Source organism: Myroides odoratus, from assembly GCF_965118575.1.
In the GTDB taxonomy this organism is placed as follows: domain Bacteria; phylum Bacteroidota; class Bacteroidia; order Flavobacteriales; family Flavobacteriaceae; genus Flavobacterium; species Flavobacterium odoratum_B.
In genome coordinates, this window is sequence record NZ_CBCPHW010000009.1 from 115,344 (window position 1) to 163,636 (window position 48,293).

Sequence of the window (48,293 nt, forward strand, 5' to 3'; positions counted from 1 at the left end):
CGGATAAGGATGTGGTCCAACAACTGAGCCTATTAAATAATAAGTATCCGTTGGGTTTTCAATCCAATACAACAAAGCCTCATCTACCGCTTCTTTCAAAGTTTGTGTTCCACTTTGTGCTGCACGAACTTCTGCGCCAAGCATTTTCATACGCGCCACATTGGGCGCTTGACGTTCAATATCTGTTGCACCCATAAAAACAATACATTCCAAACCCGCTAAAGCACAAACGGTTGCTGTTGCTACGCCGTGTTGTCCTGCCCCTGTTTCGGCAATAATTTTCTTTTTTCCTAGGCGCTTAGCCAGTAAAACCTGACCAATGGTATTATTGATTTTATGTGCTCCCGTGTGACATAAATCTTCCCGTTTAAGATATACTTTGGTTTGATACAATGCAGAAAGACGCTCTGCATGATACAAAGGGGTAGGCCTACCTACATAATCCGCTAAGAGTTTTTGATAGGCTGCCTGAAAATCGGCCTCTTCTATTATCTCTAAATACTTGGCTTGTAATTCTTCTACAATAGGTTGCAATTGAGGGGGAATAAAAGCACCTCCAAAATCGCCATAAAATCCTTCTTTGTTTACTTGATACTTCATCTGATATATGCTAAATTAATTTGTTTTTTCATTTTTGGGCATAAAAAAAGGGCTTGTCATGATGACAAGCCCTTATATATGCATAGGAATAAAACTAGTTTTCCTTATATTTTTCTTTATACATACCAATAGGAGGACCGCTCACGACGTCTTGACGTAAGTTGCTCCACCACCAATTATTTGTATGTTTAAAATTCATTTCTATTCTTTTACAGCTGTAAAGGTACTATTTAATTTTTCTCTACCAAATAAAAAAAGCCTAGCAGTAAAAACTACTAGGCTTTATTGTTTACAACAGGACTAATGCATTTTTTTCTGGATCAATCTCTGAAACATCAAACCCACTAAATTTTTTCAAGTAGGTTTTAATTGACGTTCCAAATCCATCTCTAAATGAATTAGCTCCGTTACTTTTTAAATACTTTCTCACAGATCCTGCTCCACCTAAATGGGCAGCTGCTAAAATTCCTGATTCTGTAATTTTGATCCCATCGATTCTTCGACCGTCGAACGTTTTTATTTCGTTTCTTAGAATCCATTTGTTTTTAGCTACCAAGGCATCAAATGCTTTTTCTTGTAATAGCGGATCATTTAAAAACTCATCCGAATCAAAAATTCCTATTGATCGTAGAGCTAACCTTCCAAATTGGTATTTTCCAATGTAACCAAAAGAGTTGACAATTCGATACAAACCATTAGACTCTCTTGCGGCTAAAGCTTGTTTAAACCCAATATAGGTTTTCCCTGTAAATGGTATCACTGCTACTATTTCTGTTTTCTTTTCTTCCGTTATATTTTCATCTGGAAATTGATAAGACAACTCTTTTTCGGGAAGTATTTTATACTGTTCCAAAAGTATGACTTCATACTTTTTGAAACCCGAAAATACGCCACCTAATAGCAGTAAGAAACCAATAATAAAAGAACATTTTTTCCTCATTAAAATTAATTTCTCAAGCCCTGTCACCACTTGAAATTTCTATCTGCAAATTTACCTTCTTTTTTAAAAATGCCTATTTTTTAATCGTTAAATTACATTCTCTTAACTTTACTTTTACACACAATCACTGATTAACAAAGAGATAGGACTAAAAACTTTAACATTTAAACCCTTGTAAAAATCTTAAAATTTCACTATATTTTATACCCATTTCCACTTATTTTAAATAAAAAAAGAGAGCGAAAAAACTTTTTCCGCTCTCTTTTCTTCTTTTTAGACCTCAAAACTACCCCTCCATTTTAGCTGTTAATTCAAACCATTTTTCTTCTTTTTCTTCGAGTTCTTTTATTATTTTTTTCAAGGTATTGCCTTTCAATTCAATTTGATTATCGGCCACTTTTCCATCAGCAAATTCCTTTTCAATTTCTTGTTTTTGCTCACTCAGTTTTGCTATTTCCCGTTCCGTTTTTTGCAATTCCTTTTGCTCTTGGAAGTTCAATCCATTTTTCACTTGATTTGCTTTCCAATTCACCTTCTCTTTTGGCTCTTCATCTTTAACAGGTTCTATACTGTCTTCATAAGATCTAAAATCCGAATAGTTTCCTGGGAAATCCTCAATTTCACCTTCTCCTCTAAATACAAATAAATGATCTACAATCTTATCCATAAAATAACGGTCGTGAGATACAACCACCAAGCATCCCGGATAATCAAGTAAAAAGCTCTCTAATACGTTTAAAGTCACAATATCCAAATCATTCGTTGGCTCATCGAGAATCAAGAAATTGGGGTTTTGGATTAAAACCGTACACAAATAGAGGCGTTTTAATTCCCCTCCACTTAACTTTTCCACAAAATCATGCTGTTTCTTGCGATCAAACAAGAAACGCTCTAAAAGTTGTCCTGCTGTAATCGAGCGTCCTTTGGCTAGTGGAATATACTCCCCGAACTCTTTAATAACATCGATTACTTTTTGTTCCGGCTTAACTGTAATTCCGCCTTGGGTATAATAACCAATCTTAATGGTCTCACCAACAACAACTTTTCCGGAATCTGGTTTAATACCCTGGGTTAAAATATTTAAAAACGTAGATTTCCCCGATCCATTTTTCCCAATAATTCCAATGCGTTCCCCGCGATTAAACATATAACTGTAATCTTGCAAAATCACTTTATCCTTAAATGATTTATTCACCTTGTGCAATTCGACTACCTTACTTCCCATACGCTCCATGTTGATTTCTAATTCAACTTGGTGCTCTTTTCTTCTACTACTTGCTTTTTCTTTGATTACATAAAAATCATCAATACGCGATTTGGATTTCGTTGTACGCGCTTTAGGTTGTCTACGCATCCAAGATAATTCCTTTACAAAAAGATTCTGTGCCTTATCAATACTAGCATTTTCTGCCGCTAATCGCTCTTCTTTCTTTTCTAAATAATACGAATAATTTCCTTTATATTGGTAAATTAATCCATTATCCAATTCGATAATTTCATTGCATACGCGTTCCAAGAAAAAACGGTCGTGTGTTACCATAAACAAGGTGATATTCTCTTTGGCAAAATAATTCTCTAACCATTCAATCATTTCTAAATCCAAATGGTTAGTTGGCTCATCGAGAATCAACAAATCTGGTTTATTAATCAAGATAATAGCCAAAGCCAAACGCTTTTTTTGTCCTCCAGACAGCGTTTTTACCTTTAGCTTCAAATCATCCAGCTTTAATTTAGTCAGGATCTGTTTGTATTGCGTTTCAAAATCCCAAGCATTGTAGATTTCCATTTGCTCAAAAGCACTTTGATAGGCATCTTGATCCTCTGGATTTTCCAATGCTTTTTCATACCCTTCAATTACTTTTAAGATATCGCTATCTGAAGCAAATATGCTTTCCTCAATAGTCAATTCATCCTGTAAATAGGGCTCTTGAGATAAAAATTCCATTCGAATTCCCTTGCGTATAACTACTTGTCCACTATCGGGGTCCTCCAGACCATTCAATATTTTTAAAATGGTCGATTTTCCCGATCCATTTTTTGCGACAAAAGCAATCTTTTGATCTTTATTAATACCAAATGACACATTCTCAAATAAAGTATGTGCCCCAAAAGATTTCGATAAATTTTCTACTGATAAATAATTCACTTCTACAAAATTTTGACAAAAATAACCTTTTATTCTCCATTAAAAAAGTTTGCCTTTTTTAGTTTGTCTTTTTTATTTTTTACGCTTCGAATTTAGTGTAACAAGTACATATTCAGATTGCGTGCCAATGCGGTATCTTCCACCCCATATTCCCAAACCAGAACTGATGTAATACTGTGTTGTTCCTTTTCTTAAATAACCATGTGATTTTTCAAATAAATAATCGGTAATCCATGAAAAAGGCCAAACTTGTCCACGATGTGTATGTCCTGAAAATTGAAAGTCGATCTGCTGTTCGGCAGCAGCAGCTAAATGATAAGGTTGATGATCGAGTAGAATCTGTACTTTGTTGGGATTGGGTTGTATTAAATCGTTCAACGTTTTTCGATTGGGATTTGATTTATCATCTCTTCCGATTACTTGAATTTGACCATCCAATACCTCTACAACTTCATCGCGCAATACACGTATGTTGGATTTAGCTAAAAACGCCAAGCTCATTTCGACATTGGCCAAATACTCATGGTTACCTAAACAAGCATATACGCCATATTTACTTTTTATTTCGCGCAACAGCACATCTAACTCATAATACGTTAACGGCAATAAACTATTATCAATAATATCACCCGCGAACAGAACCAAATCTACTTCTTGCTTATTGATAAAGGCTACCCAACGTTGTAGTTCTTTTTTACTTATGGCATGCCCTAAATGCAAATCACTTAAAACAAGAATCTTAGTGGTTGTATTTAGTGGTTTTTCCGTTTCTAAATCCAGTTTAACCACTTTTTTTCGATAATAATTAACATTGCCTATTCCAGCAATAAGAAGCGTTCCAACAACAATAAAACAGGCTTGCAATTTATCGAGACTCAAGATTTCCTGTGTATTATTTTTAAGAAAAGACCCTAGAAGAATAAGAAGTATATCAGATACTAAAGCTAAAAGAAAAGCATAGACAATCAACATGAGCCAGCCTGTACCTACTTTGTATAAAATAGCAGCCTCTGGAACCCCTACTCGTTTTCTCAAAGCAAAGAACAAAAGCGGTGAGAGTGTCAAAAATACAACAACAGATGCATATATAATTTGAACACTCCAAATGGCTGTATTAAACAAGGAAAAAACGCGAATTCCCAAATATAAATTAACTAAAAAATAGACCACAAAAACCGCTACAAAAAACAATCTTCCTTTCATAAAATAACAATTAAATTTGGTTTCCCTTGAATTTACAAGGATTATAGCATCGCTTTTTAGCAATAATACAATCCTTTCTTCCATCTTCAGACTATATTAACAAATAATTGACTTGATATGCTCCTTTTTTAATGCAAGGCATTTTTCAGTACCAATCGAACCTTTGTACCGGATTCGGTAGCGTGAATACTAATATGCTCTTCTAAATAATCTTGAATCATTTTCATTCTTTCTTTCACTAAAAACAGGCCTTTCGCTTCGTGATTGGGGTACTGCTTGATCTTCTGCTGATCTCCAATTCCATTATCAATAACTTCTAAAATAACATCATTATCTAGGCTGTATACTTTTAAAGTTAGGGTGGGATTTTCAATATTTTCAGGAAATGCATGGATCAAACTATTTTCTATAAAAGGCTGAAGTAACAAAGGGGGAATCCAAATTTGATTCAGATTCAACTGCTTATCTAAATCAAGTTCAAATTGAACACGTCCATCTAAACGCATATTTTCCAATTCAAAATATCCTTGAAGATAGCTGATTTCATCCTTTAAACTCACTTGCTCCACCATGGATAGATTCAGTGTTTTTCTTATAAGTGAGGCAAATCGCTCCAAATAATACAATGCTTCTTCTTCTTTGTGTGCAATAATAAAATATTGAAAAGAGCTCAAAACATTAAAAATAAAATGTGTATTCAATTGACTTCTAACAGATAATAATTTCAATTCAGCTACTTTCTTTTCATAACGCAATTGTTTCGCTTTACTATCTTGTTGTCTTTTTATTCTTTGGAAAACAACTGCAACTACACCTATTCCCACTAAGCCAACTAAACTAAAAAACCACCAACTGTAATAAAACGGAGGTAAAATGGTCACATTTAACAGCGATTTTATTTGTTCCGTCCCTTTGTCATAATCGGATATTTTAATTTCAATCGGATATTCTCCTGCATTCAAATAATTTAGAGCTAGTGTATTCTGCTCTAAATCGAACCATTCTTCCGTTGGTTTTACCCGATACTGAAATTTTAATTTTCCAGCATACTTAGCGCCCAACAAAACAAAATTGACAAAAATAGAATTCTCATCGTAAGGCAATTCTAATGCAGGATAGTCTTCTGCATGGATAGGTTTTATATCTCGTTTTAATCCGTTTATTTTTATAGCAGACAAAACTAGATGATATTCCATTTGCTGAGGTTTAAAATACTGTATATCTAAAGTATACAAGCCCATATCCGTTCCTAATAGTAAATGGTTCCCTATAAGGGCGCTACTCTTTATATTGTAAGTATCTAAACCTTGTTCGGTATTAAACAAAAAAGTACCCTCATCATCAAAAACGGTGATTCCTTTGTTGGTTCCTACAAATAACTGTTGTTTACTGCTATGCAAAAAGGTTATTCCATGTCCTACAATTTTTTTTTGAGGTATTTTTTGAATAACTTTAGGCTGTTGAGGTGCTACATCAACTTTGTAAATATTTCCAAAATCAGTAGCTATATAGAGGTAATTATCGGCTCCTTTTTCTATGAATTTTAATCTGTTTTCGGTAAATATACCTTCTGCGAACAAGGATCTAAATTGTTTTTTTTCATAGACATACAAGCCATCCAAAGCTCCTGCTAAATACATTTTACCATTTACCTCTTGCATATCGACAATATCTCGAGGCACAAAACTACCTTGCTCTCGGTCCAAATATTCATATTGAAAAGGAGAAATAGTTGAGTATACTCTCACTCCTCCATAGGGATCCGTTTCCAGTAGAGTACCTTGGAAAAAATCGTATTGATAGGTGTGAATTCCAACGTATTTTTCCAATTGTCCATCTGGTGTTAGCTGAAACAACCCCAGGTTCGTACTAACCCAAATTGAATTGCGATTGCTCACTGCTTTATAAAACTGGATTTGGTCAGAAGAAATGCTGTGTTCGATTTCAAAAAAGTGATTCTTACGCGTGGTAAGGCCTATAAAAGGTTGCTTGTGATTGACTTGATAGGCTTTAAATAACGTTTTATCTACGTGTTGAATAATTTGATTATCCTGAAGGATACTCAGTCCTTTTTCTCCAAAAACATAAACCCGATTGGCGTGTGTCTGAATCGCTTCTATTGAACCAAAACGCGAATCAAAACGCAAGGGCGAAGCTAAATCAACTTGAAATAAACCTTGTTTTTTACTTCCTACATAGAGCAACTTATGTTTAGTATCGTAAGCTAAGCTATATAATTCCTCCGTGTGTATCCCATATTTCTTATTTAACTTTTCAAGCTGTTTTCCATCCCAAGCATAAATTCCTCCACCTCCATTTAAAAGATCCGCTCCTACCCCATAAACTTTATCTTCCACTTGCAGAAAAAAACGGGTTCCCTTTATTTCCTTTTTTATTTCTGTTTGATTGGTTTGCTGCTTGTGGATTTCCAATTCAAATTTTAACCCTAGTAGGAGTTCCTGTCGTTTGGAATCAAAAAAAGAAGCGATAACCTCTTTCTCTTCACCTACGGGTATGACCTCATCTGATTCAATTTTAAAAACGCCGTGATTAATAGTCGTTGCAAAAAGAGTAGAGCCTATTTTATAAAAACTCGAAACAGCACTTGGCGTTGCTAGGGTATTTTTAGCACCTTTTTTTTCAACCGTTTGGGTTTGAATATCTAGAATTGAAATTCCTTCTGACGTTCCTATATAGAGTTTAGTGCCTGAAATAAATAAACTATTTACCCGAGTAGAAAACAGACCTACTTCTGAATTAAATAAAAGGGTTCTTTTTTTTCCTTTATACAAAATTCCCTGCCCATAACTACCTATCCACACTCCTTGTTGATCATCTTCAACAAGCGTTGTAATATTGGTAAACCGATGTTGCAAGGCTTCTTCGTCTATGCTAATTTCTCCTTGCTGCCTTACACTCAAGCCCGCTCTAGACCCAACCCAGAGAATACCCTGAGAGTCAAATAACAAAGCGGTTACATCATTGGCAATTAAGCCGTCTTTCATTGTGTATCGCTTGGTAACCGCAGTTTGTGCGTATAGTCCAGAACTTGTAAATCCAATCCAAAACCATACTAGCCAACGTATCATAATTCCAGTAATCTAAATGCTTTCATTCTAGAGGCAGAAACTACAATATCATGAATGACTTCTCTATCATTGATTAAAATTTTATCTTTAAATACAATTCGATTGGTACCCACTTCAATGTATTGGATACGCTTGATATTCACAACATAAGATCGTCCCACGCGAACAAACTGTGGGTGTTGTAACTTAGTGGCAACCGCACCTAATGTTTTTGAAATCAAAAATTTTTGATCTTGCAAATAAACTTCGCAGTAATTGTCATCTGCTTTACAATATAAAATATCGTCTACAGCTATTGCCTCTCTTTTTTGATTGCTTTTGATTAGTTTAATAAAGGATTGTTGTCCTTCTTTCTCTACAAATTTATCGTAAGCGATTTGTAAGTGGTCAACCGCTAGGGGTTTCAATAAATAATGTAAACAAGGATATTGATTTAAAACTTCTAGTGCATATTGACTATATGCCGTAGTAATTACCACTTCAAAGCTATGTGGTTTTTCAAAATATTCAAACAAAGCCAATCCATTCTCTTTGGGCATTTGAATATCCAAAAAAACTAAATCAGGGGTGTATTGCTCAATCATTTTTACTGCTTCTGCAACTGATTTTGCTGAATAAAACACCATTTTATGTACCGTTTGGATACTATGGAGTAATCTGTATTTTAATACTTCGGCAACTTTAGTTTCATCATCAACAATTAGAACGACTAACTCATTCATAATAGTAACTCGTATGTAAGGTTGTAATCTGGTAAATTTAGAATTTCGTACTGAAATTATATTGTGCCAAAGATACTATTTAACAACTAATTATTTAACAAAAATTAGACAAATATAAACTACTCTTTCCAAACTTTTTTAAGAAATAAATTATTCATTGGGTTTATACCCAGTTGATGAATGTCTTTTCGACTAAAGCGAACCGCTTGATCATAAAACAAAACCAATACCGGAACCTCATCCGCAAGTAGGTGATCCATCTGTTGATAGAGCTGTTCTCTTTCTTGCGCATTCGTTACGCGAAAGGCTTTTTCGTATAATTGATCATAGGTTTTATTGGTAAAAAAAGTATAATTTGGCCCATTGGGGGCTTTATTTTTACTGTAAAACAACGATAAATAATTTTCTGCATCTGGATAATCCGCAATCCAACTTCCTCTAAAAAAAGCTATTTTTCCAGAAGCCATTCCCTGTCTCAAAGTAGCTGGTGGCATGACATCAATTTCAACAGTTAGTCCAATTTTTTGCCATTCTCTTTGTAAATATTCGGCAAGATCTAAATAGCCCGCATTGGTAGATAATGAGATTACAACTTCTGCAAGCTTGTGTTCTTGTTTATACGACTGAACTAAGGCTTTGGCTTTGGTTATATCATACAACGCGTCTAATACAATATTGCCTTTTAATCCTTTGGGAATGATACCACCTACTTGAGCGGTTCCCATACCGCTTCTCAAATGGTTCAACATCTTTTCGCGATCGAATCCTATATTTAAGGCTTGACGGATACGCTTATCACGTATTGCACTCTGTTTATCTTCCGTATTAAAGCCCAAATATTCTGTATTGAGATAGGGCCCTGTTTGCATTTGTACAATCGATTGATATTTTGCTTGTAACTTTCCGTCTAACGTAATCAAATCATCTTTATAAGAAGGATCTAATCCAGATACAAAGTCCAAATTTCCTTGTATAAATTGTAAAAACGCACTTTGTTTATCAGGCAAAAAAGTAATCGCTATTGCCTCCAAATAAGGCAATTGCACGCCTTTATCATCCTTTTCAAAATAGTTGGGATTACGGCGCAAAACCAATTTGACATTTTCTTCCCAAAACTTAAAGTAAAAAGGACCTGTTCCGATGGGGTGTGTTCTGAAATCGTGTTGGGGATCTTCAATCACTTCTTTGGGTACAACAGAAGCATAACGCATCGACAGCAAACCGAGAATAGCAGGAAAAGCTTCTTTTAACTGCAAGCGAAATACAGTATCATTAAGCGCTTGATAACTTTGTACTTTTTGCATAATCCAAGCACCAGGAGATGCGGTTTTAGCATCGGTCAATCGACGGAAACTATATTCGAAATCATAAGCGGTGACTTGGCGTGTTTGTTTGGACCCAAAAGAGGGATGTGGATGAAAATACACCTCTTTTCGCAAGATAAAATCATACGTTAATCCATCGGGAGATGCCTGCCATGATTTCGCAATATCACCTGCAATATTTAACTGATCATCTAATTGAACGAGCCCATTAAACAATTGATTGCAGGGCCAGATAACAGCCATACTCCTTGCGAAAGCGGGGTCAAGTGTTTGAATATTAGAATTTTCATTGTAGCGAAACACCGTTCCTTCAGTTTTTTCATCTCTATTATTTTGACAAGAACAAACCGTGAAGACAAGACAAAGAATTGATATATAATATATTATTGATTTCATCAAACCGAATTTTGTACGTAAATTTGCAAGCTTTGTGACAACAAAGAGTAAATATACTTCAAAGTTACTACTCATAGTAAAGAATGATTATGGAAAATAGAAAAAAAGTAGCTTTTTACACTTTAGGATGTAAGCTAAACTTTTCTGAAACCTCAACAATAGCAAGAAGTTTCGTAGATGAAGGTTTTGATCGTGTTGAATTTGAGGATGTGGCAGACATTTATGTGATTAATACTTGTTCTGTAACTGAAAATGCAGATAAACAATTCAAACAAATAGTAAAAAAAGCGCAGAAGAAAAACAACAAGGCCTTTATTGCTGCCGTAGGTTGCTATGCGCAACTAAAACCAACAGAACTAGCCGATGTAGATGGGGTAGATTTAGTATTAGGAGCAACGGAGAAATTCAAGCTTACAGATTATATCAATGACCTTTCTAAAAATGAAATGGGAGAAGTACACTCTTGTGAAATTTCAGAAGCTGATTTTTATGTAGGCTCCTACTCTATTGGCGATCGAACTCGTGCCTTTTTAAAAGTCCAAGATGGCTGTGATTATAAATGTACTTATTGTACAATCCCATTAGCACGTGGTATTTCTCGAAGTGATACCATGGAAAATGTGTTGAAAAACGCAGCTGAAATTTCTGCACAAAATATAAAAGAAATTGTACTAACTGGTGTGAATATCGGAGATTATGGAAAAGGTGAATTTGGCAACAAAAAGCACGAACATACCTTTTTAGAATTGGTTCAAGCTTTAGATAAAGTGGAAGGTATTGAGCGTTTGCGCATTTCGTCTATTGAACCGAATCTTCTAAAAAATGAAACAATTGAGTTTGTCTCGCAAAGTAGAACCTTTGTGCCTCATTTTCACATTCCGTTACAATCTGGAAGTAATGCTATTCTCAAGAAAATGAAACGCCGTTATATGCGTGAACTTTATATAGAACGCGTAGAGAAAATTCGAGCTGTCATGCCCGATTGTTGTATTGGCGTTGATGTTATTGTAGGGTTTCCTGGTGAAACAGATGATGCCTTTTTAGATACCTACAATTTCTTGAGCAATTTAGATATTTCTTACTTACACGTATTTACCTATTCGGAACGCGACAATACAGAAGCGATTGAGATGGAAGGCGTTGTTTCGATGGAAGTGCGAAACAAAAGAAGTAAAATGTTGCGCGGTCTATCCGTTAAGAAACGTCGTGCTTTTTATGAATCTCAAATTGGCTTAGAAAAAACGGTTTTATTTGAAAGTGAAAACAAAGAAGGTTATATCCATGGTTTTACTGAAAACTATGTCAAAGTAAAAACACCTTGGGATCCGGCATTGGTCAATACACTACACGAAATTAAATTAACCAAAATTGACGACGACGGTATTGTTCGATTTGATTTTTTGAATTAAACGCCGATTCCTGCTTCGTCCAGTAAATAAGTTAAAACAAAAAAACCTGTTTGAATATTGATTCAAACAGGTTTACTTTTTTTTACCCGGTTAGGGATATGTTGTGTATGTTATAAGTGGTTTTTAAAATCTCACAGGATTAAATTCTTATCCCTGGAGGAAGCATTTCTTTATAAGAAGGGTGTTTTCTAAAAAAAGAAACAATTTTTGGGTGTGTAGGAACAACTCTTAATCTCTTTTCGCGAACGATATCAAGAATTCCCTTTAAAAATTCGATTGATTGAGCTTGAACGCCTTCCTCAAATCCTTTTAATTTGGTAAGAAAAATTTTTCTTTCTTGTAGTGAATACTCCACGCTAAGCAGACCCTGATCGGTTTCAAGCTCAAACTGACGAAGCAATTCATTGTCTTTAATTTTCATTATAATAAAATTTTATATTTTCAAGTTTGGACGGGTCTCCTTTTCATAGCATAAAAAGAATAGCAGCTTTATAAGCCTTTATATCCATAACAATAATATTGTAAGAAAAATTTTTAGATTAATTATACAGTGAATACAACTAGTTTATCGCTATATTTATCAAAGTTCGTCATTTTATTCCAGACCGTGCCTATTAAGTATGTTAATTTATTTAAAATGAACAAAATACCGATTTATTTCTTTCCGGGAATGTCCTCCACTTCGCTCATTTTTGAAAGATTAAAATGGGATACTTCGCTTTTTGAATTACATTTTTTAGAATGGCTTCCTTGTGAAAAAGAGGAAAATCTCCTTACATACACAAAAAAGTATATCCCCCTTATTCAACATAATAATCCTATCTTAATAGGCGTTTCATTTGGAGGGATACTGGCACAAGAATTAGCTAAACTTATCCCAGTCAAAAAAACAATTATTATTTCGAGTGTACGTTCTAATAAAGAATTCCCAAATCGTTTTAAATGGGCGAAGTATACTAGAATTTACAAGCTCATCCCTACGCATGGTGTTGAGTTTTTACTAAAAATGGTAGATCGTTATGGCAATGACAAGCAAAAAAAACGCGTGGAATTATACAACCGCTATTTGTCTATTCGAGATCCGCACTATCTCAATTGGTGTATTCAGACCATTTTAACGTGGGATCAACAAGAAAGCTTAGAGCATGTGGTTCATATTCACGGAACCAAAGACGAGGTATTTCCCTTTAAAAATATTAAAAACGCAATTAAAATTGAAGGAGGAACACACGCGATGATACTAGTAAAATACAAATGGTTTAACCAAAATCTACAAGAAATTATTTTAAAATAAGATATGAAAAAGACAGTGAAAAATGCGCTATATACAACAGCTGTTGTAGGTGTAGCTTCTACTTTTATTTTTGCAACCGCTAAGGGCACAACCCAACCTGAAGAGCAAAAAGATCCGACAGAACACCATGTTCCCTCGCCTTTAACCGCTAATTTTGCAGGAGAAAAAACGCCTTTAGATCTTATAGATGTCAAAGAGCGCTTTGACCGAGAAATGATTATTAATGCTAATTTACACTCTTCTACAACTTTAGTGATTAAAAGAGCGGAGCGTTACTTTCCAATTATTGAACCGATTTTAAAAAAGAATAATATACCGGATGATTTTAAATACTTATGTGTGATTGAAAGCACCCTTTCTAATGTGGTTTCTTCGGCAGGAGCATCAGGATTTTGGCAATTTATGAAAGGAACGGCGGGGGAATATAACCTTACCGTAGATGAGACTATTGATGAGCGCTATCACCTTGAAAAAGCCACAGAAGCAGCTTGTAAATACTTTAAAGATGCCAAAGCTAAATTTGGTTCCTGGACCATGGTTGCCGCAGCTTACAATAGAGGCATGTCAGGTATGACCAAAGCGATGAATGCCCAATATGTAGACAGTTATTACGATTTATTTTTAAATCAAGAAACGTCTCGTTATGTATTTAGAATCCTTGCTATGAAAGAAATCATGACAAGCCCACAAAAATATGGTTACAATATTCCAAAAGCCGATAAATATGCGCCAATTCCAATGCGTACGATTACGGTAGATTATGACATTGAAGATTTACCTCTTTTTGCAAAAGAACAAGGGGCTAATTACAAGTTATTAAAATTATACAATCCTTGGTTAGTCAATACAAATTTAAAAACAAAAGGAAAAACCTATACCATCGAGTTACCTCGATAAACAGAAAAAACAATAGCCTACTCTTTAAAACGAAGAATTAGGCTATTGTTTTTCTTGTTATTTATCATTCAAATGATTTTATATCTTTGCGTTTGATAACAAACTACCATGGATAAAGAAACCTATATAAAAACAGCACTAGAAACGATTTACGCCAAAAACTTTCAAGTCCCTTTTGAATTGGCACAAGGCAGTATAATTACCAATTTGGATCAATACTTGAATAGTTTAAAAATGTCCTATTTACAAGCGAAAGACCCAAGAATTGAACAGTTATTTTTCGATAAAATCGAGTATTTAATCCACCTATAAAAACCGTTTCAAAAAGGAAACAATTAGCGCCAAGGTAAGCTCTTTTTGTTCTTTGTGTGGAATATGTCCTACCTGTTCAAATATATACTTTTCGGCTATTCCACTAACCCCTGTAATGGTTTTTTCAACTTGATCTAAGGTGCCATACTCATCTAAATCTCCTTGTAAAAATAACAGAGGTGAGGTAATGTGGTATAATTCATCGACCATCGACCAATTGCGATACTTCGGATCCAACCAAATGGTAAACCAAGCATAGCACAGATTTTCAACCCGTTCTCCGTGATATTTAACCAGACGATGTTTCAAATCTGTTTCTTCATAGGCTTTTTTCGCCTCTGCAACCCCTTTCAATGTAGCTTCTTCTACAAAAACATGGCCTGCTTCAATAACTAAAGCCGTTGTATTATTAGGATATAAAATACCATACCACAAGGCAATAGAAGCGCCATCACTATGCCCAAAAACGGCGAGTTTTCCTAAATGCAGCACTTGGCGTAAGTCTTCTAAAAACTCCCCCTCTTTTTCTAAATACTTGTGTTCTCGCAAAAACGTCTGCATAGGTTGCGATTTGCCATAGCCAATACGATCATACACCAGAACATCACATTGCAATTGTTCCGTCAATAAACGAGGCCAATCTCGCCACAATTCAACACTTCCTAGTGAATCGTGTAACAAAACTAAGGTTGTTTTTGTTTGAGGGGTGTGACATTGATATAAATGCACAAAAATAGCTTGCCCGTTCACTTGAACGAATTTTTCCGTAAGTGTATCCATTATTTCTAGCTTTGCTCAAAAATAAAACTTTTATTATAGTAAATCGCCTTATATCTAAGCTCGGTTTACCCTTATAGCATCTCATTTAAACAAAAGTAGGCGTTTGTAAACAAAGACTTACACGTCTTTCATTAGTAAAACTGGATTTATACCGCTATCTTTCGTTTTATTAAAGTTTATACCCTATGCAAAAATCACTCCTATTGGTACTTTTTCTTTGCTTTTTCGTACAAAGTAAAGCCCAAACAACAGCGAATTTTCCCGAACAATTCATGCAAAATCTAACGCAACATTGCGGCAAGGCTTATAAAGGAGCGATTACTTCGTCTCCTATTCCCGCTGATTTTGAAAACAAAGAATTACTTCTCTATGTTTCTGCTTGTAATAAACGAGAAGTAAAGATTGCCTTTTTTGTAGGAGAGGATCTTTCGCGTACTTGGGTATTTACCTTAAAAGGAGATCGAATTGAATTGAAACACGATCATCGTCAACACAATGGCCAACCCGATGAGGTAACAATGTATGGTGGTACTACAACAAATACAGGGAATGCCTATATTCAATACTTCCCTTCAGATCAAGAAACAGCTTTAAGTATACCTGCTGCTGCTTCAAATCTATGGTGGGTAACTATCGATGACAACGAATACAGCTACAATTTACAACGCGCAGGCTCCAAAACAAGTTTTAATGTAGTTTTTGACCTTTCTAAGCCTGTTAGAACGGATAAACGTGCTTGGTGATGAATTTAGAGTGATGAAGTATGGTGATGCACACACCATACCTCAATACAATAAAAACATTCCATCTTCAATAACACATATTACTTCAAAAAGAAAGTTGTATGATTGCTTATTGCTAAAAATCGTTTGGCTTGATCTCTTATACTAAGAAACTATTTTAAATAAATGCACTTAGCTATTTGCTTCTCGATTTATTTTGAAGTAGAAAAAGCTAAGAGGCAAAAGCACTAAAGAACCAAACAATACTCCACCAAGGGTATCCGTAAACCAATGGGCTCCCAAATAAATTCGAGAGGGTGAAATTAAGACTAAAAAGAAACCTGAAACTACCCCCAAGGTAATTCTCAAACTTTTAGTTATACTTTTAATACTACACATAAATACAAGTAGTAAACCAAAAAATAAAGTATAGGAGAATACATGGGAACTTGGAAAACTCTGAAATCGAAAGGGCTCCATTACCCGAACCAAATCACTTGTTGGTCTAGGTCTATTACTTATATTTTTCATTCCTACTATTAGCAAGGAACAGGGGATTAAGGCCAACATAAAATAGGCTTCTCTTCTATATTTTCTGCTAAAAATAAGTGCCGTTACTAAGATCAATGGAAAGTAGATATAAGGACTATCAGCAAAAAAACTTATCCCTCACATCAATTTATCTAGGCCATCACTGGGCCATTGTTGTACAAATCTAGAGATATCAATATCCAACTGATTAACTGGATGAATACTCACCCAATAACTTAGACTACCAAATGCGGTTATTAGTAAAATCGTTAACAAAATATAAGGTTTCCATTTCATAGGAGTGAATATATAACGAAACCAACAATAAATAAAACATTGTTTTACTTAATTATAGATTCATGCTTTTAAAAAGAGCTACAAGAAGTAAGTAGGAGCTATTATAAACACAAAAGCCTCAACTTTCGTTAAGGCTTTTGTGATTCAACCTGAATGGACTTACACATTTAAGGGTACCATAGATGGCCATTGGAAAAAATCAATTTCAATTCCAAAACGTGGCAAGTACAATGTGATTTCTCAATTAGATTTAGAAGGGGTTGGTCGCCATGGTCGCCCTGGAGGTTATGGATTAAAACACAACTCTACTTATATTAAACAGGAACAATTTGGAGGTCCTAAATTCATTGTTTTAGATGAGGATATATATGTTAATCAGGAAAATGAAACAATATCATTAGATTTAACCTCTGTTTTTACTCCTGGACGCAATCATGTGTTTGCGCAATTAAACATCTTACCAATTTATTTTTTAGCTGACGACGGAACCAAAGAAACAGGTGTAATAAATAGCAATCATGTTGATTTAGGTAAAGCGCTTCCAGATATCACGTTTGGACAACTATTTACTGCAGTATCAAACATTTTTAATCTAGATATTACAGTTATTAATCAAACAGTTTTTCTTAATTATATCAATAAGCAAGTATTAAAAAATAACTTAGTTGACTTGAGTAAGTATGAAAAGAAAAACGTCAATGTATCTTTCAACCATAATAACAAGTATCTATTAAAATACGAAGAGAACGAAGACGAGAAAGTACTTGATCGAATTATAATAGATGCTAAAGAAATAAAAGTTGTAAAGCCCTCAGAAATGCTTCCTGAAATAGAAAATACAATTTCAATTGATGCTTTTCCTCTATTGTATGAAGAGAATACGGTTATAACTAAAGATCTAGGAAGTGATAAAATTAATTTACTCATTTACAACGGCTTACTCGAGGGAAGTAACTACGTTCAAGTTCCTACTTCATTGCTAATCCCTAGTATTCACAATCAATACTACAAAGAGTGGTTAAATAATAGAGCTGTAGCAAAAAGCTTTGATATTGACTTTTCTGCTATGACAGAAGATGCTGTATCTATCAAAGTAAAAGATCGCATTTTTATGCATAACAATTTTCATATAATAAAAAGTATTTCTAAACAACAAGTCTCCAGGGATATCGTTGAAATCGAAATGAAAACAGAGACATTAAAAATTAGTTAATTTTTTACATATCCTACAAAATACAAACACCTCTTTTATTTACATAATACAAATATCTCACTTCATTTATTGTAATTTATTGTAATTTTAAAAATAAAATTTAAAATACATTATAATGAACAAAAAATTACTGACTATTCTATCTTTGTGTTTATTAGGATTTGCATGTAATCACGAAAATTCTTTAGATCTTAAGAATGATTTTACGCATAATAGTGAAAAAAATCATTTCGATAATGATTACGAATCTATTAAATTAAATATGTATAAGAGTCTAAAAGAAAATTGGGATAAGAATTTTGAAGAAGTTGAAAAATATACTTTAGAAGCTTTTAATAAAAATGAAAATTTTGTAAAAACAAAAAAAGTAAATAAAAATGAAACTATTACAATCAACATCAACTATAAATTTAATTATTCTAAGCAAGTATCTTCTCTATTGTCAGAATTATATAGTAAGATTTACAACAGTTCTTTAGATAATTTAAAAATTACTTTTCTTAACCAAAAGAACAGTATGCTTACTCATAAAGATTTGACAAAGGAAGATTACGAAATTTTATACCCTCTTTATGCATCATTTGAAGCAAATATAGATTTCATCTTATCTAAATATAAAGAAATTGAAGTTGCTAATAAAAATTCTCTTACTGCATTTGCTCTTAATGGTGACAAACAGAATAATAAAAAAAGTTGGATTGATAGCATGCTTGAAGAACAAGGAAACAACATTGGTAGAGGTATTGTAGGAGGTGCTATTACTGGAGCAATAGGCGGTGCTTATGCAGGCGGGACAGGAGGAACTGTAGTTTTACCATTAGTAGGTACGGCAACAGGAGCTGTTGGCGGTGGAGTTTTTGGAGGAGCCTTAGGAGCAGGTTCAGGCGGTATGCTTGCTTTTGCATTTGCGAGTATCGATTGTTTTGTTACAACGAGTAAAGGAAGTGGTAGTTCTGATTCTAGTTGTGCAATAACAATTCCGTATGATCCAAATGATCCAAGATTTAAAGGAATAAATCCTATCAAACCTTCTTTGGATTATCAAGGCAATGGATTATATAAAGAAGAAACTTTTAAAGAACTTCAAAATAACTTAATAGACCTACAAGAAGCCTCCGCAACTAGTAACGTAATTATAAATTTAAACTAAGATAACTAATGAAAAAAAAAATTATGATCTTAGCCGCTACCTTCATGTTTACGTTTATATATTACTTTAAAGGTAGTATTAATGTTCTATGGACTACGAGGTGCTGTTTTTATAAAGACATTATGTTTTATGTATCTTTACTAATGGCTTTTTTATTTGGTCTCTTATTTACAAGATTCATAAGTTTTGAAAAAAACAATAAATAATTTTTACTTTGGTTAAAAAAACAAAAACACCTCTAATCAGGTGTTTTTTTTATTCCCATAACTAAGCAAAAAAAATTACGAAATAACAAATCCTTCGTTATGGTACTGAAACAGAAAACGGTCCAACATCCATTCCTATGAATGTTTGGTCACACCTAATACGGGGGATTCGTGCGCTTGATTCGTAAATTCTAAAAAATGTATAAAAACAAAAAAAGCCTCAACTTTCGTTGAGGCTTTTGTGATCCAATCAGGATTCGAACCTGAGACCTACTGCTTAGAAGGCAGTTGCTCTATCCAGCTGAGCTATTGGACCCTACAACTATATAGTTGGTCGGGGTGGCAGGATTCGAACCTGCGACCTCCTGGTCCCAAACCAGGCGCGATGACCGGGCTACGCTACACCCCGAATTTGCGGAGAGACAGGGATTCGAACCCTGGCGACCGTTACCAGTCGACAGATTAGCAATCTGCTCCGTTACCACTCCGGCACCTCTCCGTTGCTTTCAAGAAGAGTTATCTTCTGTAATGCGGATGCAAAAGTAGCACGAGTTTTCTTTCTATCCAAATATTTCACGCATAAAAATCAAAAAAAAACGATGTATTAAACAAATCAATTATCTATCAAGTAGATAGAAACTGATATTTTTTTTACGTTTTTTTTAAAAGTAGGTATCCTCTCCAAAAAAACACTAAAAACACCAATCTCCCTGGTCTATTTTCTCCTTTTGATTCAACTAAATTTAAAAAACAGGATGCATCTACGGATTAATGTTAATATCGTCGATTATTTCTCCCTACAATTCTGTCAAATAAATTTATAACGTATATTTGTCGTTAGCATAAAATCAAAAAATCTAACTAAAACCCCAAAAGAAGTATTAGCTCATGCTAAGAACGCTCTATACTCTCACAGCTCATACAACACGACTGGAACGCTACGATGATCTATTCTTAGTTGCTATTAGACCTGTTTTGATTGCATGGCGGTATGAGTCTAAAACCTATTTAGGGTTAATAAACACTATTTATTATGAGTAAAAGAGTAGTAATTGTATCTGCTGCTAGAACACCAATTGGTAGCTTCTTAGGTTCATTGTCTACCGTTCCTGCAACAAAGCTAGGAGCTGCTGCAATTAAAGGCGCTATTGATAAAATCAAACTAGATGTAAATTTAGTTGACGAAGTATTAATGGGAAATGTTGTTCAAGCAGGTGTTGGACAAGCTCCAGCTCGTCAAGCGGCAATTTACGCTGGATTAAGCAGTAATGTTCCTTGTACTACAGTAAATAAAGTTTGTGCTTCAGGTATGAAAGCAATCATGCAAGGTGCGCAGGCTATTATGTCTGGAGATGCAGAAGTTGTTGTTGCGGGTGGAATGGAAAACATGAGTTTGATTCCACATTATGTACATATGAGAAACGGTCAAAAATTTGGTCCTACAACTTTAGTTGACGGTTTACAAAATGACGGTTTGGTTGATGCTTATGACAACCAAGCAATGGGTGTAGCTGCGGATAACACAGCAAAAGTACACAACATCACTAGAGAAGAACAAGATGCTTTCGCTATTCAATCTTACGAGCGCTCTGCAAAGGCGTGGGAAGAAGGAAAATTCGATATGGAAATTGTTCCTGTTGAGGTTCCACAAAGAAGAGGCGATGCTATTATTGTTTCTAAAGATGAAGAGTTTACTAATGTAAAATTAGATAAAGTAAAAGAATTGCGTCCAGCTTTCACAAAAGAAGGAACGGTTACTGCTGCTAATGCTTCAACCATTAATGATGGTGCTGCTGCGGTAATTTTAATGAGTGAAGAAAAAGCAAAAGCTCTAGGTTTAAAACCTTTAGCGTATATCAGAAGTTATGCAGATGCTGCACAAGAGCCAATTTGGTTTACAACTGCACCAGCAAAAGCATTGCCAATTGCATTGAAAAAAGCAAACTTAACGCTTTCTGATGTTGATTTCTTCGAATTTAATGAAGCTTTCTCAGTAGTAGGTTTAGCGAATGCAAAACTTTTAGATTTAAATACAGACAAAATCAACGTAAACGGTGGTGCTGTTGCCTTAGGACACCCTCTAGGATGTTCTGGAGCGCGTATCGTGATTACTTTATTAAGCGTACTAGAACAAAACAATGCTAAAATCGGTGCTGCTGCCATCTGTAATGGTGGAGGTGGTGCTTCTGCAATTGTGATCGAAAGAGCTTAATTCAATTCAAATAATACCAAAAGATGGGTTTGATTTTTTCAAACTCATCTTTATTTTTGCCCTTTAATACAAAGACCTACCTATGATGTTTGCTTATTGTAACCTTTCTATTGTTCCCCTACGTGCAGAACCAAGTGATAAAAGTGAGCTTGTTTCTCAACTGCTATTTGGCGAATTATTTACAATACTCGAACAAACCGAAAAATGGTCTAAAATTGAATTGGCTTTTGACAAATACCAAGGATGGGTGGACAATAAGCAATTTCAATTGATTTCTAAAAATGAATATGAAGTCTTAAATCAAACGGCTCCCATTTATGCAGGGGATTTTGTAGAATTCTTACATTCTTCAGACAATCAGTTACTCTCAATTCCTTTGGGAAGTAACCTCAACGTTTTAAAAAATGCTTCAACTAATCCACTTAAATTTACTTTTGAAGGCCGTTCAATAACAGGAACTTTTACAAAAAGTCAATTCGTAAAAACTGCTTTTATGTATTTGAATGCTCCCTACTTATGGGGTGGAAAAACACCTTTTGGCATTGACTGTTCGGGTTTTACTCAAATGGTTTATAAAATAAATGGTCATCTCATCCCTAGAGACGCTTCCCAACAAGCGACAATAGGTGAAGCTTTGAGTTTTATTGAAGAAAGTGAAGCGGGTGACTTAGCCTTTTTTGACAATGCAGAAGGCAATATCGTCCACGTAGGTATTATCATGGACAACAATTACATCATCCATGCCCATGGAAAGGTGCGTATTGACCGTTTGGATCACTTGGGAATTTACAATGTTGATTCTGGAAAACACACCCATAAATTGCGTGTAATAAAAAAAATATTGTAATTTTTTTACTGATTAGCACCTAATTTAATTCCAATCTCTACTAAAAGCATAAAAAACCGTATCTTTGTAGAAATAAGATATTTTATGCATACTTTCGAGCCATTTAATCTACCGAAAGCTTTACAAAAAGCCCTTGATGAGCTTCAAATTACTACACCTACACCTATTCAATCCAAATCATTCCCTGTTATTTTATCAGGAAGAGATGTAATGGGTATTGCACAAACGGGTACAGGTAAAACATATGCTTATTTACTTCCCATTTTAAAACAATGGAAATTTGCCCATGTGGACACCCCTCGTGTTGTTATTATTGTACCTACACGTGAATTAGTTGTTCAAGTTGTTGATGAAGTGAATAAACTAACGCAATATATGTCCATTCGTTCTTTAGGCATATATGGAGGAACCAATATCAATACGCAACGCAAAGCGGTTTATGATGGAGTTGATATTCTCGTAGGAACGCCAGGTCGTATGATGGACTTAGCACTTGATGGTGTTTTGCGTTTTGACAACTTACAAAAATTAGTTATTGACGAATTTGACGAGATACTAAACTTAGGATTTAGAACACAACTTACTTCTATTTTAGCCATGATGAAAAACAAAAAACAGAATATTTTGTTTTCAGCAACCATGACAGAAGAGGTAGATGAAGTGTTAGAAGACTTTTTTGATTTTCCAGAAGAAGTTTCTTTGGAACCCTCTGGAACCCCATTGGCACAAATTGATCAACAAGTATATCGCATTCCAAACTTCAGAACAAAGTTGAATTTGATTATGCACTTGTTGCAAGATAAAGAAATTTTTAACCGCGTATTAATTTTCATTAATAGCAAGCGTTTAGCTGATGTGGTCATGACTCAATTGGATGAAGTTTTTCCAGAAGAGTTTACGGTTATTCACTCGAATAAATCACAAAACTTCCGTTTGCGTTCTATGGCTGAATTTCAAGCTAATGAATTAAGAGGACTAGTTACGACAGATATCATGGCTCGTGGGCTTGATATTTCGGATATTTCACACGTAATCAACTTGCAATTTACAGATACACCAGAACAGTACATTCACCGTATTGGTCGTACAGGACGTGCAGATAAAACAGGTATTGCGATTTCTTTGATAGATCCAAAAGAAGAGGATATGCTTCTAGAAGCTGAATTCTTAATGGCCAAAGAATTAAGAGAAATTGAAATTCCTTCTGCTGTTGAAATTTCAGATCAATTAATGGAGTTTGAACAATCTAAATTGAAAGCAAAGCAATTGGTAAAAGCAAAAAAACCACTTGAAAAAGGGGCAGCTTTTCATGCGAAGAAAGAGAAGAATGCAAAAGTTAATTTAGGAGGACCTGGAAAGAGAAAACCGAGAAAGACCAAACCGAGAAACAGAGCCGTTGAAGCAAAACGCGCAGCCAAGAAAAAGAAAGATTAATTTCAATGCTATAAAAAAGCCGAATATACTACGTTGTATATTCGGCTTTTTCTTTTTTTGTTTATTCCTAATCTATTTCTTTGATTTTCCAACCACACTCAACACAATAAATCCTAATACTCCTCCTAATCCCGAAGCTATCAAAATTCCCAATTTAGCTTGCCCAGGGAAATCGGGATGTAATTTGACATCAAAGGCTAATTCAGTGACAAACAAAGACATTGTAAATCCGATAGAAGCTAACAAACCAAGTCCAAATAAATTTTTATAAGTCATACCCGTTGGCATTTTGGCAACCCCCATTTTTATAATCAAAGCGGTTAGCCCAAAAACCCCAACTACTTTTCCAACTAGTAAACCGAGAGCAACACCAAGCGTGACAGCACTCATCCCTCCACCTTCTCCTAGGTTAATAGGGATTGCAGCATTGGCCAAAGCAAAAATAGGCATGACAAGGAAAGCTACAAAATTGTGCATACTGTGTTCCAAGCGAATAGCTGGAGGTAAGCTATTTTTAGCTAAATCTTGAATGTCACCTATACAATCCATCTGCTCTCCCGTAAGATTTGGTATTTTATCAACGGGGTCTAAACTATAAAATCTATTCTTCAGCTGATCTAATTTCTTGCGGAAAAAAGGTTCGTGAATTTTAGCCGTAGAAGGAATAGCAAAAGCAGCCAAAACTGCTGCAATCGTAGCATGTACACCAGATAACATAAAAGCTAACCAGATTCCTCCAATTCCAATAATTGCATAATAAACCGTATTGCGAATACCCAATAAATTACTAATAATAAGCAGACCAAAGAATCCTAACCCTATTCCTAAATTAATTAAAGAAAGTTGTTCCGTATAAAAAATGGCAATTACCATAACAGCACCTAAATCATCGGCAATAGCTAAAGCCGTTAAAAATACTTTTAACGAGGTTGGCACCTTATCTCCTAACAAATAAAGTACACCTAAAGCAAATGCGATATCTGTAGCCATAGGAATTCCCCATCCATGTGCAGCATCCGTACCTGCATTAAAAATAGCATAAATAGTTGCTGGCACAACCATTCCTCCCAGAGCAGCAACAATGGGTAACATTGCTTTTTTAGGAGAGGATAATTCACCCGTTGTTAACTCTCTTTTAAGTTCTAGACCAACCACAAAAAAGAAAATAGCCATTAATCCATCATTAACCCAATGCTTTAAAGAGTGATTCAATGTAAAGTCATTAAATGAAAAAGCAATGTGATTTCCTTCCCAAAAAGCAGTGTATTGGTCTGCCCATACAGAATTCGCCATAAATATGGCAATCAAAGCAGCCAAAAACAAGATGATCCCACCCGATGTAGATTTTTGCATAAATCTATTTACTGGTGCAACAATCCATTTATCTGCTGGTGTTAACTTTAAATTATTTTCCATTTCTTTTTAGTTTGTTTAAAAATTTTACTATAGTTTTATTCTTTATTTATCGCTTTAAACTCTTTATTTATCAAGGATATTGCGTTTTTTGAGCCTATTTTTTATATTTCTAATTTCAAGGTTTCTCCTTCCAAGAAAACACCTTTTGAGGCTGTTATTTGTATCTTTTGTTCTGCTGTATAGCCCAAAGTTTCTCCATGTTTAAAGACGATATTACTGCCGATTACATACGAACATATATTAATAAAAAACGAATACAGTTCCTCTAATTCTAAGGGTGAATTGATTACTTCTAATTCCTGTTTATCAAATGCTTTTAAGCCATAGGTATAGATACTATTCCCTTCTTCAGTTGTACGCAATCCAATATAAATCCATAAAGGAACTACTACTTTTCCCGATTTTAACTCTTCGTAAGCATCTAAATATTGTTGACGCGAAATGAGCAAGGTTTGACTTCCTTGGTATACACCAATACAAGTAGACGTTGCGATAATAGAATATAAAATACGCGAAAGTAACACTTGCCTTTCAACAAGATCTAAAGGCCCATTCAATACCGATACAATCGCATGCCCATCCACCTCTTCTATATCTTCTAAAACGCTTTGCCAATTATAAGCAAATTGGGCACTATAGGCCATATCTTCTTGAGGAACTGCGGCCGGTATAAAAGCAATAGCAAACAAAGTTCCATCTATAGTTAATACAGCGGTTGTATCGTTATAATCACTCCCCTTTATTTCGTACCCCCAAGCTTCTTTTAAATGCTTTACTACTGCTTCAATGTTGTATTTACTCCCTTTTTCAAACAAGGGCATCGCCAATAAAACATTACCCTCATTTTCTTCTTTCATTTCCTCTTCATTGTGAGGTTTATCTTTCTTAAACCAATTTAATATGCCCATCGCTTTTTTTTAATTTCAAAAATAAGCATTACCCCCAATATACGATCATTTAAAATTAACTTTATTCTACTATCATTTCACTTTAGCACAAGGATATTCTCAAGAATACAAGCAAAAAACAAAAAGAAATCCAACGCGTTACAAGGATTCCATTCCGTTTGATAATTACTAAAAAACCAAAGATAAAAGAGAAGATTTCAGTATATTTGTACTTTGATAAAATGAAAGTATGGATACAATCTTAGACAAAAATATACAACCACAGGCCAAACCAAAATGGTTGCGTGTAAAATTGCCTACAGGTAAAAAATATACTGAATTAAGAGGTTTGGTAGACAAATACAAATTGCATACCATTTGTACCTCTGGTAGTTGTCCAAATATGGGAGAATGTTGGGGAGAAGGAACAGCTACTTTTATGATTTTAGGTAATATCTGTACGCGTTCATGTGGTTTTTGTGGCGTAAAAACAGGGCGTCCAGAAACCGTAGATTGGGATGAGCCAGATAAAGTAGCTCGATCTATTAAATTAATGAACATCAAACACGCGGTAATAACCAGTGTTGACCGAGATGATTTAAAAGATGGTGGCACTATTATTTGGTCAGAAACAGTAAAAGCGGTACGTCGTATCAGTCCAGGTACCACTATGGAAACGCTTATTCCTGATTTTCAAGGTGAAGAACGTCTGTTGGACCGTATTTTGGAAGTTGCTCCTGAAGTAATTTCTCACAATATGGAAACCGTACGTCGTTTGACAAGAGAGGTGCGAATTCAAGCCAAATACGATCGCAGTTTAGCGGTGCTAAAATACTTAAAAGATCATGGCGCTAAGCGTACTAAATCAGGAATTATGCTTGGTTTAGGAGAAACCGAAGAGGAAGTAATTCAAACGATGCATGATTTAAAAGCAGTTGGTTTAGATGTTTTAACGATTGGTCAATATTTACAACCTAGTAAAAAACATTTACCTGTAAAAGAATTCATTACACCCGAACAATTCAAAAAATACGAAGAAGTCGGTTTAGAATTAGGATTCAGACACGTTGAAAGTGGCGCACTGGTACGTTCATCGTACAAAGCTCAAAAACATATTTTATAATTATAATGGTCGCTTCTGGGCGACCATCTTCTTTTACAACCAATGAAAAAAATTAAAGTTGCTATTAATGGATTTGGACGAATCGGCCGAAATCTATTTAAGTTATTACTCGATCATCCCGTCATTGAAGTTGTTGCTATAAATGATTTAGCCGAGGTACAAACCATGGCACATTTAGTAAAATACGACAGTATTCACGGTATCTTACAAGTACCTGTTACTTGCGATGAAAATCATTTAATTATCAATCAAAAAAAAATACCTTATTTCAGAGCCAAAGAGATTTCCGATTTACCTTGGGCTTCTTTGGGGATTGATTATGTGGTAGAATCTACGGGTAAACGCAAAACAACAGCCGAATTAGAGGGGCATATCAAACAAGGAGCGAAACGGGTAATTTTATCTGTTCCACCCGAAGACAACGAAATAAAAACCATTGTTTTAGGCGTAAACGAACATATACTAACCGGAGAGGAATTAATTATTTCCAATGCAAGTTGCACGACAAATAATGCCGCTCCAATGGTAAAAATTATCCAAAAACTATGTGGGATGGAACAGGCGTATATTACAACGGTTCACTCCTATACGACTGATCAAAGCTTACATGACCAACCCCATAAAGATTTGCGAAGAGCTCGTGGAGCCGCACAATCCATTGTGCCTACCACTACAGGAGCAGCGAAAGCTTTAACCAAGATATTTCCCGAATATGAAGGCAAAATTGGCGGTGGAGGAATTCGAGTTCCCGTTCCCGACGGTTCTTTAACGGATATTACCTGCTATGTAAAACGAGAAATTACCATAGAAGAAATCAATCAAGCCTTTAAAGACGCCTCAGAAAATGAGTTAAAAGGCATTTTAGCGTATACAGAAGATCCCATTGTTTCTGTAGATATTATAGGGAATACACATTCTTGTTTATTTGATGCACAGCTTACTTCTGTTATTGACCGCATGGTCAAAGTAGTGGGATGGTATGATAATGAGATAGGTTATTCTTCGCGTTTAATTGATTTAATTGTCTATTTTGATCAAATCAAAAAGGATTAAAATGAGATGGACTTAGAGGTCTCCATCATAAATGGGGAACAAACCTCTATTACCACAGCCAAGAAATGGTCGTTGCTGTTGGAAGATTTAAAAATCACTTCAGTATTTGGTTTTACAAAGGTGTTTTTTTGCAAGATACACACAGCAAACTAATCAATGCACAAGAGGGAAAAACCAAAGGTCACGCCAATGGCGATTTACCTCAGCAGAGGAAATAGACCCGATTTTGATTCAACAATATGTAGCAGAAGCCCTTGTTATTGCTAAACAAAAACGTTCAGCCCCTAAAGAAGAAAATAAGCTACAACTAGACGTGGAAGTATTTACTCTTGCACTTCAAGCAGATTCTTTATAAACAAAAAGAATACCTCCTACACTTTGATGAGGCTAAAAAAAAAACAACTAAAAAGAATCACATTGAAAAAGCTATTCCTCTTATTTTAGCAGGGTTTAGGCTTACATGATAGATATAAAAAAATAGGCCTTGCTTTCGCAAGGCCTATTTTTTATATTTTCTTATCAATTATTTCTTATCTTGAAGCTTTCGGCTCATATCCATAGAAATAGCAGAACGCTCCATTAATAGTTTTCCTGCCATTGTTTCTACAACAACTGTCAATTCATTTAACTCAGCAATTCTTCCGTGTAAACCTGATTTAGTTACAATACGATCTCCAATTTTAATACTAGCTTCGTATTCTCTTTCTTGTTTAACTTTCTTTTGTTGCGGACGAATCATAAAAAAATAAATCGCAACAAAAATAAAAATCATGGGTAAAAATTGTTGTATACCTTCCATAAATATATAAAGATTAAAAAATTAGTTTGCCGGAGAAACGTTTGCTTTAATTGTTAATTGCTCTTCTCCTTTTTCTGTATTCGTTGTTAACGTAACTGTTTTTTGTTGTTGTCCTACTGCTCCTGTTTGGAATCTCACTTTTAGTTTTGATTTTTCTCCAGGTTTAATAGGTGTTTTTTGATATTCAGGTACTGTACATCCACAAGTAGCACGAGCATCGATAATAACTAAATCTGCATCTCCAGTATTTGTAAATTCAAATTCAGTTTCTACGGCTTCATTGTTTCCAATCGTTCCAAAATCATGTACAAGTTCTGCAAACTCCATCTTAGAACTACCTTGGCTCTTTTTATCTGTCGTTTCTTGTTCTAATTTTGCAACATTATCCTCATTAATACGACTAGATGCATCATTCTTTTTACAAGCTGTCATGCTTAACAAAGCTACGCAAGACAATATAAATACTTTTTTCATTAATTATAGTTATTACGGTTAGTTAGTCTTATAAAAGTCCTTTTCCAATTTTATTTAAACGATCTTGACTTTCAAGTTCTTTTGAAATAGTATCAAGAATACCGTTGATAAATATACTACTTTTTGGTGTAGAATATTCTTTTACAATCTCTAAATATTCATTTATTGTTACTTTAATAGGAATGGAAGAAAAACGCAACATCTCGCAAATAGCCATTTTTAGGACAATAACATCAATTGCTGCAATACGTTCTATATCCCAATTTGGTGTTTTCCCTTCATACTCTTTAGCAAATTCAGCACTATTTAAAACCGTTCGGCGGTATAAATTCATCGCAAACTCCTGGTCTTCCGAATCTTTAAAAACTTTCGGTACAAAGAAGGCTTGCTCTGTATTCTTCAACTGTTTTAATTGCTTTTGAATCAAAGTATTAATAACGGGTAAATCATCCACCCATGTTAATTTCGTATCTTCTAAAAAGTCGTAAATTCGCTCATTAGGCGCTATGATTTCCGTATACAATTCCACAATAAAATCTTTGTCTTCTTGGAAAGAACGCGTAGTCGATTTCATATAATCTTGATATACCTGACTTGCTTTGATCTCATCCAATACCAATTGAATGTAATGATCATTTCTTTGCCAATAAACCATACTTCTCTCGTCTACTTTATTGTTAATAGATGCAGAATCACTCAATAATACGAGTACTTGGTTTTCAATAAACTTCTTGTTGGGATTGCGTTCTTCGCGAGTAGCTAAATGTTTTTTCTGAGAAATTGCGATGTAATCTTCTTCTTTTCTTCGAATTTCTATCAGGAGAGTTAGCATCAATAAATACAACTCTTGTATACTATCCATGCTGTGGTTTAAAAATTTCTCACCGGTTTGAACTTGGTCAGAATGACTTTGGTGCAGGGCATAAAGCGTCTGCATAACCTTGATACGAATGTGTCTTCGATTTAACATGCTACTAAAGAACTTAAAATGATTTGAATTTTTATTTCAGCCGACAAAGGTAAGAAATAAAACCGCTTATCAAACTAAATATTTTGTATAAAATAGATTTAACTCGATTTTATAAACTTATTCAAGCTATCAAAACAGAGCTTCAAAAAAAACGAGATCTTATCGATCTCGTTCTCTGATTTAATTAAAGGTATTCAAATTTCTATTCTAACAATACCGACATGTATAACGCATTGCATTCTTTCTTTTAATCCATACTAGCCTTTTCAGCTCGACGATCTTCCTCCGAAACATTTTCTGCTTTTCCAAACTTCCAATAGGAATAAGCATAAAGTTCGTCTTTCGTCCAATTTTTCTCTTTACGCAAAAAGTTACGCAGTATTTTTACAGTAGAGAATTCAGCTGCTACATACGCAAATTTCGAAGGCATTTCTCCTTCTTGTTCAAGATAAACTAATGCTTTCTCCGCCAATTTGGTATTCTGACCGGGTGTTGGATTAATAATCCATTCTATTTGAGCATCTGCTTTTGTTTCTAATAATTGAATATCCTCAGCTGTTTCAACTTCTATAAAGGCTTTCACTTTCGCCTTTGCAGGTAAATCTTCTAAGATAGCGCCTAAAACGGGAAGGGCAGTAGCATCACCTATTAGAATGTAACGATCGGCTTCAGGATATAATAGGGTAGTTTCAATTCCCATAGCCACCCCTAACTTTGCACCAATTGGCGCTTTCATGGCCCATTTAGAAGCAGGTCCTTCATCACCATGTGCTACAAAATCTACATACAACTCTTTTAATTCCAAATTAATCCCTCGATGGGTATAGGTTCTAATGCTAGGTCGAAGTGCCTCTTCCATTGGAACCCATTGCCCTTTCTCAAAATCAAATTGCGGAAAGTGCACGGTATCACAGCCTTCAGGTGCTAAAAAAATTTTATTATTAACGCCTATTGTGGTCTGACTAAACTTAGTTGTATCTTCTCCTTGTAAAGTAATACGGATGTAATGTGGGGTAATATATGTTCTTTCTTTCAGTGTAAAAACACCTCGATCTACATTTTTCTTTGCCATATATCTTGGTTTATTTATAATAATCAAATTTCTTTCAGTCCGTTAGCTTAACAAAGATACCTTTTTTAAATTAGATTAAGTTTAAATAAGAGGTGTCCCTTTTAATAATCCAATACAATCCTTTTTTTACACGCATAGAATTAAACCATTGAAAAGGATTCGTCCGTATCCGAATAATAAAAAAATGTTTTTACCCTCTTTGATTAATTCCTATTTTTGCTAAAAATTAAAGACAAACATGCTAATTATTGGAATCGCAGGTGGTACAGGAAGTGGAAAAACGACTGTAGTTCATCAAATCATGAACGAACTACCTGAAACGGAGGTAGGTATTATATCACAAGACTCGTATTACAAGGCTACTGACAATCTTAGTTTAGAAGAAAGAACCTTAATCAATTTTGATCATCCGAGATCCATTGATTTTGATCTTTTAGTAAAAGATTTAAAAGATTTAAAAGAAGGGAAAATTGTAAATCAACCCATTTACTCGTTTGTTAAACACAATAGAACCAATGATTACATTCTTACACATCCCAGAAAAGTAATGATTGTTGAGGGAATTTTAATTTTGTGTAATCCCGAATTAAGGGAGTTATGTGATATTAAAATATTTGTTCACGCTGATTCTGATGAGCGTTTAATTCGCCGCTTAAAACGGGATATTGCAGAACGTGGACGCGATATGATAGAAGTTTTAAACCGCTATCAAAATACATTAAAACCTATGCATGATCAGTTTATAGAACCCTCAAAGGCTTATGCTGACATCATTATTCCGAATGATACCTATAATACAGTGGCAATTGATATAGTTCGTACTGTAATTAATGAGAAAATAGGTTAACTTTATACCAAATAAACAAAAAAGCCAATGGATTCGAAAAGCATGCTTCGCAAATTGAGATATATCCGAATAGTAAAAAATCCTTTTTTTTTAGTAACTATTGGCTTTCTTGTTTGGCTCATCTTTTTTGATAGCTATTCGTTAATCGAACACCAAACGATTGACCAAGAGATTGATAAACTAGAAGAAAGGAGAGACTATTTCCAAAATGAAATAGACAAAGACAAACAAGCGATTAAAAACCTGAAAGATGGAGATGCAACTGAAAAGTATGCAAGAGAAAAATATTACATGAAGCGAGATAATGAAGATATTTTCATCATTGAATTTGATACCGTATCTTCTAAGTAAACCTGACATTTTATCCCTATGAATCATCAACTTTTCGAAGAATTTAATACGATTCCTCCGAAACAATGGAAAAATAAAATTCAATACGAACTAGATGGAGTCGATTATAATAAAACCTTAGTTTGGGAAAGTTTAGAAGGAATCAAAGTACGTCCTTTCTATCATAAGGATGAAAGTCACCCCTTCCCTATCGCTACACAAACATCACAATGGCAGCTTGTACATCACATTTATATTCACGATCTAGAAAAATCAATTAGCAATGCCACTACTTCTTTACAAAAAGGTACAGAAGCAATTTATTTTACATTAGCTAATCCATCCATAGACCTAACCTTATTACTTGTTGCATTACCAAAAAATGCTGTTTATTTTTTCCGATTTACTTTTTTGGATCCAACTTATATCAAACAAGTTTCACAATGGTCTACGCAAAATAAATACACCATTCATCTATTGATTGATCCCATTTATCAACTCGTTACAGATGGAAATTGGTTTCACAATGTGACTCAGGATTTTACTATCACAGATACTTTACTCGGTCAATCTTCACAGGTCAATCTGGTTATTGACACCAAAGCGTATCAAAATGCTGGAGCAACAATCATACAACAAGTAGCTTATGCTTGCAGTCATTGGAACGAATATCTCTTGCGGCTAAAGATACAGCAACAACCTATTTTTATTGAAGTAGCCACTGGCGGTACTTATTTCTTTGAAATTGCTAAGCTCAAAGCGCTCCGTATGCTTTTTGAATTACTTGCTCAAGAATATGGTCAGCATACATTGACTATTAAAATTATATCGACTCCTACAAAGCGAAATAAGACGCTTTATAGTTCTACGATAAATCAACTGCGCACAACTACTGAATGTATGAGTGCAATTTTAGGAGGTACAGATTTTATAAGTAATTTACCGTATGATGCTTTGTATCGCAAAGACAACTACTTAAGCCAACAAATAGCTAGAGATCAACTGTCTTTACTCAAAAAAGAGGCCTGCTTCACAGCTGTTGACAACCCTACGGAAGGTACATATTATATTGACTATTTAACCAAACAAATTGCAGAAAAGGCGCTTGATATTTTCAAGCAAATTGAAAAATCAGATGGTTTTATCACTTCTTTGCATGCGGGTACGATTCAACGAAAGATTCATGAATCCGCAGAAAAGGAACAAGACCTATTCAATACCCAGAAAGAAATCTTACTTGGTATCAATCGGGATTTAAATACACAAGAAAGAATGCAAACACAATTGGAATTATATCCTTTTGTTAAACAAAAACCGCGCAAAACCCTTATTGCTCCTTTGATAGAAAAGCGTTTAGCTGAAGCCCATGAGCAACATAGACTAGCACAGGAAAACAAATAAGCGTATTCCACATGAAAAGAAAGGATTTAAACCATTTAAAAATAGATGCTATTACATTCCAAAGCAACTCAAATTCCTTTACAGGTAAAACGATTGACGGGATTTATATTGCATCTAAGTACACGGAAGAAGATATAGCCTTACTTGAAGATATTGATTTGGCTGCTGGATTTGCTCCTTATGTAAGAGGGATTGACACTTTGATGTATGTTCAAAAACCGTGGCAAATTAAACAGCCGCTCCATGAGATAGAAGCAGAAAATTGCAATACCTTCTATCGCAATCAACTCGCTGAAAATCAAAAAGAAATTACCCTCGCCTTACATGCTATTACGCAAAAAGGACTCGATTCGTCTTCTCTAAATGCGGAACAACTAACAGAACACACAGGTGTTATCCTAGACACGGTAGAGGATATGAAAGTTCTTTTGCATCAACTACCTCTATCTGAAATTGCGGTTTCTATACAAACAGGAGAAGCTATACTTCCAATTCTTGCCTTTTATATTGTTGCTGCGCAAGAGCAAGGAATAGATACCAAAACCTTGAATGGAAACTTGTACTTTGATGGATTAGAAATAAACCTGAACTCTTCTGCGTTTCATGCATCTACATCAACAAAAATCCACAGAGATAGTTTGGTATATATGCGCCAATATATGCCTAAATTCAATGTACTTTCCTTCTCAAACAACTCCTTGAAACAACTAAATGTTACAGCAGATCAAGAAGTCGCCTTTACTTTAATACAAGGAATACATTATATTAAGATGGGCTTGGAAGCACAAATACCAATTGATTATCTAGCCTCTCACCTCTCTTTTTCTTGGACCATTGGTTTAAATCACTTTATGGAAATCGCTAAAATGAGAGCGGCACGCTTATTATGGGCTAAATTAATCAAGGCTTTCAATCCTAAAAATGAACAAAGTTTAGCTTTACACATCCATGCGCAAACAGCCATCGATACAAAAGTTACAACTACAGCAATCGATCATTTAACGCCTTCGACTATTGAAGCAGCAACGGCTGTATTTGGTGGAGTTCAATCGCTTCAAATACAAACTTCTACTAGTGATATGGCATTTGCAATACACCACTTCTTAGAACTAGAAACCAAAAGTTGTAAAACAATTGATCCTTGGGCTGGTAGTTATTATGTAGAAAAATTAACGCTGGATATTGCAGATAAAGCATGGAGTCTTCTTGAAGAGATGAAAGAATTGGAGCTAGCAGAAATCAATCCAGTAGTAACGCATATCCTTCACAAGACTAAAGCCACAACTTTAGTAGAGGAACAACCAGGTACGGAAAAAAAACCTACACCTGATGCAGTTAATAAAATTCAATTGCTTAAACATCAATACAGTGAACGCTTAGAACAAATTAAATCCAATCGAGATACGCAAAAAGTTCAAGTTGCTTTGACTCAACTTACAGCGGGGAAAGCAACGCAAGAAGGCAATCTACTAGCACTGGCCATTGAAGCAGCCCGACAACGAGCTACTATTGCGGAAATACAAAAAGCCCTTACTCTTTAATACAATACACTCAAATCTGGTATTTTAAAAACTAAAAAACGGGCTTTTTAAGGTATATTTCATTAATTGTCTTCAAATCACGTACCTTTGTCTTCTTATATAAGTATCGGTTATGACATTTGAAGATTTACAACTAAATAAAAATATCTTACGCGCCATTGAGGAGCTGGATTATCAATCTCCTACAGCCATCCAAGAAAAAGTAGTACCCTTAGTCTTACAAGAAAAAGACGTGATTGGTTGCGCTCAAACTGGAACAGGCAAAACAGCTGCTTTTGCCATGCCTATTCTACATTATTTACATCGATTAGGCAATACCAAACGCACAAAAAATGCACGCGTTTTAGTTGTAACACCTACTAGAGAATTAGCTCAACAAGTGGCAGATAATTTTGCTTTATACGGCAAATATACCAATGCAACCTTGATGACTATTTATGGTGGCGTATCCAGTAAACCACAAATCGAACAGTTAAACAAAGGAGCTGATATTATTATTGGAACTCCTGGTCGTTTATTAGATTTATACAAGCAAAAACACCTCAATTTAGATCATCTTCACTTCTTAGTATTAGATGAAGCAGATTTAATGCTGGATATGGGATTCATTGATGATGTTAAAAAACTAATTCAACTTACTCCTGAAACCAGACAAACCTTATTATTTTCTGCTACGATGCCTTTACCTGTGCGAGAATTAGCGCATAACTTCTTAAAAAAACCGGAATATGTGGTTGTTGATGCTATATCATCTAGTGCAAAAACAGTAAAACAACAGGTATATTTTGTAGAAAAAAGCGATAAGAAAAAACTGTTATATCATCTTATTCGCAATGAAAAACTAAGTGATGTCCTAGTTTTTACCCGCACAAAAACAGGCGCTGATTCTGTTGTGGAAGCGCTCCAAAAAAATGGCATTAATGCTGCCTCTTTTCACGGTGATAAGTCGCAAAATTTAAGACAAGAAGCGCTGGATAGTTTCAAGCAAAAAGAAACCAAAGTACTAGTAGCTACGGATATTGCAGCAAGAGGTATTGACATTGATTCACTCCCTATTGTAATTAATTACGATTTACCAAATATTCCAGAAACCTTTGTTCACCGTATTGGCCGAACAGGAAGAGCAGGAAATGAAGGTTTAGCCGTTTCTTTTTGTGATAAATCTGAAAAAGGCTATTGGGAAACTATTGTAAAATTTACCCGTACTCAACCTAAAACGATTACAGATCATCCTTTTCCATGGAAAGAAGAACCTAAAAAGGGAGAAGATGCACCTAAGAAAGATTATAGAAATCAAGCTAAAAATAGTAATTCTCGCAAATCGGAAAATTCAAAGAAAAATAAAAAACGTTGGTATTAACCCCTTCTCTCTAAATGAAAATAAAAAAATTGATACTTAGTTTATTCATTGGTTTTCTTGCTTTGTTTTTCCTTATTTGGGGAGTCAACAACTATGTAACTTCCACTACACAGGATCAACTTTTTGATACGGTAAGTCAAATTCCGCACACAAAAGTAGGTCTGGTCTTAGGAACGGCTAAAACGTTAAACAATGGACAAAGCAATTATTATTTCACCTTTCGTATAGAGGCTGCTGTTCAATTATACCAAGCAGGAAAAATTGATTTTATTGTTGTCAGTGGAGATAACGGGTATGCAAACTATAATGAACCGAAAGATATGGAGGAAGCACTCATAGAAAGAGGAATTCCCAAAGACCATATCTATTTAGATTATGCTGGCTTTCGAACCTTAGATTCTGTCTATCGCATGAAAGCGATTTTTAATGAAGATTCGTTCACAATTATTTCTCAGCCTTTTCACAATGAAAGAGCTATTTATATAGCCAATCACTTGGGTTTAGAAACGATTGGTTTTAATGCTAAAGACGTTACTCGAACCTATGGATTTAAAACTTTACTTCGCGAAAAATTTGCTCGAGTAAAAGTAGTATTAGATCATCTAGTGAATAAAAAACCAAAATATTTAGGCCCTCAAATTTTAATTGGCGAGGGGTTAAAACAAGAAAAAGTCGAGTAAACTACTCGACTTTTTCTTGTTATATCTTTCATGTTTAAGTAAATAAGTACCAAATTTGAGTAACCGCAAAACACACAATCAAACCATAAATAACCGGAAGAATAGAAGCTACTGTAGTCCATTTTACACTATGTGTTTCTTTATAAATAGTATAAATAGTTGTGCTACATGGGTTGTGTAACAAGCTAAACAACATCAGGTTTATTCCGGTTAAAGTAGTCCATCCTGCCGTTTGTAAGATTGTTGCAATTTCGCCATCAGAAACTTCAAACATCACCCCTGCCCCTTCGCCAAGTGTTGCATCTCCTAATACCATAGCAGTAAGCATTAAAATAGTTGGAATAACAATTTCATTCGCTGGAATTGCTACGATATATGCCAGTAAAATAACGCCATTTAATCCGAGTAACACAGCAAAAGGATTTAAACCATCAATCATCCAAAGCGCCATACTTTTATCTGCAATATAAATATTACATACCAACCAAATAATTGCACCGGCTGGGGCCGCAAATACAATTGCACGCCATAGAACAATTAAGGTTCTATCGATCAAAGAGGTATAAATCGTTTGCCATACTTTTGGAGGGCGATAAGGCGGTAATTCTAGCGTAAAAAAGGAAGATTGTCCTTTTAGCATCGTTTTAGACAACAGCCAGGAGGTAAAAAAGGTAAAGGATATCCCCAAAACTACAATACCTACAACCGCTAAAGTCGACACCGTATTTGCCATATATTTAGGAACCAAAGCGCCAATAAAAATAGTCGCCATTAAAATTTGGGTAGGCCAACGCCCGTTACACAAAGAGAAATTATTGGTAATAATCGCAATTAATTTTTCTCGTGGACTGTTGATAATTCGCGTAGCGACAACTCCGGCAGCATTACATCCAAATCCCATGCTCATGGTCAATGCTTGCTTGCCATGCGCCCCTGCGCCTTTAAATATCCGATCGAGGTTAAAGGCTACACGCGGTAAATAACCAAAATCTTCTAACAAAGTAAACAATGGAAAAAAAATTGCCATAGGGGGTAGCATCACAGCAATTACCCAAGCCGTTGCCAAATAAATCCCATCAATTAAAAAACCGCTCAACCACCAAGGAAAACTCAAACTGCTTGCGCCTTCCTTTAATAAAGGGTATACTTGATCTAACAAGAGATATGACAAGGCTTGTGAAGGATAATTAGATCCAATTATCGTTATCCAAAGTACACCGCCTAACAATACAAGCATTAAGGGAAATCCTAAACTTCTACTTGTTACTACCTTATCAATTAAGCGATCCATTCGAAAAACCCGTTGATTTTCATTCGTTTTAACCCGCCCTTGTACAATTTTAGAAACTTGAGAAAAAATAGCACCTGCCACATGGTCTGAATAATCCAATCCTAAAGCTTCTGCATATTGGTGTGCTTTTTCTAAAATAGGTTCTATTTGTTTTTCAGTAATTAACGAAGACAAGGCTCCACTCACTAAAGCCGTTTGTATACTTTTATCTTGCTGAATTAAGCGCATAGCCATCCAATGAACACTTGGCAAATTTGGGTCTAAAGTCAATAAATCAGTTGCAATCGCTTGAATAGCCTTTCTCGAATCTCCAGAAATTTCCGCAATATTTTTTTGTTCGGCAACAAATTTCCCAGTTGCCACTTGATCAATTGCATGTAAAAGATCGGTTATACCGTCTTTATTTCTTGCTGAGGTAGGAATAACAGGAACTCCTAAATCACGAGATAATCCTCGTACATCGATTTCAACACCATGTCGCTTTGCTTCATCCATCAAATTCAAGCAAACCACAACTTTCGAAGTGATTTCCTGAATTTGAACCACCAAGCTCAAATGACGTTCCAATCGCCCCGCATCAACGACAACGACGGTTACGTCAGGTTCTCCAAATAAAATATAGTCACGAGCTACTTCCTCATCTTCGGAAGTAGACATCAGAGAATAAGTTCCTGGTAAATCCACCAAACGATACGTTTGATCGCCATATAAAAAACTTCCCTCTGCGCGAGTTACCGTTTTTCCAGGCCAGTTTCCTGTATGCTGTTTTAATCCTGTTAGTGCATTAAATAAAGTACTTTTTCCTGTATTTGGGTTTCCAGCCAATGCAATTGCATAGTCGTATTTACCCGACAGATTACCTAATTTTTTTAAATCTGTAGCTTTATTTAAATCACATATTTCACAGGCTGAATGTGTTTTCATACTCTTTTCCTTTCTTCAATAGTTAATCCTCTGCTTGCAATAAAACCATCTGTGCATCTGCTCTGCGCAAAGAAATAATTGTATTGTAAATAGAATAAGCTACCGGGTCATTTAAAGGACTTATACTGTGTACCGAAATAAGTGCGCCAGCAACAAATCCTAAATCAAGAAATCGTTGATGCACTTCTTTTGGGCAATCTTTAGTGATTCCCTTAATGATGCCTTTACCTCCCAATTTCAAATCCGATAAATTCATAACTCTATTATTTTGTTTAGATATACAAAATTACAAAATTAGACAAGCCTAACAATAAATTTAGCGTAATTTATATTTTAAAAAAAGAAAAGGGCATAAAACATCTAGGGTAACAAGAATTCAAGGATAGATACTCTCCCAATTCTTTACCCAAAACAACACTTTACAAGGTTTATTCGCTAAAATATAAATGAAATATTACATTGCCTTAAAGGCTTTTTCAAAAGGAACACGATGAATCAAACTACGTCCTAAGGTGACTTCATCTGCATATTCCAACTCATCGCCAACGGCAATTCCTCTAGCTATAGTAGAAGTAATTACATCGTAATCTTTAATTTGTTTATAAATGTAGAAATTAGTTGTATCTCCATCCATGGTAGAGCTCAAAGCAAAAATAAGTTCTTTTACAGTGCCTGTTTTCACTTTTTCAACTAGGGATTGGATATTCAACTGACTAGGACCAATCCCGTCAATAGGAGAAATTTTACCTCCTAACACGTGGTAAATTCCTTTAAATAACTGTGTATTTTCCAAAGCCATAACATCGCGAACATCTTCAACCACGCAAATAATTTGCTGATCTCTGGAAGGATTAGCGCAAATTTCACAACTTTCCGCATCTGAAATATTATAACAACTTTTGCAATAAATAATTTCTTGACGCATCTTACCCAAAGCATTTACTAAACGCGAAGTTTGTTCTTCGGGTTGTTTTAATAAATGCAAAGCCAATCGCAAAGCAGTACGTTTACCAATTCCAGGTAATTGTGAAATTTCTTCTACTGCTTTTTCTAATAATTTTGAAGGAAAATCCATTTGGCAAAGATATAAAATATACAACTATTTTCCATGTTTTTATACAGATCCAATTAAGGGAGCATACCTTGTAACTTCTTGATTAAAAAGTAAAATATCCCTTGCTTTATAATTTTATTCCATTGGAAATTGATACCCAAAATTTACTTACTTTTGATTTTATAGAAACGCAAAAAATACGCACACTATGACACCCATAAATATCCTTATCATTATCGCTATTTACTTTGGAATTTTAATTGCCATTTCACAATTAACCAGTAAAAAAGACAGCAGTAATGAGGCCTTTTTTAGTGCAAACAAAAATGCAAAATGGTATTTAGTGGCGTTTGGAATGATCGGAACGGCTTTATCTGGGGTGACTTTTATTTCTGTTCCTGGAGAGGTGGGTTCCCCAAATGGAGAACAGTTTAAATATTTTCAATTTATTTTGGGAAATGCGGTCGGTTTTATAATTACAGCTGCTGTGTTACTTCCCTTATATTACAAATACAACTTAGTTTCTATCTATACCTACATTGAAAAAAAGCTAGGCTTCTACAGTTACAAGAGTGCCGCATCTATTTTTTTACTCAGTAGAACCATTGGTTCTGCCTTTCGTTTATATCTCGTAGTCATTGTTTTACAACGTTATGTATTTGATTATTTTGGAATCCCCTTTTTTGCAACGGTATTAATTGCACTGTTACTCATTTATGCGTATACTTATAAAGGCGGGTTAAAAACAATTATTATAACAGATTCACTGCAAACTTTTTTCCTCGTTGCCTCTGTTATTTTGACTATTATTTTTATTTGTCACAAATTAGATTTATCAGCTATCCAAGCATTTGAAGAAATAAAAAACAGCAATTACTCTAAAGTTTTCTTCTTTGAAGATTTTATGGGAAACCGTTATCACTTCTTTAAACAATTTATAGGAGGAATATTTGTCACAGTAGCCATGGTTGGCTTAGATCAAGATTTGATGCAAAAAAACTTGAGCTGTAAAAATATCAAAGAAGCACAAAAGAATATGTACTCTTTTACTGGTATTTTTGTTCTGGTCAATCTACTATTCTTGGGAATAGGAGCTCTACTTTATATTTACGCAGCTAATCAAGGTATTGAAGTACCTTTAGATGCGATAACACAAAAACCACGTACGGATTTATTATTTCCAGAAATAGCCTTTAACCACCTCTCGGCAATTCCTGCTTTAATCTTTTTATTAGGGCTTACCGCAGCTACTTTTGCGACAACGGATTCTGCTTTAACTGCATTGACTACCTCCTTTTGTATTGATTTTTTAAACATGGACAAACAAAAAAGCAATCCTTCTAATGTTTGGAAAAGAAAAGTAGTTCATTTTGGTTTTTCAATACTTATGTTTTTAGTGATTCTTTTATTCAATGCAATCAACGATGCCTCTGTAGTAAGCATGATTTTTAAAATCGCATCTTACACTTATGGCCCATTACTAGGTTTATTTAGCTTCGCTATTTTCTTTAAAAAACGTCAAGTAAAAGACAAGCTTGTTCCGTATATCTGTCTAATATCTCCTTTTGCAACGCTATGGTTCAGCAACAACGCCAGTCAATTATTGAATGGTTATGTTTTTGACAATGAATTAATACTGGTTAATGCACTAATTACACTTGTTTTATTATTGTGCATTAGTTCAAGATCAAAACTGATTCGTGCGCAATAAAACTAAAGTACACGCTTCTTCGTACCCAATATTATTTTTAATCAATAGCTTATACAATTCAGGATTTTCAGTTCCGGGATTAAAAATTACCCTTTGGGGTTGCAATCGAATAATGTAATCATAAAAATCTACTTGTCTTTGGGGGTTTAGATACAAAGTAACGGTATCTATATCGTTGTACCCTATTAAATCCGTCGCAATATCAACATCTACAACCTGTCCCATTCTCAATCCATGAGCAACAACAGGGTGCCCATATTCGCGCAACATTCGAATGGCTTTATTGGAATATCGCTCTATATTTTCAGAAGCTCCTAATACAATGGTTTTTTTCATCTGTTTTTTTATTTTACGGTATTCTTAAATATACCATTTTATCTAAAATAAAACAAATTCCCAATATCTTTAAAAAATTATCTAAATAAAGATGCACTCAATGATAAAAATCATGTTTTTTCATTAACACAACCCCTACATTTGTTCTAGTATAATTGTAATACAGATAACTATGAAAAAGCTATTTCTATCATTATTAGGAGCTGTTTTATTAATGGGTAATGCAGCTAATGCACAAGAACCAACCAAAAAAGAAAAAGAGTCTTACAACTGGCAAGTGCGCCTACGTGGTGTAGGTGTTATTCCTCACAACAGAGCTGATATTAGTACGATCGGTGGACAAATTGATGTAAACAATAATTTCATTCCTGAATTAGACTTTACCTATTTCTTTACTGAAAATCTTGCGGCTGAATTAATTTTAGGAACATCAAGACACTCAGTAGGAACATTAGGTTCTGATTTAACACCTGTTGACATGGCTGATAACGCAAATGTGGACTTAGGAAGTGTATGGCTGTTACCTCCTACTTTGATGGTTCAATACCATCATCAAGTAACAGATAATTTTAAACCGTATGTTGGAGTTGGGGTTAACTATACCATCTTCTACAACGAGAAATCTGGAACTGCAAAAGACATTTCATACGATAACAAATTTGGTTGGGGCTATCAATTTGGATTTGATATTGACATCACAGATAAATTCTTTATCAACGTTGACTTCAAAAAATTATTCTTGAAAACTGACGTAACAGTTGATGCAACAAATCTTAATCCTACAGGACAACAATTGGATATTCCAGCTAAAGTAAAAATAGACCCTATGTTGATTGGTTTTGGTGTAGGTATGCGTTTTTAATTATTTAATTGATTTTTTCATAAAAAAATTCCTAACTATTCAGTTAGGAATTTTTTTTATCCTATCGTTTCGAAATACCAACAAAAGTGAACAAATGTAGCAGCGTTGCAAACTTGAATGTCTCCTATTTATATTGTAGATAAGTACTTAACTTTGTATATCCAATCTAAATAACAAGTATGATACATCAAGATAAAGACAGTTGTTGCAATTCAAAACTTGAATTCAATACAAAGCCCACTCACAATCACAAGGCAGAGGGTCATAACCACGATCATGAAGATCACAACCATAACCACAGCGAAATGAACAGTAAATTTGCTATAGGTTTTAGTTTACTTTTACTTTTTTTAGGTTTATTATTCGCCTATGTACTTCAAGCAGATTGGTTTATAAACAATCCTACTTTGCGTGTTTTATGGTATTTAGCAGCCTATATTCCCGTTGGCTTACCCGTACTAAAAGAAGCTTTTGCATTAGTACTTAAAAAGGATTTTTTCAATGAATTCTCTTTAATGGGAATTGCTACCCTAGGAGCTTTTGCTATCGGTGAATACCCTGAAGCTGTTGCTGTAATGGTATTTTACACCCTTGGAGAAATGTTTCAAGAATCGGCCGTAAATAAAGCGAAAGGCAATATCAAAGCACTCTTAGACATTCGTCCAAATGAAGCGAATGTATTCCGAAATAGTACATTCACAATTGTAAATCCTGAAGAGGTGCAAATAGGAGAACGCGTACAAGTAAAAGTAGGCGAAAAAATTCCATTAGATGGCGAATTAATATCAGAGAAAGGGAGTTTTAATACATCCGCGCTTACGGGAGAAAGTAAACCTTCTACCTATAAAAAAGGAGAACTTGTTTTAACGGGTATGATTAATTTAGAACAAGTAATTGAAATTCAAACTACAAAATTGTATCAAGATAGTTCGCTAGCTAAAATTCTAGAAATGGTGCAAGAAGCCAGTGCAAGAAAAGCGCCAACCGAATTATACATCCGGAAATTTGCCAAAATATATACCCCTATTGTCTTCTTCTTAGCCGTATTACTTACTTTTGTTCCTTATTTCTTTTTAGGCAATGAGTATGTATTTAGCCAATGGTTAGAAAGAGCCTTGGTATTTTTAGTTATCTCTTGTCCTTGTGCTTTGGTTATCTCTGTTCCTTTAGGGTATTTTGGAGGAATTGGAGCGGCTTCTAGAAATGGTATCTTGTTCAAAGGCTCTAATTTTCTTGAACTCATGGCTAAATTGGATTTGGTTGTGATGGATAAAACAGGTACGCTGACAGCTGGCGTTTTCAAAGTTCAAAAAGTAGAAACTAATTTCCCTAAAGATCAATTTGTTCAATGGGTCTCCGCAATTGAAAAACAATCCACACACCCAATTGCTAAAGCAATCGTAGAAGCCTTTCCAACGCTACTAATAGCAGAAAATGTAAAAGAAATTTCAGGTAAAGGCTTGTCGGGAAGCATTGAAAATCAAGAAATACTCGTAGGAAACACAGCCCTATTAAATCAATATGCCATTTCCTATCCCGATGAAATTAATCAAATAGTCGAGAGTATTGTTGTGGTTGCTATTGCTAATACCTATGCAGGTTACATAACCATTGCAGATGAAATTAAAGCAGATGCCAAGGATGCTATTAGATTAATGAGAACCCTAGGCGTTAGAAAAACCATCATGTTAAGCGGTGATAAAGATACGATTACTCAAAAAGTAGCAAAAGAAACGGGAATTGATTTTGCTCTAGGGGGTTTATTACCCGAGGGAAAAGTAGAGCAAGTTGAAAAGTTGAAAAAAGAAAATCCAACCTATTCTATTGCTTTTGTAGGAGATGGAATCAATGATGCTCCCGTATTAGCTTTAAGTGATGTCGGAATTGCCATGGGAGGTTTAGGTAGCGATGCAGCCATTGAGACCGCAGACGTAGTCATACAAACTGATCAACCTTCAAAAATTGCTACAGCCATTCACATTGGTAAAGAAACACGAAAAATTGTCATTCAAAATATCACCTTAGCCTTAGTGGTCAAGGTTATTGTACTCATCCTAGGTGCGGGTGGAATTGCAACGATGTGGGAAGCTGTTTTTGCAGATGTAGGTGTAGCATTACTTGCTATTTTAAATGCTGTTAGAATTCAAAAGATGAAGTTTATCTAAAAATAGTACGCCTTTACAGATCAATAAACCCACTATAATTCCAATTCATATGACAGGAATTTATAGTGGGTTTATTGATTTTAAGACATATCGAACCTTGTTTCGATTGTGGTATTTCTATTCAGACCAATGCTTTAAATTGATCTAAGGTTTCTTTCATTTGTTTGAGGTAACGCCCATACAAGCGTCTAATCCAAAACTTACAAACAAAAAAAACAAAAACGCACAAGCACAGAAAATAAAGTATAAAAAATCCATTTGTAAACAATAAACTAATTTTATCTAAAGAAAATCCAATAAAAAATGGAATAAAAAAAATGACAAATGGAGCTAATGAGAAACAAAAATTCTCATATAATTGAACATACATTCTCGTATTAAAATAAACCTCATACAAACTATCACGCGAATTCATTTCAAACGTACTTGAAGTGCGATAAAACAGTGCCATTTTTATGATATAGTAAAAAGAAACAATAGCAAATAAGAGATAAATAGCATAGAAAATAAATCGATTCTCTTCTGGCATAGCATACGGTTGAGGAACAAAAGCAATGCCTACAACACTGACTGATTGCAAGATAATATCCTTAAGGGTATTCTTTCGAATGCGATCTAGAGGTAAACGATCCATAGATGAAACTAGTGATTCCTCAGTTAATCTAGGGGTACTAATATCTTGAGCATCCCAAGATTTTTTAATAGCATCAAAATTCATATCCATTTCTCTTTATAATTTCTTGTAATTTATTTTTTGTACGATTTAATTTCACTCTGGCATTTCCTTCCGAAATCCCAAGATTAGATCCAATTTCTAGATGAGAAAAACCTTCTAAATAAAGAAATATCAAGGCCTTTTCTACATCATTTAAAGCGTGAATTGCTCTATACAGATACTGAACCTGATTTTCTATTTCTAAGTCTCTACTTTCAGACGATAATTGATGAATTTCATTGCTCAGCCTAAAAGTTGCCTTAGATACCTTACTATCTTTTTTAAAATACGTAATCGCCGTATTTAAAGCAACGCGATACATCCAGGTAGAAAACTGACTCTCTCCTCTAAAACTACTATACGATTTCCAAAGCTGACAGACTAACTCTTGATACAAATCCTCTTGATCGGCTTTTTCATCCACATACATTTTAGCTATCTTAAACAAGATTCCCTTATGTGCATTAATCCGTTCCAAAAATTCTTTTTCTACTTTCTCTTGCACCTATTCTTACTTTAAAACTGCTTTTACTTCATATCCCTTTGCTTTTAATAACTGAATTACCCCCAACTCTCCGCCGAGATGTCCAGCACCTACAGCAAACAAGGTTGTTTTTGTTGGCATAATTTTTTCCATTTTGATTACCCATTGTTCATTTCTATCATCCAGCAGCAACTTTTTAGCTTCTTTGGACATCAATGTGGCATCAGTCGCTAAAGCATATAATTCAGTGATATCCTCATCAGCAAAAGCCTTTGCCATAGCTTGGTAGTTTTTCTCAAAATCCTCTTCCATTTTTAATTGAGCCAAAATCTCCTTGGGTGGATATAAGGTTGTCATTATTTCGATTTGATCGATAAAATGTTCTAAACCTAAAATTGTCTTATTCAGTGACAACGCTTTTTCAAGTACCTCCATATCATAACCTTTTACCTCACAAGGAACCATTTTTGTTGCCAGTAACCCCAGCAAACCAAAGGACGCTAAATTATCAATCGATTTTAAATTAATATTATATTCTTCTTGTAATAAAAATCGAAACTCTTCTAACTCAGTAACAGTCAATTGAGAAGATATAGTAACATCCGAAAACATCAACTTTTGAATACTAGCGATTTCCTCGGGATCAGTAAGATTTACTTCAAGTGCAACTTGTTGCACCTTTTGAATTGTCTCAAGTACCTTTTCGTCTAACTTTAAATCAGCTAAACAAACCATGTGAAACGTCCCTAATAAGTAAGAGGGTTCATTCAAATCTTTTCCGCTAATTTCCCAAAGAATAGATTTATCCGCCTTTTGTTGAGCAAAACTAGGAAAGAAAGAAAAAATTAAAACGAAGCTTAATAGATATAAACGTTTCATAATAGACCAATTAGTTAATGTTTTACTGGTAAGTCTGTAAATTACAAAAACGTTACATAAAAAAATAGTTTTTTTTTGGTGATGGATTATGGGTTATGAGTGAAGAATATGTTATGAGTGAAGTGTTATGTGTTATGAGTGAAGAATTATGAGTGAAGAATACTCTTCCGTTCACCCATAACTCATACCCCATC

At 34.7% G+C, this 48,293-nt stretch carries 47 protein-coding genes and 3 tRNA genes (1 of these 50 only partly in view); 23 read left to right on the forward strand and 27 right to left on the reverse strand.

Annotation, left to right across the window (positions count from 1 at the left end):
• The 7 genes from trpB to ACMHJ2_RS09465 form a co-directional block, all read right to left on the reverse strand.
• A protein-coding gene (trpB, locus tag ACMHJ2_RS09435) for a tryptophan synthase subunit beta (protein WP_413512642.1) crosses the window boundary here: on the reverse strand, nt 1-600 show its 5' portion. Its footprint begins 582 nt before the window's first position; 600 of the gene's 1,182 nt are visible here — the first part of the coding sequence; it begins with the start codon at nt 598-600; its stop codon lies beyond the left edge, outside the window.
• 289 nt (nt 601-889) lie between these two features.
• Nucleotides 890-1,540, reverse strand: a complete 651-nt coding sequence (locus tag ACMHJ2_RS09440) for a peptidoglycan-binding protein LysM (protein WP_413512643.1) — start codon at nt 1,538-1,540, stop codon at nt 890-892.
• Nucleotides 1,541-1,826: 286 nt separating this feature from the next.
• On the reverse strand, nt 1,827-3,686 hold the full coding sequence (locus ACMHJ2_RS09445; RefSeq protein ID WP_413512644.1) for an ABC-F family ATP-binding cassette domain-containing protein: 1,860 nt from the start codon (nt 3,684-3,686) through the stop codon (nt 1,827-1,829).
• Nucleotides 3,687-3,758: 72 nt separating this feature from the next.
• Entirely contained in the window at nt 3,759-4,889 is a 1,131-nt protein-coding gene (locus ACMHJ2_RS09450) for a metallophosphoesterase (RefSeq protein WP_413512645.1), read from the reverse strand.
• 128 nt (nt 4,890-5,017) lie between these two features.
• A complete protein-coding gene (locus ACMHJ2_RS09455; RefSeq protein WP_413512646.1) occupies nt 5,018-7,978 on the reverse strand; it encodes a sensor histidine kinase in 2,961 nt (986 codons plus the stop codon).
• Entirely contained in the window at nt 7,975-8,700 is a 726-nt protein-coding gene (locus ACMHJ2_RS09460; protein WP_413512647.1) for a LytR/AlgR family response regulator transcription factor, read from the reverse strand. Before ACMHJ2_RS09460 ends, ACMHJ2_RS09455 begins: the two co-directional genes overlap by 4 nt.
• Nucleotides 8,701-8,819: 119 nt before the next feature.
• Nucleotides 8,820-10,421: an ABC transporter substrate-binding protein gene (locus ACMHJ2_RS09465; RefSeq protein WP_413512648.1), complete on the reverse strand. Its 1,602-nt coding sequence runs from the start codon at nt 10,419-10,421 to the stop codon at nt 8,820-8,822.
• A gap of 89 nt (nt 10,422-10,510) precedes the next feature.
• Between ACMHJ2_RS09465 and mtaB the strand changes: the two genes are divergently transcribed.
• A complete protein-coding gene (mtaB, locus tag ACMHJ2_RS09470) occupies nt 10,511-11,830 on the forward strand; it encodes a tRNA (N(6)-L-threonylcarbamoyladenosine(37)-C(2))-methylthiotransferase MtaB (RefSeq protein WP_413512649.1) in 1,320 nt (439 codons plus the stop codon).
• Nucleotides 11,831-11,969: 139 nt separating this feature from the next.
• On the opposite strand, the gene ACMHJ2_RS09475 is transcribed toward mtaB, so the two are convergent.
• Nucleotides 11,970-12,251 carry a GNAT family N-acetyltransferase gene (locus ACMHJ2_RS09475; RefSeq protein WP_413512650.1) on the reverse strand — a complete coding sequence of 94 codons (282 nt, stop codon included), beginning with the start codon at nt 12,249-12,251 and terminating at the stop codon, nt 11,970-11,972.
• 216 nt (nt 12,252-12,467) lie between these two features.
• Here ACMHJ2_RS09475 and ACMHJ2_RS09480 point away from each other — a divergent pair, with 216 nt between their 5' ends.
• From ACMHJ2_RS09480 to ACMHJ2_RS09490, 3 genes are all read left to right on the forward strand, one after another.
• Nucleotides 12,468-13,124 (forward strand): alpha/beta hydrolase, encoded by a 657-nt coding sequence (locus ACMHJ2_RS09480; protein ID WP_413512651.1) that lies wholly within the window; start codon nt 12,468-12,470, stop codon nt 13,122-13,124.
• 3 nt (nt 13,125-13,127) lie between these two features.
• The gene (locus ACMHJ2_RS09485) at nt 13,128-14,021 is read left to right on the forward strand and encodes a lytic transglycosylase domain-containing protein (RefSeq protein WP_413512652.1); all 894 of its coding nucleotides are present in this window, start codon (nt 13,128-13,130) and stop codon (nt 14,019-14,021) included.
• A 108-nt stretch (nt 14,022-14,129) separates the two neighbouring features.
• Nucleotides 14,130-14,333, forward strand: coding sequence for a hypothetical protein (locus tag ACMHJ2_RS09490; RefSeq protein WP_413512653.1), 204 nt, complete (start codon nt 14,130-14,132; stop codon nt 14,331-14,333).
• Here ACMHJ2_RS09490 and ACMHJ2_RS09495 read toward each other — a convergent pair.
• The gene (locus ACMHJ2_RS09495) at nt 14,328-15,113 is read right to left on the reverse strand and encodes an alpha/beta fold hydrolase (protein WP_413512654.1); all 786 of its coding nucleotides are present in this window, start codon (nt 15,111-15,113) and stop codon (nt 14,328-14,330) included. The genes ACMHJ2_RS09490 and ACMHJ2_RS09495 overlap by 6 nt on opposite strands.
• 185 nt (nt 15,114-15,298) lie before the next feature.
• Here ACMHJ2_RS09495 and ACMHJ2_RS09500 point away from each other — a divergent pair, with 185 nt between their 5' ends.
• On the forward strand, nt 15,299-15,856 hold the full coding sequence (locus tag ACMHJ2_RS09500) for a hypothetical protein (RefSeq protein ID WP_413512655.1): 558 nt from the start codon (nt 15,299-15,301) through the stop codon (nt 15,854-15,856).
• Nucleotides 15,857-16,027: 171 nt separating this feature from the next.
• Here ACMHJ2_RS09500 and ACMHJ2_RS09505 read toward each other — a convergent pair whose 3' ends face one another.
• Nucleotides 16,028-16,405, reverse strand: a complete 378-nt coding sequence (locus ACMHJ2_RS09505; protein WP_413512691.1) for a phosphatase PAP2 family protein — start codon at nt 16,403-16,405, stop codon at nt 16,028-16,030.
• A gap of 99 nt (nt 16,406-16,504) precedes the next feature.
• Nucleotides 16,505-16,663: a hypothetical protein gene (locus ACMHJ2_RS09510; RefSeq protein WP_413512656.1), complete on the reverse strand. Its 159-nt coding sequence runs from the start codon at nt 16,661-16,663 to the stop codon at nt 16,505-16,507.
• A 232-nt stretch (nt 16,664-16,895) separates the two neighbouring features.
• Between ACMHJ2_RS09510 and ACMHJ2_RS09515 the strand changes: the two genes are divergently transcribed.
• On the forward strand, nt 16,896-17,876 hold the full coding sequence (locus ACMHJ2_RS09515) for a hypothetical protein (RefSeq protein WP_413512657.1): 981 nt from the start codon (nt 16,896-16,898) through the stop codon (nt 17,874-17,876).
• Nucleotides 17,877-17,991: 115 nt separating this feature from the next.
• Entirely contained in the window at nt 17,992-19,026 is a 1,035-nt protein-coding gene (locus ACMHJ2_RS09520; RefSeq protein WP_413512658.1) for a hypothetical protein, read from the forward strand.
• Between the two features lie 448 nt (nt 19,027-19,474).
• Here the strand turns inward: ACMHJ2_RS09520 and ACMHJ2_RS09525 are convergent.
• The 3 genes from ACMHJ2_RS09525 to ACMHJ2_RS09535 all read right to left on the reverse strand — a co-directional run bounded on the left by ACMHJ2_RS09525 (nt 19,475) and on the right by ACMHJ2_RS09535 (nt 19,731).
• Nucleotides 19,475-19,548: transfer RNA gene (locus ACMHJ2_RS09525), tRNA-Arg, on the reverse strand.
• Nucleotides 19,549-19,563: 15 nt separating this feature from the next.
• Nucleotides 19,564-19,641, reverse strand: a tRNA-Pro gene (locus ACMHJ2_RS09530).
• 6 nt (nt 19,642-19,647) lie between these two features.
• Nucleotides 19,648-19,731: transfer RNA gene (locus ACMHJ2_RS09535), tRNA-Ser, on the reverse strand.
• A 534-nt stretch (nt 19,732-20,265) separates the two neighbouring features.
• Here ACMHJ2_RS09535 and ACMHJ2_RS09540 point away from each other — a divergent pair.
• The 3 genes from ACMHJ2_RS09540 to ACMHJ2_RS09550 all read left to right on the forward strand — a co-directional run bounded on the left by ACMHJ2_RS09540 (nt 20,266) and on the right by ACMHJ2_RS09550 (nt 23,725).
• Nucleotides 20,266-21,444 (forward strand): acetyl-CoA C-acyltransferase, encoded by a 1,179-nt coding sequence (locus ACMHJ2_RS09540; protein ID WP_413512659.1) that lies wholly within the window; start codon nt 20,266-20,268, stop codon nt 21,442-21,444.
• Nucleotides 21,445-21,529: 85 nt separating this feature from the next.
• Nucleotides 21,530-22,291, forward strand: coding sequence for an NlpC/P60 family protein (locus tag ACMHJ2_RS09545; protein WP_413512692.1), 762 nt, complete (start codon nt 21,530-21,532; stop codon nt 22,289-22,291).
• Nucleotides 22,292-22,375: 84 nt separating this feature from the next.
• Nucleotides 22,376-23,725, forward strand: coding sequence for a DEAD/DEAH box helicase (locus ACMHJ2_RS09550; protein ID WP_413512660.1), 1,350 nt, complete (start codon nt 22,376-22,378; stop codon nt 23,723-23,725).
• A 72-nt stretch (nt 23,726-23,797) separates the two neighbouring features.
• On the opposite strand, the gene nhaA is transcribed toward ACMHJ2_RS09550, so the two are convergent.
• Nucleotides 23,798-25,141 carry a Na+/H+ antiporter NhaA gene (gene nhaA / locus ACMHJ2_RS09555; RefSeq protein ID WP_413512661.1) on the reverse strand — a complete coding sequence of 448 codons (1,344 nt, stop codon included), beginning with the start codon at nt 25,139-25,141 and terminating at the stop codon, nt 23,798-23,800.
• A 101-nt stretch (nt 25,142-25,242) separates the two neighbouring features.
• Nucleotides 25,243-26,049: a DUF4261 domain-containing protein gene (locus ACMHJ2_RS09560; RefSeq protein ID WP_413512662.1), complete on the reverse strand. Its 807-nt coding sequence runs from the start codon at nt 26,047-26,049 to the stop codon at nt 25,243-25,245.
• Nucleotides 26,050-26,278: 229 nt separating this feature from the next.
• On the opposite strand from ACMHJ2_RS09560, the gene lipA reads away from it, so the two are divergent.
• The 4 genes from lipA (at nt 26,279) to ACMHJ2_RS09580 (ending at nt 28,559) form a co-directional block, all read left to right on the forward strand.
• Entirely contained in the window at nt 26,279-27,151 is an 873-nt protein-coding gene (gene lipA / locus ACMHJ2_RS09565; RefSeq protein WP_413512663.1) for a lipoyl synthase, read from the forward strand.
• A gap of 42 nt (nt 27,152-27,193) precedes the next feature.
• The gene (gene gap, locus ACMHJ2_RS09570) at nt 27,194-28,204 is read left to right on the forward strand and encodes a type I glyceraldehyde-3-phosphate dehydrogenase (protein WP_413512664.1); all 1,011 of its coding nucleotides are present in this window, start codon (nt 27,194-27,196) and stop codon (nt 28,202-28,204) included.
• Nucleotides 28,205-28,269: 65 nt separating this feature from the next.
• Nucleotides 28,270-28,422, forward strand: coding sequence for a hypothetical protein (locus tag ACMHJ2_RS09575; RefSeq protein WP_413512665.1), 153 nt, complete (start codon nt 28,270-28,272; stop codon nt 28,420-28,422).
• An 8-nt stretch (nt 28,423-28,430) separates the two neighbouring features.
• Nucleotides 28,431-28,559, forward strand: coding sequence for a hypothetical protein (locus tag ACMHJ2_RS09580; protein WP_413512666.1), 129 nt, complete (start codon nt 28,431-28,433; stop codon nt 28,557-28,559).
• Between the two features lie 168 nt (nt 28,560-28,727).
• Here the strand turns inward: ACMHJ2_RS09580 and yajC are convergent, their stop codons facing one another.
• The 4 genes from yajC to ACMHJ2_RS09600 all read right to left on the reverse strand — a co-directional run bounded on the left by yajC (nt 28,728) and on the right by ACMHJ2_RS09600 (nt 31,519).
• A complete protein-coding gene (yajC, locus tag ACMHJ2_RS09585; protein ID WP_413512667.1) occupies nt 28,728-29,003 on the reverse strand; it encodes a preprotein translocase subunit YajC in 276 nt (91 codons plus the stop codon).
• Nucleotides 29,004-29,024: 21 nt separating this feature from the next.
• Nucleotides 29,025-29,477, reverse strand: a complete 453-nt coding sequence (locus tag ACMHJ2_RS09590; RefSeq protein WP_413512668.1) for a DUF1573 domain-containing protein — start codon at nt 29,475-29,477, stop codon at nt 29,025-29,027.
• A gap of 28 nt (nt 29,478-29,505) precedes the next feature.
• Entirely contained in the window at nt 29,506-30,447 is a 942-nt protein-coding gene (nusB, locus tag ACMHJ2_RS09595) for a transcription antitermination factor NusB (RefSeq protein ID WP_413512669.1), read from the reverse strand.
• A gap of 247 nt (nt 30,448-30,694) precedes the next feature.
• Nucleotides 30,695-31,519, reverse strand: coding sequence for a siderophore-interacting protein (locus ACMHJ2_RS09600; RefSeq protein ID WP_413512670.1), 825 nt, complete (start codon nt 31,517-31,519; stop codon nt 30,695-30,697).
• 238 nt (nt 31,520-31,757) lie between these two features.
• Between ACMHJ2_RS09600 and udk the strand changes: the two genes are divergently transcribed.
• The 6 genes from udk to ACMHJ2_RS09630 all read left to right on the forward strand — a co-directional run bounded on the left by udk (nt 31,758) and on the right by ACMHJ2_RS09630 (nt 37,678).
• Nucleotides 31,758-32,366 carry a uridine kinase gene (udk, locus tag ACMHJ2_RS09605; RefSeq protein WP_413512671.1) on the forward strand — a complete coding sequence of 203 codons (609 nt, stop codon included), beginning with the start codon at nt 31,758-31,760 and terminating at the stop codon, nt 32,364-32,366.
• Between the two features lie 27 nt (nt 32,367-32,393).
• Nucleotides 32,394-32,717 (forward strand): FtsB family cell division protein, encoded by a 324-nt coding sequence (locus ACMHJ2_RS09610; protein ID WP_413512672.1) that lies wholly within the window; start codon nt 32,394-32,396, stop codon nt 32,715-32,717.
• Between the two features lie 18 nt (nt 32,718-32,735).
• Nucleotides 32,736-34,097, forward strand: a complete 1,362-nt coding sequence (locus tag ACMHJ2_RS09615; RefSeq protein WP_413512673.1) for a methylmalonyl-CoA mutase family protein — start codon at nt 32,736-32,738, stop codon at nt 34,095-34,097.
• Between the two features lie 11 nt (nt 34,098-34,108).
• Complete coding sequence (locus ACMHJ2_RS09620; RefSeq protein WP_413512674.1) at nt 34,109-35,638, forward strand: methylmalonyl-CoA mutase family protein; 1,530 nt, start codon at nt 34,109-34,111, stop codon at nt 35,636-35,638.
• A 112-nt stretch (nt 35,639-35,750) separates the two neighbouring features.
• A complete protein-coding gene (locus ACMHJ2_RS09625; protein ID WP_413512675.1) occupies nt 35,751-36,998 on the forward strand; it encodes a DEAD/DEAH box helicase in 1,248 nt (415 codons plus the stop codon).
• A 14-nt stretch (nt 36,999-37,012) separates the two neighbouring features.
• Entirely contained in the window at nt 37,013-37,678 is a 666-nt protein-coding gene (locus tag ACMHJ2_RS09630; protein ID WP_413512676.1) for a vancomycin high temperature exclusion protein, read from the forward strand.
• Nucleotides 37,679-37,712: 34 nt separating this feature from the next.
• Here the strand turns inward: ACMHJ2_RS09630 and feoB are convergent, their stop codons facing one another.
• The 3 genes from feoB to recR form a co-directional block, all read right to left on the reverse strand.
• The gene (feoB, locus tag ACMHJ2_RS09635; RefSeq protein WP_413512677.1) at nt 37,713-39,893 is read right to left on the reverse strand and encodes a ferrous iron transport protein B; all 2,181 of its coding nucleotides are present in this window, start codon (nt 39,891-39,893) and stop codon (nt 37,713-37,715) included.
• A gap of 22 nt (nt 39,894-39,915) precedes the next feature.
• Complete coding sequence (locus ACMHJ2_RS09640) at nt 39,916-40,149, reverse strand: FeoA family protein (protein WP_413512678.1); 234 nt, start codon at nt 40,147-40,149, stop codon at nt 39,916-39,918.
• A 198-nt stretch (nt 40,150-40,347) separates the two neighbouring features.
• Nucleotides 40,348-40,968, reverse strand: coding sequence for a recombination mediator RecR (gene recR / locus ACMHJ2_RS09645; RefSeq protein WP_413512679.1), 621 nt, complete (start codon nt 40,966-40,968; stop codon nt 40,348-40,350).
• Nucleotides 40,969-41,155: 187 nt separating this feature from the next.
• Between recR and ACMHJ2_RS09650 the strand changes: the two genes are divergently transcribed.
• Entirely contained in the window at nt 41,156-42,658 is a 1,503-nt protein-coding gene (locus tag ACMHJ2_RS09650) for a sodium:solute symporter (RefSeq protein ID WP_413512680.1), read from the forward strand.
• Here the strand turns inward: ACMHJ2_RS09650 and ACMHJ2_RS09655 are convergent.
• Complete coding sequence (locus ACMHJ2_RS09655; RefSeq protein WP_413512681.1) at nt 42,635-42,994, reverse strand: CoA-binding protein; 360 nt, start codon at nt 42,992-42,994, stop codon at nt 42,635-42,637. The genes ACMHJ2_RS09650 and ACMHJ2_RS09655 overlap by 24 nt on opposite strands.
• Before the next feature lie 172 nt (nt 42,995-43,166).
• Here ACMHJ2_RS09655 and ACMHJ2_RS09660 point away from each other — a divergent pair, with 172 nt between their 5' ends.
• Together ACMHJ2_RS09660 and ACMHJ2_RS09665 are read left to right on the forward strand one after the other, a co-directional pair.
• Nucleotides 43,167-43,856 (forward strand): OmpW/AlkL family protein, encoded by a 690-nt coding sequence (locus ACMHJ2_RS09660; protein WP_413512682.1) that lies wholly within the window; start codon nt 43,167-43,169, stop codon nt 43,854-43,856.
• 179 nt (nt 43,857-44,035) lie between these two features.
• Nucleotides 44,036-46,021 (forward strand): heavy metal translocating P-type ATPase, encoded by a 1,986-nt coding sequence (locus ACMHJ2_RS09665; RefSeq protein WP_413512683.1) that lies wholly within the window; start codon nt 44,036-44,038, stop codon nt 46,019-46,021.
• 121 nt (nt 46,022-46,142) lie between these two features.
• On the opposite strand, the gene ACMHJ2_RS09670 is transcribed toward ACMHJ2_RS09665, so the two are convergent.
• The 3 genes from ACMHJ2_RS09670 to ACMHJ2_RS09680 form a co-directional block, all read right to left on the reverse strand.
• Nucleotides 46,143-46,739 (reverse strand): hypothetical protein, encoded by a 597-nt coding sequence (locus ACMHJ2_RS09670; protein ID WP_413512684.1) that lies wholly within the window; start codon nt 46,737-46,739, stop codon nt 46,143-46,145.
• Nucleotides 46,729-47,166 (reverse strand): RNA polymerase sigma factor, encoded by a 438-nt coding sequence (locus ACMHJ2_RS09675; protein ID WP_413512693.1) that lies wholly within the window; start codon nt 47,164-47,166, stop codon nt 46,729-46,731. The genes ACMHJ2_RS09670 and ACMHJ2_RS09675 overlap by 11 nt, the downstream gene beginning before the upstream one ends.
• Before the next feature lie 81 nt (nt 47,167-47,247).
• Nucleotides 47,248-48,099 (reverse strand): TraB/GumN family protein, encoded by an 852-nt coding sequence (locus tag ACMHJ2_RS09680; protein ID WP_413512685.1) that lies wholly within the window; start codon nt 48,097-48,099, stop codon nt 47,248-47,250.
• Between the last annotated feature and the right edge of the window lie 194 nt (nt 48,100-48,293).

Coding starts and splice junctions, on each gene's coding strand:
- ACMHJ2_RS09440 (WP_413512643.1), bottom strand. CDS start 1,540: ATGAGGAAAAAATGTTCTTTTATTATTGGTTTCTTACTGCTATTAGGT.
- ACMHJ2_RS09450 (WP_413512645.1), bottom strand. CDS start 4,889: ATGAAAGGAAGATTGTTTTTTGTAGCGGTTTTTGTGGTCTATTTTTTA.
- ACMHJ2_RS09455 (WP_413512646.1), bottom strand. CDS start 7,978: ATGATACGTTGGCTAGTATGGTTTTGGATTGGATTTACAAGTTCTGGA.
- ACMHJ2_RS09460 (WP_413512647.1), bottom strand. CDS start 8,700: ATGAATGAGTTAGTCGTTCTAATTGTTGATGATGAAACTAAAGTTGCC.
- ACMHJ2_RS09465 (WP_413512648.1), bottom strand. CDS start 10,421: ATGAAATCAATAATATATTATATATCAATTCTTTGTCTTGTCTTCACG.
- mtaB (WP_413512649.1), top strand. CDS start 10,511: ATGGAAAATAGAAAAAAAGTAGCTTTTTACACTTTAGGATGTAAGCTA.
- ACMHJ2_RS09475 (WP_413512650.1), bottom strand. CDS start 12,251: ATGAAAATTAAAGACAATGAATTGCTTCGTCAGTTTGAGCTTGAAACC.
- ACMHJ2_RS09480 (WP_413512651.1), top strand. CDS start 12,468: ATGAACAAAATACCGATTTATTTCTTTCCGGGAATGTCCTCCACTTCG.
- ACMHJ2_RS09485 (WP_413512652.1), top strand. CDS start 13,128: ATGAAAAAGACAGTGAAAAATGCGCTATATACAACAGCTGTTGTAGGT.
- ACMHJ2_RS09490 (WP_413512653.1), top strand. CDS start 14,130: ATGGATAAAGAAACCTATATAAAAACAGCACTAGAAACGATTTACGCC.
- ACMHJ2_RS09495 (WP_413512654.1), bottom strand. CDS start 15,113: ATGGATACACTTACGGAAAAATTCGTTCAAGTGAACGGGCAAGCTATT.
- ACMHJ2_RS09500 (WP_413512655.1), top strand. CDS start 15,299: ATGCAAAAATCACTCCTATTGGTACTTTTTCTTTGCTTTTTCGTACAA.
- ACMHJ2_RS09505 (WP_413512691.1), bottom strand. CDS start 16,405: ATGTTGGCCTTAATCCCCTGTTCCTTGCTAATAGTAGGAATGAAAAAT.
- ACMHJ2_RS09510 (WP_413512656.1), bottom strand. CDS start 16,663: ATGAAATGGAAACCTTATATTTTGTTAACGATTTTACTAATAACCGCA.
- ACMHJ2_RS09520 (WP_413512658.1), top strand. CDS start 17,992: ATGAACAAAAAATTACTGACTATTCTATCTTTGTGTTTATTAGGATTT.
- ACMHJ2_RS09540 (WP_413512659.1), top strand. CDS start 20,266: ATGAGTAAAAGAGTAGTAATTGTATCTGCTGCTAGAACACCAATTGGT.
- ACMHJ2_RS09545 (WP_413512692.1), top strand. CDS start 21,530: ATGTTTGCTTATTGTAACCTTTCTATTGTTCCCCTACGTGCAGAACCA.
- ACMHJ2_RS09550 (WP_413512660.1), top strand. CDS start 22,376: ATGCATACTTTCGAGCCATTTAATCTACCGAAAGCTTTACAAAAAGCC.
- nhaA (WP_413512661.1), bottom strand. CDS start 25,141: ATGGAAAATAATTTAAAGTTAACACCAGCAGATAAATGGATTGTTGCA.
- ACMHJ2_RS09560 (WP_413512662.1), bottom strand. CDS start 26,049: ATGGGCATATTAAATTGGTTTAAGAAAGATAAACCTCACAATGAAGAG.
- lipA (WP_413512663.1), top strand. CDS start 26,279: ATGGATACAATCTTAGACAAAAATATACAACCACAGGCCAAACCAAAA.
- gap (WP_413512664.1), top strand. CDS start 27,194: ATGAAAAAAATTAAAGTTGCTATTAATGGATTTGGACGAATCGGCCGA.
- ACMHJ2_RS09575 (WP_413512665.1), top strand. CDS start 28,270: ATGGTCGTTGCTGTTGGAAGATTTAAAAATCACTTCAGTATTTGGTTT.
- yajC (WP_413512667.1), bottom strand. CDS start 29,003: ATGGAAGGTATACAACAATTTTTACCCATGATTTTTATTTTTGTTGCG.
- ACMHJ2_RS09590 (WP_413512668.1), bottom strand. CDS start 29,477: ATGAAAAAAGTATTTATATTGTCTTGCGTAGCTTTGTTAAGCATGACA.
- nusB (WP_413512669.1), bottom strand. CDS start 30,447: ATGTTAAATCGAAGACACATTCGTATCAAGGTTATGCAGACGCTTTAT.
- ACMHJ2_RS09600 (WP_413512670.1), bottom strand. CDS start 31,519: ATGGCAAAGAAAAATGTAGATCGAGGTGTTTTTACACTGAAAGAAAGA.
- udk (WP_413512671.1), top strand. CDS start 31,758: ATGCTAATTATTGGAATCGCAGGTGGTACAGGAAGTGGAAAAACGACT.
- ACMHJ2_RS09610 (WP_413512672.1), top strand. CDS start 32,394: ATGGATTCGAAAAGCATGCTTCGCAAATTGAGATATATCCGAATAGTA.
- ACMHJ2_RS09615 (WP_413512673.1), top strand. CDS start 32,736: ATGAATCATCAACTTTTCGAAGAATTTAATACGATTCCTCCGAAACAA.
- ACMHJ2_RS09620 (WP_413512674.1), top strand. CDS start 34,109: ATGAAAAGAAAGGATTTAAACCATTTAAAAATAGATGCTATTACATTC.
- ACMHJ2_RS09625 (WP_413512675.1), top strand. CDS start 35,751: ATGACATTTGAAGATTTACAACTAAATAAAAATATCTTACGCGCCATT.
- ACMHJ2_RS09630 (WP_413512676.1), top strand. CDS start 37,013: ATGAAAATAAAAAAATTGATACTTAGTTTATTCATTGGTTTTCTTGCT.
- feoB (WP_413512677.1), bottom strand. CDS start 39,893: ATGAAAACACATTCAGCCTGTGAAATATGTGATTTAAATAAAGCTACA.
- ACMHJ2_RS09640 (WP_413512678.1), bottom strand. CDS start 40,149: ATGAATTTATCGGATTTGAAATTGGGAGGTAAAGGCATCATTAAGGGA.
- recR (WP_413512679.1), bottom strand. CDS start 40,968: ATGGATTTTCCTTCAAAATTATTAGAAAAAGCAGTAGAAGAAATTTCA.
- ACMHJ2_RS09650 (WP_413512680.1), top strand. CDS start 41,156: ATGACACCCATAAATATCCTTATCATTATCGCTATTTACTTTGGAATT.
- ACMHJ2_RS09655 (WP_413512681.1), bottom strand. CDS start 42,994: ATGAAAAAAACCATTGTATTAGGAGCTTCTGAAAATATAGAGCGATAT.
- ACMHJ2_RS09660 (WP_413512682.1), top strand. CDS start 43,167: ATGAAAAAGCTATTTCTATCATTATTAGGAGCTGTTTTATTAATGGGT.
- ACMHJ2_RS09665 (WP_413512683.1), top strand. CDS start 44,036: ATGATACATCAAGATAAAGACAGTTGTTGCAATTCAAAACTTGAATTC.
- ACMHJ2_RS09670 (WP_413512684.1), bottom strand. CDS start 46,739: ATGAATTTTGATGCTATTAAAAAATCTTGGGATGCTCAAGATATTAGT.
- ACMHJ2_RS09675 (WP_413512693.1), bottom strand. CDS start 47,166: ATGTATGTGGATGAAAAAGCCGATCAAGAGGATTTGTATCAAGAGTTA.
- ACMHJ2_RS09680 (WP_413512685.1), bottom strand. CDS start 48,099: ATGAAACGTTTATATCTATTAAGCTTCGTTTTAATTTTTTCTTTCTTT.